The sequence below is a fragment of the Castellaniella sp. genome, from assembly GCF_004321985.1.
In the GTDB taxonomy this organism is placed as follows: Bacteria; Pseudomonadota; Gammaproteobacteria; order Burkholderiales; family Burkholderiaceae_B; genus Castellaniella.
In genome coordinates, this window is the sequence record NZ_SCQN01000033.1 from 1 (window position 1) to 56511 (window position 56511).

Below are 56511 nucleotides of genomic sequence, written 5' to 3' on the forward strand. Positions count from 1 at the left end.
GGATACGCCGGGGACTTCGATCGGATACTGGAACGCCAGGAAGATACCGGAGCGCGCCCGTTCTTCGACTGGGAGCGCCAGCAGATCCTGGCCGTCGAATTCCACCGTACCGCCGGTCACCGTATAGTCGGAACGGCCTGTGAGGACCTGCGACAGCGTGCTCTTGCCAGCGCCATTGGGCCCCATGATGGCGTGGACCTCGCCCGGGTTGATGTCCAGATCCAGGCCACGGAGAATCTCCTTACCCTCGACCGTTGCGTGCAGATTTCTGATTTTCAGCATGATGGCTCCTTAACCGACGCTACCTTCCAGGCTCACGCCGAGCAGATTCTGCGCTTCGACTGCGAACTCCATGGGCAATTCCTTGAAGACTTCCTTACAGAAGCCGTTGACGATCATCGACACGGCGTCCTCGGCCGACAGGCCGCGCTGCATGGCATAGAACAGTTGGTCCTCGGCAATGCGTGATGCGGTCGCCTCGTGCTCCACGTTCCCCGTCGGGTTCTGGACCTCGATCGTCGGGAAGGTGTGCGCGGCGCACTGCTTGCCGATCAACAGCGAATCGCACTGTGTGTAGTTGCGCGCGGATTCCGCCTTGGGCGTCATGCGCACCAGGCTGCGGAAGGTGTTGCTGCCATGCCCGGCCGAGATGCCCTTGGAGATCACGGTGCTGCGCGTGTTCTTGCCCATGTGCACCATCTTGGTGCCGGTATCGGCCTGCTGGTAGTGATTGGACACAGCCACCGAATAGAACTCGCCCACCGAGTCGTCCCCGCGCAGGATCACGCTGGGGTACTTCCAGGTGATGGCCGATCCGGTCTCGACTTGGGTCCACGCAATGCGTGAACGGGCACCGCGCGCGTCGCCGCGTTTGGTCACGAAGTTGTAGATCCCGCCCTTGCCGTTTTCATCCCCCGGATACCAGTTCTGTACGGTGGAATACTTGATCTTGGCATCTTCCAGCGCGATCAGTTCGACCACCGCCGCGTGGAGCTGGTTCTCGTCGCGCATGGGCGCCGTACAGCCTTCCAGATAGCTGACCACCGCACCCTCGTCGGCGATGATGAGCGTGCGCTCGAACTGCCCGGAATCAGCATTGTTGATGCGGAAGTAGGTGGACAGCTCCATCGGGCACTTGACGCCCTTCGGGATGTACACGAAGGAGCCGTCGGAAAACACCGCTGAATTCAGGGCCGCGTAAAAGTTGTCACCCGGCGGTACCACCGATCCCATGTATTGCTGGACCAGATCCGGATGGGACCGGACGGCCTCGGAGAACGAACAGAAGATGATCCCCACGTCGGCCAGCTGCTTGCGGAAGGTGGTCGCCACCGACACGGAGTCGAACACCGCATCAACCGCCACGCCGGCGAGCTTGGCACGTTCGTGCAGCGGAACACCCAGCTTTTCGTAGGTTTTCAGCAGTTCGGGATCGACCTCGTCCAGGCTCTTGGGGGCGCTTTCGTTTGACTTGGATTTGGGTGCCGAATAATAGCTGATGTCCTGGAAGTCGGGTTCCGGGAAATGGACCTTCGCCCAATACGGCGGGGTCATCTTCAGCCATGCGCGGTAAGCCTTCAGGCGCCACTCGAGCATGAATTCGGGCTCGTGCTTGACCGCGGACAGGCGGCGAATCACGTCCTCGTCCAGGCCCTTGGCGAAGGTCTCCGATTCAATTTCGGTGACAAACCCCGCATCGTAGCCACGGTCGAGAAAGGAATCGAGCTTGTCGTTCACAGTACTCATTTGGACAGACTCCAGTTCGGAATGTTCGAAACAGCCCGCCGCGCCCCGGCTTTGACGGTGGTGGGCATAGGCAAATCATGGGCGATCATGTCAGCCACGGACACGGACTCCAGCGTGCGGCGCACGACTGCGTTGATCCGCTGCCAGTAGGGCCGGATCCGGCAGGCCGCTTCGACGGTGCAGACGCCCGGCAGCGCAGTGCACTCCGTCAGGCCGAACGGCTGGTCTTCAAGCGCATCGATGATCTGGGCGATGTTGATGTCTTCGGCGGGCCGCTCGAGGCGATACCCGCCATGGGCGCCCCGGGTGCTGGCGACCAGGTCGTGCTGCGCGAGCAGTTTCAGGACCTTGCTCACGACAGGCTGGCCCAACCCGAGGGCGACGGCCAGATCCGCTGCGCTGCAGACGTGAGTCGGCTCGGTGGCCATGTGCGTGAGCACAAGGATCCCGTAATCGACGATCTTGCTGATCCGCAGCATCGGTCCATCCAAGGGTAAGCCTAAGGAATCCAAATAGTACTGCTTTGGTACGGTTTAGGTCAAACCCTAAGTGACCATTCCGACGTCGTACGCTCTGCGCATACAATGGGGGAATTTCCGAATGACTCACGGTGCTCATCCCGTCGCGGTGCCCTGGATGTACTGCGCGGCCTGCGCACCGGCACCCACCGGGTTGAAGCATGACCGTTTCCGTCTTTGACTACGAGGCCGAGCTTGTCACCTGTGCGGCCGGTGATCGTTCCGCCTTTCTCGCGCTGTATACGTATGAAGCACCCGCCATGTTCACGCTGGCGCGCTGCATGCTCGGAGATGAAGCCGCCCCCGACGTGCTGCATGAGGCCTTCGTCCTCATCTGGCGGAACGCGGCCGGCTACAGCCCCGCGCTGGGGACCGCGCGCGCCTGGATGTACAGCATTCTGCGATACCGGGCGCTGAAGCGCCTGCGCGCGGAACGGGATTCGGGCCGGCAGGCGGACCAGCAGCCATTGCCCACCTTGCAAATCAGCCCCGAGTCCGGCGCGGTAGTCGGCGCACTGGCCAACCTGCCGCCGCCACAGCTCGAAGCTTTGCTGCAGGCCTACCTGCACGGGGGCGATTATGCACATATCGCAGACCGGCTGGACCGCTCCGAGCCCGACATCCAGGCCTCCATCGAAGCCGCCCTCGCCCAGATCGACGACGCGGTGTGCGCATGAAACAGCAGCGCTCATACTCCGATCCCGAAATCGCCTGCTACGTGCTGGGCCTGGACCTGCCGGAGCGGACCCAGGGGATACAGGCACTGCTCGCCCACAACGACGCCGCAGCGGCGCGCGCGCTGAAATGGGAAGCCTATCTGCTGAGCATCGTGGACGCGCTGCCGGCCACCCCGCCGCCAGACGAGGTCCTGCTGCAGATCGAGCAGACGCTGGGCATGACGTTCGAGGCGCCCGCCCCGGCACCGGTACTCGGCGAATCACGCACCCGGCCCCACCCTTCCACCGGCGAGCCCCGGCAGGCGTCGTGGCCACAGTGGCTGCGCTGCCCGCCATGGCTGCACGGCCTGTTGTCGCTGCCGAAAACGAAGCTGAGGACTGCCTGGCGGCCCTCGAAACGGGCCTTCCAGATCGGAGTGGTCGTCGGGCTGGTCATCGTGGTGCTGGCGGCACTGTTGATCAGCGCCAGCCTGCACACCACGCCGCGCACCGTCGTCAATCAGACGGTCACGACGGCGCACTAGGCGAAATCAGCGGGTGTACGCCATCTCGCCATGCGAGGTGATGTCCAGGCCTTCCCGCTCATCTTCTTCCGACACGCGCAAGCCCACCATCAGGTCCGCCGCCTTGTAGGCAATGCAGGCCGCGACCCCCGACCAGACCACAGTGACCAGCACGCTCTTGACCTGCACCCAGATCTGGGCCCACATGGCGAAGCTGTCGGGCGTCAGCCCGCCCGTGCCGCCCAGCCCCTTCGAGGCAAACACCCCAGTCAGGATGGCCCCCGCGATACCGCCCAGGCCATGCACGCCGAAGACGTCGAACGCGTCATCCGCACCCAGCAGACGCTTCAGGCCGCCCACCCCCCACAGGCACAGGGGACTGACCACCAGGCCCATGACGATGGCGCCCAGCGGGCCGACGAAACCGGCGGCCGGAGTGACGGCTACCAGACCGGCCACAGCGCCGGTCGCGGCGCCCAGCATCGACGCCTTGCCCTTGCGCAACATTTCGCCGGTCAGCCAGGACAAGGCGGCAGCGGCTGTCGCCAACACCGTATTGATGAAGGCCAGGCCCGCAACCCCGTTGGCCGCACCTGCCGAACCCGCGTTGAAGCCGAACCAGCCCACCCAGAGCAGCGAGGCGCCCACCATGGTCAGCGTCAGGTTATGGGGCGTCATGGCATCCTTGCCATAGCCCATGCGCTTGCCCACCATGTAGGCTCCCACGAGGGCGGCAACACCCGCGTTGATGTGCACCACAGTGCCGCCCGCAAAGTCCAGCGCGCCGTCCCGGCCCAGCAGGCCGCCGCCCCAGACCATGTGCGCCATCGGGATGTAGCTCAAGGTGAACCACAGCACCGCAAAGATGAGGACCGCTGAAAACCGGACGCGCTCGGCGAACGCCCCCACGACGAGTGCCACGGTAATGGCGGCAAAGGTGCCCTGGAACGCCACGAACACATACTCCGGCACCGTCGGCAGGACGGTGGAGAGTGTCTCTGGGGTAACCCCCAAGAGGAACAGCCTCCTCGTCCCGCCCAGGAACAACCCCTGCCCACCGAACGTGAGGCTGTAGCCGTACAGCGCCCACAGCACGCTGATGAGCGAGAAGATCACGAAAACCTGCACCAGCACCGACAGCATGTTCTTGGAACGCGCCAGACCGCCGTAGAACAGCGCCAGGCCCGGGATGGTCATCAGAATGACCAGCAGTGTGGAGGTGAGCATCCAGGCGGTGTCGCCGGAGTCCAGCCTGGACGCGGCTGCCGCGCCAGCGGACTGGGCAAAGGCCACGGAAGTAGAGGCGATCAGCACCAGCCCCAGCAACGAAGCAATCAGTTTTTTCATGGCAAATCCTTTCTTATTCCGGTCAATGGAGAGTGGCGGTTACAGCGCATTCACGCCGGTCTCGCCAGTGCGGATGCGAATGACCTGCTCCACTGCGGAAACGAAAATCTTGCCGTCGCCAATTTTTCCCGTGCGCGCGGCAGCCTCGATCGCCTCGACGACAAGCTCGACCTGAGCGTTGTCCACCGCCACCTCGATCTTGACCTTGGGCAGGAAGTCCACGACGTACTCGGCCCCGCGATACAGCTCGGTATGGCCCTTCTGGCGGCCGAAGCCCTTGACCTCGGTTACCGTAATGCCCTGCACCCCGATGTCCGAGAGCGCTTCACGCACTTCGTCGAGCTTGAAGGGCTTGATGATGGCAGTCACTATCTTCATGTCGGGATTCATGGTCGCACCTGTGGTTTGCTGAATGAGCAATTTCTTTCAAGCAAAAACCATGCCAACTATTCGGCACTGATTTGGTGCAACCGGCCCGCCAGCGGGCGGGCGATTCAAAGGTCGAGGTGACCTTCGGTTGGCGGCGAGGCCGCCGCGCCTTCCAGGGCCCGTGCGAGCCCATCGTGTGCGGCCGTCAGATCGGCGCGCAACGCCTGAAGCTCGGCGCCGGAGAGGCGCACGGCAGCATCCTGGTCACGTGGAACGTCGTTGCCATCGCCCAGGCGATTGCGCGCGCCCGCGATGGTGAAGCCCTGTTCGTACAGCAGATCGCGGATCCGCCGCACCAGCAAAACCTCGTGGTGCTGGTAATAGCGGCGGTTGCCGCGCCGCTTCACGGGCTTGAGCTGTGTGAATTCCTGTTCCCAGTAGCGCAGGATGTGCGGCTTGACGCAGCACAATTCGCTGACCTCGCCGATCGTGAAATAGCGCTTGGCGGGAATGGGGGGCAACGGAGCCGAAGGAGCCGCCAGCGTCATTCGTCACCTCCTGTCGCCGCAATGCTGTCTTTCAGCTTTTGGCTGGCATGGAAGGTGACCACGCGGCGTGCGGCGATCGGGATGACCTCTCCCGTTTTTGGATTGCGCCCCGGACGGGGTGGCTTGTGACGAACCTGGAAGCTGCCAAAACCGGATAGCTTGACCTCGGTTCCCTGAATCAGGGCATCCCGCACCTCGGAGAAAAAGGTATCGACGACGTCCTTGGCTTCGCGCTTGTTCAGGCCCACGCGTTCGAACAGCAGTTCGGCGAGCTGGGCTTTGGTCAATGTCCGATCGGTTTCCACCAATAAGTCCTCCTATGAGCGCAGACGCGCCCCATGTGCCTGGGCTAGCGCCTGAGTCAAACGCTGCATGCAGTATTCGATCTGGCGATCATCCAGGGTGGTGTCCTGCCCCTGGAACCAGAAGCGCAACGCCAGACTGCGCTGATCGCCGGATTCAGCGTCTCTCCAGATGTCGAACAGTTTAATGTCTTTCACGACCGCGAGGGCTTCATCTGCAGACACCTCGTGTTCAAGTGTATCAAGGACTGCCTGCCAGGCCAGCTTTGCATCCACCCAGATCGCCAGATCCCGCACCACCGTCGGTTGACGCGACAGGTCAGCCGGCGCCGGGAAGGCGCGCTGCGCAATGCCGGCGGTGTCGATCTCGAAGACCACTGGTGCATGCACTAGATCCAGCGCCTGCGCCCAGCGCGGGTGGACCTCGCCCAGCCAGCCTATGGGCTGGCCATCGAGCACCAGATGCGCACTACGCCCCGGGTGCAGCGCGGGGTGCTGGGCCGGCTCGCAACGCAGCCCCGCAGCCCGCACACCCAGCAGCGACACCAGATCGTGTTTTACATCGAAGAAGTCCACCGGACGCGTGGCCGCGCCCCACTGTTCGGACACCGCCGGCCCCCAGGCGGCAGCCGCCAGATGCGTGGGCTGCGCGACGCCTGCAACAGACAAATCGCCATCCGGCACCGATGCGTCACGCGCAAACACGCGGCCCACCTCGAAAAGCCGCACCCGGGTCTGGCGATGCTTGGCATTATGGGCGATGTTGTCCAGCAAGCCGCCGATGAGGCTGGAGCGCATCACGGCCAGCTGGCTCGCAATAGGGTTGAGCAGCCGGATCGGCTGTTCATTGCCGCAATAGTCGTGTTCCCAGGCTTCTTCGACGAACGAAAAATTGATGACTTCCTGGTAGTCCAGCGCGACCATCTCGGCGCGCATGGCATGCAGCCCATAAAGCGTTTCGGGCTGGATCCGCATCCGCGCCGGCGCCAAGGGCGGCTCGTCGGGGATCAGGTCGAACCCGTGGATCCGGGCGACTTCCTCGATCAGGTCTTCTTCAATGGTCAGGTCGAAGCGCGCTGCCGGCGGCGTCACGACGAAGTCGTCGCCATGCTGCTCGAAAGCCAGGCCCAGGCGCGAAAAGACGTCGGCAACCGCTGTCGCCGCCAGGCTCAGCCCCAGAACCTTGTTGCAGCGGGACAGCCGCATGCGGACCGGCTCGCGGGCGGGCAGCTTGGCGATCTGGTCATCCAGTGGACCGGCCTGGCCGCCGCAGATGTCCAGAATCAGCCCCGTCATGATCTCCAGATGTTCCGGGATCGTGGAAAAATCCACGCCCCTCTCGAAGCGGTGGCCCGCCTCGGATGTCAGTTTGTAGCGACGCGGGCGACCCATGATGGCTTCGGGCCACCAGAAGGCCGCTTCCAGATAAACATCCGTGGTATCCAGGGTCACGGCGGAAGCCTGGCCTCCCATGATGCCCGCCAGACTTTCAAGCGCAGAGTCGCCCGCAATGACCCCCACATCGGGCGCCAGCGTGATGGTCTCGCCGTTGAGCAGCTCGAGCTGTTCCCCGTCCCGACCCCAACGCACAGTCAGCCCGCCGCGAATGCGCTGCAGGTCGAACACGTGGCTGGGCCGACCCAGTTCCAGCATGACGTAATTGGAAATGTCCACCAACGCCGACACCGACCGCTGGCCGGCGCGCTCCAGGCGGGACTTCATCCAGGCGGGGGTGGCGGCACGCGCGTTGACGCCTTTCACGACACGGCCCGCGTATCGGCCGCACAGATCGGACGCCTCGATCCGCACCGGCAGGCGATCAGGAATCGTCACGGGCACATGGGGGATGTCGGGGACGTGCAAGGCACACCCGGTCAGCGCGGCGACTTCGCGTGCGACGCCGGCAATGGACAGGCAGTCGGCGCGGTTGGGAGTGAGCTTCAGCAGGTAAATGGTATCGTCCAGATCCAGCGCCTCACGCAGATCTCGGCCAGGTTCCAGATCCCTCGGGAGCTCAAGCAGGCCCGCGTGATCCTGAGACAGCCCCAGCTCGCGCGCCGAGCACAGCATGCCGTTGGAAACCACCCCACGCATCTTGACCGGCGCGATGTGCATCCCGCCCGGCAGCTCGGCGCCGACCTTCGCCAGCGGCACGACCAAGCCGGCTGCGGCATTGGGCGCACCGCAGACGATCTGCAACGGCTCGCCCGATCCGTCATTCACGCGACAGACATGCAGCTTGTCCGCATTAGGATGATTCTCGACGGCCTCGATGCGCGCGACCACGACCCCCGAAAACGCGGGAGCAAATGGATCTGCGTCCTCGACCTCCAGGCCAGCCATGGTCAGGCGATGCGCGAGCGCCTGGCTATCGATGTCGGGGTTGGCCCAGGTGCGCAGCCATGATTCTGGAAATTGCATGATTCGGATTCCGTATCGACAAAGGGCTAGGCGTTGAACTGGCGCAGGAAGCGCAGGTCACCCTCGAAGAACTGGCGCAAGTCGTTGACGCCGTATCGCAGCATGGTGAGGCGCTCCAGCCCCGAACCGAAGGCAAAACCGATGTAGTGCTCCGGGTCCAGACCGAAATTGCGCACGACCTGGGGATGGACCTGGCCGGAACCGGAAATCTCCAGCCAGCGCCCCTGGTTCGGCCCGGAGGTGAACATCATGTCGATTTCCGCGGACGGTTCCGTGAACGGGAAGAAGGACGGACGAAAGCGCAACGTCAGGTCTTCGGTCTCGAAAAAGGCGCGCAGGAAGTTCGTGTAGACACCCTTCAGGTCCGCAAAGGAGATGTCCTCTGCGATCCACAGGCCTTCGACCTGATGGAACATGGGCGAATGGGTGGCATCGCTGTCCACACGATAGGTACGGCCTGGGGCAATGACCTTGATGGGTGGCTTGTTCATCCGCGCGTAGCGCACCTGCATGGGGCTGGTGTGCGTGCGCAGCACCAGCGGCAGGCCATGCGCATCCTGCATGTCCACGTAGAAAGTGTCCTGCATGGAACGCGCCGGGTGATTCTCCGGATTATTCAGGGCCGTGAAGTTCGTCCAGTCGTCTTCGATCTCGGGGCCGTCTGCGACATCGAAGCCGATGGAGCGAAAAATCTGCTCGACTCGCTGCCAAGTGCGGATGACCGGATGAATGCCGCCCGTACCTCGGCCGCGCCCGGGAAGCGTGACGTCGATGGTTTCCGCCGCCAGGCGCTGATCCAGTTGGGCCTGCGCGAGCTGCGCGCGCCGCTCGTTGAGCAAGGCCTCGACCTGCTGCTTGGCCTGGTTGATCTGCGCGCCCCGGGTGCGCTTCTCGTCACCCTGCAACGCTGCCAGGCCCTTCAACAAGGCCGTGAGCGAACCCTGCTTGCCCAGAAAGGCGGCCTTTTCGTTTTCCAGAGTGGCGGCGTCATGCGCCTGCGCAAAACGCGCTCCGGCCTGTTCAATGAGCGAGGCTAGCGTAGTGTCCATATGTCGTATAGCTTCCAAAACGCAAACGGAGCCCGAGTGAGCTCCGTTTGCGATGAGACAGAATCGAAAACGAAACTGTGTCGATCAGGCCGCCAGCGCGGATTTCGCCTGGGCCACGACGGCCGCAAATCCGGCCTTGTCGTGGACTGCCATGTCTGCGAGGACCTTGCGGTCCAGCTCGATGGAGGCCCTGCGCAGCCCCGCGATGAATACGCTGTAGGTCACCCCCAGCTCGCGGCAACCCGCGTTGATACGGGCAATCCACAAGGCACGGAAAGTGCGTTTCTTGTTGCGGCGGTCACGGTAGGCATACTGGCCTGCCCGCATGACAGCCTGTTTGGCGACACGGAATACGTTCCCGCGGCGGCCGCGATAACCCTTGGCGGCCTGAATGACTTTTTTATGGCGTGCACGAGCAGTGACGCCGCGTTTGACGCGAGGCATGTGAAATCTCCGATCAGGCGAAAGGCAACATCGCCTTCACCGAGGCAACGTTGGTTTCATGGACAGCGGCCGAACCACGCAATTGACGTTTGCTTTTCGTGGTTTTCTTGGTCAGGATGTGGCGCTTGAAGGCCTGACCCCGCTTGAGCGATCCACTACCGCGCATCTTGAAGCGCTTGGAGGCGCCTTTTTTGCTCTTCATCTTGGGCATGACGATACTCTGTTGACTTGGCAAACCCAGGTGATCCGGCATTCGGATGCTTTTCTGACCCGGCATTTGCGTGAAACCGTGACCCACGCGCGCAACAAGCGCGATGGGACAGTGCTTTATCGAAAAACGAAAAAAGCCCTTGATTATAGGATGATTTATTCAGGCTTGTCGACCGGATCTTCCAGAGCCTGGATCCGTGCCTCCAGGGCATCGACCCGCTTCAAAGCCCGCGCCAAGAGCTCGGCCTGCACGTCGAACTCTTCGCGGGTGATGAGGTCCATGCGGGCGAAAGTCTGCGTCATGAAGGTCTTCATGGTGCGCTCGATATCGGCTGCCGGGGTCTTCGCCAGCAGTTCGGACATGTTCTTCTGAAAATCGTCGAACCATTGGTTGGGCGGGATCATGGCGGACTCCTGGTACGTAAAGCCTTATTTTACCCGGTCACGGCCCAGTGCTTCGCCCTGCGGCATCGGGGCGAAACCGCATCGCTGCCGCAACGTGCTCAGGCAAGATACTTCGGGCATCCCCCAGATCCGCCAGAGTGCGTGAAACGCGCAGGATGCGCTGGGTGGCGCGCGCCGACCAGCCCCAGCGATCCACCCCGCCGGCGAGCAACGCCCGGCTCTTGTCATCCGCGCCCGCATGGACCTCCAGGCCCGCTGCATCCAGCTGGGCGTTGAGGCAGCCCTGGCGATCCTGCTGGACGGCGCGCGCCCGCAGGACGCGGCTGCGCACGACCGCGGTAGACTCTCCCACAGGCGATTCGAACCAGCGCGGTTCGGCAACCAGCGTGACGTGCAGGTCGATCCGATCCAACAGGGGACCCGACAGCCGGCTGCGGTACTGCAGGATGCGCTCGGGCGTACAGCGGCAGGACTGGCGTGCATGCCCAAGATATCCGCACGGGCATGGGTTCATGGCCGCGACCAGCTGGAACCGCGCCGGGAACTGGCAGCTCCCGGCGGCGCGCGCAATCGTGACGTGCCCCGTTTCCAGTGGCTCCCGCAAGGCCTCCAGGGCGCGCCGCTCGAATTCCGGCAGTTCATCGAGAAACAGCACGCCCCGGTGAGCCAACGTGATTTCTCCTGGCCGAGGATGTGCCCCGCCTCCAACCAGCGCCGGCATGGATGCCCCGTGATGTGGCGACCGGAACGGCGGCACACGGGGCAGGTGCTCCAGCGGCCGCGCCAGACCATGCACTGCAGCGACTTCCAGTGCGTGGCGAGGCGACAGATCAGGCAGCAGGCCTGGCAAACGCTGGGCAAGCATGCTTTTGCCCACCCCCGGCGGACCGCAGAACAGCAGACTGTGGCCCCCGGCAGCCGCCAGTTCCAGCGCGCTGCGCGCCGTACTTTGGCCCCGGACATCGGCCATGCAGGGAATTTCAGTCGGCTGCGCGCTCGCCCAGCCGGCAGGCTGCGCCGCTGCCAGCGGTGCACGCCCTTGAAAATGTTCGGCAACCGCGTGGAGGCTGGGCGCCGCCAGTACGCGCAGCCCGGGCACCAGCGCCGCGACGGAAGCAGCCTGAGGCGCCATGATGAGTACGGCGTCGGGGTCGTCCTGCGACACGGCCAACCCAATCGCCAGCGCGGAACGGGCCGCCACCACCGTGCCGGTCAAAGACAGCTCACCCGCAAGCACCACGTGGCGGACGTCGGGCGCCTCGCCGGCGCCATCGACAATCTGTCCGGATGCGAGCAATACGCCCAGGGCAATTGGCAAATCGAATCGCCCGGAGTCCTTGGGCAGATCCGCTGGCGCGAGATTGGCCGTGATCCGCCCGGCCGGGAAATCGAAACCGCTGCTGAGGACTGCTGAACGCACACGGTCCCGGCTTTCACGCACTCCAGCGCCGGGCAGCCCGGTCAGCGAAAACGATGGCAGACCGCCCCCTACATGGACCTCGACCTGAACCGGCCAGGCCTGCAGGCCGAAAAGCGCCCGGCTGGACAATACGGCAAGCGACATGAGGCCCCCACACTGGCGAGGCGCGCCGACAGCGCGCCCCATACATTTCAGTACTGTAGGGGATGAATCAATGCAAATACATGGCAACGCGCCCGATTCGTCCATCGGGGGCGTTGCCCATGGTCGTTTCTGTCCAGTCGTTCCGATTGACGATTCGCGACTCAGAAAGACATGCGTGCCGGTCGATGTGCTGCGACTACTTCTTCGTGTCGCTACCAATAGCACCCTGGATGGCCGCATCGGCCTTGGCCGCGCCCTCCTTCACCGATTCACGGGCGCTATTGGCCGCTTCGCCGGCCTTATGGGCAACCTCGCCCGCCTTGTCCGCAATCGTGCTGCCGGCTACTGCAGCCTTTTCCTTGGCAGCCGCAGCCGTGTCCTTGAGCTTGTCGCCCATGGACTGCTGGCCAGCCGGCGCGCTCTGGTTCTGGGGAGCTGGAGCGGGTGCAGCGGGTGCCGACGATTGCGGAGCGGGCGTCGTCGAAGGCGCAGGCGCGGCCGGCGGCGGCGTCTTCGCATCGTCGCTCTTGGAGCATGCGGCCAACAGGCTCAGCGATGCGAGTACAGCAGCGAGTGTCAGCGTATTACGCGTCATGGTCATGATCTTCCCTATTCAAAAATTCCGCTCGACTTGTTCAGCGGATCCTCAATCAGCAGGACCGGCTTGTTACAACCGGCTTGGTTACAATTCTAGTCACCCAGAATCCCGGGTAAACCCTGATATGTAATGACTGATTTCATGAGGACCGGGGCTGCGTCGAACCCGCGGGCGGAACCCCCAAGGGGGAAGGACCCCGGGAGCAGCCCGTCGTTCTTCGCGGGAGTTGAACAACTGGACACAAAACGCTGAGCATCGGAAGGTCATCCGCAACAGAACCGCCGCCGGTGCCGCAACGGAAGACGCGATGGAAGGCTCAAGGGGCCAGATCGGCCAGATCGATGCGCTCGGCCCGATTCAGGGCCGCTGCCACCTTCACGCGTAGCGCATTGGTGTGCGCCCGGCGGATTTCCTTCTTGACATCCAAAAGCTGCTGCGGGTGCATGGAGAACCCAGTCAACCCCAACCCCAACAGCATTCGGGTGATCCCGACGTCGCCAGCCATCTCTCCGCAGACCGACACGGGTTTCCCGGCCCGCTCACCGACGTTGATGGTGTGCGCAATCAGGCGCAGGACGGCCGGATGCATGGGATCGTAAAGCGCAGCCACATCTTTGTCGCCCCGATCGATCGCCAGGACATACTGGATCAGATCGTTGGTGCCGATGGACAGGAAGTCCATTTCCTCCGCGAAAGGCTCGATCGCGATGGCCATGGCTGGAATTTCCACCATGGCGCCTACTTGAACATCCGCTTCGTGGGGCACGCGGGCGACACGCAACTCCTCGGCAGCACGATCCAACGCCCGGCGCGCTGCCTGGATCTCCTGCAGGCTGGAAATCATCGGGAGCAGAATGCGGACGGGACCATGCCGGGCCGCCCGCAGCAGGGCTCGCAACTGCGTATTGAACAGTTCCGGATTAGCCAGGCAGTAGCGAATCGCCCGCAACCCAAGGGCAGGATTCGCCGCCACGGTCGCCTCGCCATCCAGCGTCTTGTCGGCGCCAATGTCCAGCGTCCGGATCGTGACGGGCCGGCCCGCCATCGTCCGCACGGCCGAAGTATAAGCTTCGTACTGCTCGTCCTCGCCGGGCAACTCCCGCCGTCCCATGAAGAGAAATTCGCTGCGGAACAGGCCGATGCCTTCGGCACCCGCCGCCAATGCGTCGGCCGCTTCTTCGGGCAGCTCGATATTGGCTTCCATGCGAATCCGCACCCCATCCAGCGTCACAGCCGGTGCAAAACGCAGCGCCTTGAGCTCGTCGCGCTCGCGCAGGAAGGCAGTCTGTCGTTCACGATATTCGGCCAGCACGGAGGCAGGCGGGTTTACCAACACCATGCCGTTCAGACCGTCGACGATCAGCTGGTCACCGTCGCGCACCAGCATACGCACCCACCCCATGCCCACCACGGCCGGCACATTCATGCTGCGCGCCACGATGGCGGTATGCGAAGTTGCTCCGCCGAGGTCCGTCAGAAAGGCCGCAAATTTGCCGCCACGCAGCCGCATCATATCGGCTGGGGAAATATCGCGAGCCACCACGATGAGGCTGCCGTCGGAATCCACGGCATCCAGGTTCGGCAGCCAGTGCCTGGAACCGGACAGCACCCGCAGCACGCGTTCAATCACCTGGCGCACGTCGGCGCTGCGCTCGCGCAGGTAATCGTCGTCCATCGTGGCAAACTGCTCGGCGAGAATCTGCCCCTGGGTCGTGAGCGCCCATTCAGCGTTGTACTGGCGATCGGAAATGAGCTGGCACACCGACTGCACCAGCATGGGGTCCTGCAGCAGCATTGCATGCACTGACAGCAACACACCCATTTCGCGCGGCGCATCGTCCGGCAAGGTCTCGACCATCTGATGCAGGTCGCGCACGGCGGTTTCCACCGCCTGGCTGAAACGGTGCTGCTCGGCCTCGATGTCGCCGGGTGCCAGCCGGTAGTGCGCCACCTCCAGCGCTGCTGCGCTCATGACAACGGCGCGCCCGATGGCATAGCCCCGCACGACGCCCTGGCCGTAGAGACACAGGGTGGAAGAAAGAGATTCTGAAGAAGAGGTCGTCAAGCCTTCAGCAAGCGCTTCCATGGGTCTGTCACCCCACTATTCCGGTTCCCCGAACTTGCGATCGAACAAAACCCGGATGTCTGTCAATGCCTGATCTTGATCGCCCCCGTTGGCATCCACACGAACCGTCACACCTAGTCCTGCCGCCAGCATCATCACCCCCATGATGCTCTTGGCGTTGACCCGCTGCGCACCCCGAGAAATGAAGATCTCGCTCTGGAAGCGTGCCGCAAGCTGAGTCAGCTTCGCGGCTGCGCGCGCATGCAGGCCAAGCTTGTTGGTGACGACCAGATCGATGGATGGCATGTGCTCGGACTCCTGGCTAGCATTCTGGCGGGGGTTCAGCATTCACAATACCGCGCAGCGCCCCCTGACGCACGCGCTCACTGAGAGAATCAGGGTTTTCCTGTTGGTCCGTCAAGGCCTTCAGCACCATGCAGGCGTTGGTGCCCGTCAGGAGGTGCACGATATAGCCTTCCTCGAGCGCCCGACGTTGCGCCGCTGCCGCGATGTTGAAGGGCGTCGCGCCGTACAGATCGCACAGGATCAGGACCGGCGTCTCCACCCCACCCGCGCGCAACCACGCCAGCACCCGTTCGGATTCGGGCTCCGGATCCGCATCGGGCTCGACGTCGAAGACCTGCAGGTCGGGCTTGCGCCCCAGGATATGGGCGGCGCACGCATCGAAGGCCGCCCCCAGCGGCTTGTGCATGATCAGCGCGATACGGGTGGCGTTCATCATGCGGTCCCTACGGCTTGCTCCAGCGCTCCGACGAAGTGCGCTGCGACGTCGAAACCGGTCTGCTCCGTGATCTCGACAAAGCAGGTCGGGCTGGTGACGTTGATTTCGGTGATGCACTCGCCAATCACGTCCAGGCCGATCAGCAGCAACCCCCGGGGAGCCAGTGCCCGGCCGACCGTGCGGGCCATCTCGCGATCATGATCGGTGAGCGGCTGGGCAACCCCGTGGCCACCTGCGGCCAGATTCGCACGCGTCTCACCCTTCAGGGGCATGCGCGCCAGCGCATGGGGAATGGGTTCGCCGGCAATGATGAGAATGCGCTTGTCACCGTCGACGATTTCCGGAATGTAGCGCTGCGCCATGATGGTCCGCGTGCCCAATTCCGTCAGCGTCTCCAGAATGGCGCCCAGATTGGGCTCGCCAGGCTGCAGGCGGAAGACACCGCTGCCGCCCATGCCGTCCAGCGGCTTGACGATGACGTCCCGGTATTGTGCGTGAAAGTCCCGCAAGCGCTGCATGTCGCGGCTGATCAGCGTCGGTGCCGTGTATTGCGGAAACTCCGTGATGGCAAGTTTTTCAGGATGATTGCGGATTCCGGCGCCGGTATTGAAGACGCGTGCTCCCTGTGCAGCAGCGCGATCGAACAGATGCGTCGCGTAGACATACTCCATGTCGAACGGCGGGTCCTTGCGCATCAGCACGGCGTCGAAATCCGCCAGCGCGCAATCGCGAGGCTGGCCGTCCTGGGACCACCAATCGTGCGAATGCCAGTCGGCGTCGGGCTTCAGGCGCATGCTCGTCGCCGCGACGCGCACCTGCCCCACCTGGACGAACAGGTCGCCCATCAGCGCAAAACTGAAGCGATGGCCTCTTGCAGCCATGCTGCGCATCATGGCCACCGAAGAGTCCTTCCAGGCCTTCAGGGCCGGCAGGGGATCGATGATGAACAAAAAATGCATGAACGCCTCGAGTAAGGGCCTACCCACCTGCCCCATGCCGGAACGGGCGGATCAGAGGCCGTGATCAGGCAGCATCGCCCTGCTTGCCGGCTTTCCGGCGCGGCGCCAGCACCATCACCATCTGGCGGCCTTCGAGCTTGGGCATAGCCTCGACCTGTACCAGATCACCCAGATCATCGCGCACCCGTTCCAGAACACGCATCCCGAGATCCTGGTGAGCCATTTCGCGGCCCCGGAACCGCAGCGTGACCTTGGCCTTGTCGCCGTCCTCGATGAAGCGGCGCAGGTTGCGCAGCTTGACCTGATAGTCGCCCTCGTCGGTCCCCGGCCGGAACTTGACTTCTTTGACCTGGATGACCTTCTGTCGTGAGCGGGCTTCCTGCTGGCGCTTCTGTTCCTGGTACTTGAACTTGCCGTAATCCATCAGGCGGCAGACCGGAGGATCCGCCGTTGGGGCGATTTCCACCAGATCGACGTCATTTTCTTCGGCCAGCGCCAAAGCGTCTGAAGTCCGGTAGATGCCGAGCTGTTCGCCTTCCACGCCGATCAGGCGAACTTCGTGGATTCGGATTTCACCGTTGACACGGTGCTTTTTTTCGGTTGCGATGTCTGAAACTCCTAGTATTGACGGAAGTGAAGGCTTCAGGCCTGGGCCTGAACACCTTCGGTATGATCCAGCCCCTTCGACTGGATGTCCTGCTGCAGATGCTGTACGAATTGGTCTAGCGGCATGACGCCCAAGTCCAGCTTTCCGCGCCCGCGGACGGCCACGGCGCCCGAATCGCGTTCCTTGTCGCCAACCACCAGAATATAGGGGATCTTCTGCAGGCTGTGCTCGCGAATTTTGCGGGTGATCTTCTCACCGCGCAAGTCCGAAAACACCCGGAACCCCTGTTTGATCAAGGATTGCGCAACCTGTTCCGCATACGCGGCCGAGCCGTCGGAGATACAGCACACGACTGCGTGATGCGGCGCCAGCCACGCGGGCAAGGCGCCAGCGTGGTTCTCGATCAGAATGCCGATGAAGCGCTCCAGCGAACCCAGGATGGCGCGATGCAGCATGACGGGCGGCTGGCGCTGGTCCTGTGCGTCCACATATTCGCCGCCCAAGCGCTGCGGCATGGAAAAGTCTACCTGGATGGTACCGCATTGCCAGTGACGGCCAATGGCGTCCTTCAGGGTGTATTCGATCTTGGGGCCATAGAAAGCACCCTCGCCCTCGGAAATCTCGTAGGCACAATGCGACATGTCCAGGCTCTGTTTCAGCGCATGCTCGGCCTTGTCCCAGACCTCGTCGGCACCAATGCGCTTCTCGGGCCGGGTGGAGACCTTGTACAGGATATTGGTAAAGCCAAAATCGGCATAGACCTTTTGCAGCAGCTTGGTAAAAGCCGCGCATTCATCCAGCAACTGATCTTCTGTACAGAAGATGTGGCCGTCGTCCTGAGTGAAGCCGCGCACCCGCATGAGACCGTGTAGCGAACCCGAAGGCTCGTTACGGTGGCATTGGCCGAATTCGCCATAGCGCAGCGGCAATTCACGATACGAATGCAGGCCCGCCTTGAAGATCTGCACATGCCCGGGACAATTCATGGGCTTGAGCCCATAAACACGGTTCTCCGACTCCGTCGTGAACATGTTTTCCTTGTAATTGTCCCAGTGGCCGGTCTTCTTCCACAAAGACAGATCCAGGATCTGCGGTGCCTTGACTTCTTGGTAGCCGTTGTCCTGGTAGACCTGGCGCATGTGTTGCTCGACCTGCTGCCAGACGGCCCAACCCTTCGGGTGCCAGAAGACCAGGCCGGGGGCCTCGTCCTGGAAATGGAACAGATCCAATTCGCGGCCGATGCGGCGGTGATCGCGCAGCTCAGCCTGTTCCAGCATGTTCAGGTATGCGTCCTGGTCTTCCTTGCGGGTCCAGGCAGTGCCATAGATCCGCTGCAGCATCTCGTTGTTGCTGTCGCCGCGCCAATAGGCGCCGGCAACCTTCATGAGTTTGAAGACGCGCAGATGGCCCGTGGACGGCACATGCGGCCCGCGGCACAGGTCCACGAACTGGCCCTCGCGGTACAGGCTGATCGCCTGATCCGACGGAATGGACGCAATGATCTCGGCCTTGTAGGCCTCACCGATGCCCCGAAAGAACTTGACGGCATCATCCCGATTCCAGACTTCCCGAACCACCGGCTCGTCCAGGCGGGCGAGTTCGGCCATTTTCTTTTCGATGGCCGTGAGATCCTCGGGCGTGAAGGGACGCTTGTACGAGAAATCGTAATAGAAGCCGTTCTCGATCACCGGCCCAATGGTGACCTGCGCATCCGGAAACAGGGACTTCACCGCGTAGGCCAACAGGTGCGCCGTGGAATGGCGGATCAGGTCCAGGCCTTCGGGATCTTTTTCGGTGATGATGTTCAGGCTGGCATCGTGGTCGATGACATGGCTGGTGTCGACCAGCTTGGGTGGCTGCCCCGGGACCGTCACCCGCCCGCCGAGTGCTGCCCGACCCAGGCTCTTCCCAATCGAATTCGCAACGTCGTGCACGGATACCGGGTGATCGAATTCACGCCGCGAACCATCAGGAAGGGTGATACAAACCATTTAAACGTGTCCCGAAAATGCGAAACGCGGCCTGCGCCGCGCCGAAATCTGTCTGAAATTGCCATGCAGGAGGAATCTCCAAGTGTAGCAATCCAACCCCCAACAATCAATTTTGGCGCCGCTTTGCACGACAAAAAAGCCGCGAAACGTAGTGTTTGCGCGGCTGTCAGTGCATGGTTTGGCAACCCGGTTAGGCAACCATTGCACAGGTTCTGGTAGGCAGTACTGGGTTCGAACCAGCGACCTCTACGATGTCAACGTAGCGCTCTAACCAACTGAGCTAACCGCCTGAAAGAACGTGGATTATAGGGGTTTGGAAGAACCGATGTCAAATGAAGATCAAGCGTCATCCGGGTCGCCGGCGCCGCCCTGCCACCGCTGCCACAACCCGGGTGATGCCAGCAACGCATGCGCCCAGCGCTGTGCCGGCAGCCCGGTACGCGCCTCTAACGCCTGGGCGCCGCTGAGCCAGTCGTGCAGGTCGGGCGGCACGAACGCGCCCTTGAAGGCCAGCGCCACCGTATTGCCCTCGTCCACTTCGGGCAGGCAGACCACCTGATCGCGAAAAGCCGCCCGAATGTTCTGAAGGTTGGACCCGAAGCTCGAATGATGGCCAAACAGATTGACGGCCATGATGCCGGTTTCGTCCAGGGCGCGCCAGCAATCACGGTAGAAGTCCACGTCGCCGCAGACGGGTCCCTGTGCCTGGGCGTCATACAGATCCACCAACAGTACACGGTAGCGCCCCACCCGGGCCGGGTCGGCGACCCAATCGCGAGCGTCCCCCAGGTCGATCCTGGACCGTGCCGACTCCGACAGCCGAAAGTAGCTCCGGCACACAGCCACCACCGCCACATTGCGCTCCACCGTTTCGATTGAAGCCCGCGTGTGGCGCAGCGCGAAACGCAGCAGCGATCCCGCTCCCAACCCAAGTATCCCAAGCCGATCCCGGCTGCCCGCCTTCAGAAACAGCATCCAGGCCATCATCTGGCCGGTATAGGCCAGCACCAGTTCCGACGGACGAGCGAGACGCATGGCACCCTGGACCCACTCGGAACCAAAATGCAGATAGCGCACACCGTCCTGTTCGGAGAGCGTGGGCTCATCGGCCTCAGCCGCAATCTGCCAGGTTGATTTCGAGGCGCGGGACATCTTCAACGATTCCGGAAAGGGGGATTCCGGGATTCTAAAGCAGCATCGTGCGTGCGATGGAACGTTTCTTCTCCCGAATCCTTACTACAATCCCCTCCTGGACCCCGTCAAACACCCGGGGCTCCCCGCTTGCCACCTGGCCAATCCGCGCACACTGTCGTCGGACGATCCACGCGACACGCGGGGTCCGCTGTCTTCTTCTGGAGCATTCACATGGCCATCACAATGTATGAGGTTTCCATCCCTGTCTTCAAGCGCGCCCTGCACAACCTGTCGAACGTCCTGAAACAGGGCCAGGCTCACGCGCAGGATAAGGGGGCGGCGCCCGACGGCCTATTGCATCAGCGGCTGATCTTCGACATGCTGCCGCTCATCAAGCAGGTCCAGATCGCCTGCGACACGGCAGCCCGCAGTGCTGCCCGCATGGCCGATACCGACCCCAAGGCCTTCCCCGATTCCGAAACCACACTGAAACAGGCGCAGGACCGTATCGCCGGAACCATCGCCTATCTGGACACCTTCAAGCCCGAACAGATCAACAGTGCCGAGAGCCGCGATCTGACGCGCCCCACCCGTACCGGAGAGCTGCACTATAAGGGTCTGGCCTACCTGACCGACTACGCTTTGCCGAATTTCTTCTTCCACTGCACCACGGCCTACGACATCCTGCGCGTCGCCGGCACGCCAATTGGCAAGAAAGACTTCCTAGGGTAGCCTCAACCGATCCGCGCACAACTGGTGCTGCCGGCTGAACACCACGCGGAAAGCCAGCAGCACCACGCCAAATGTGCCCAGCGTCGTGGCCGCGACAATCATGAACATGATGACGATCTGATAGCGCACGGCCGACGCGGGTGCAGCCCCCGCCAGCATCTGGCCGGTCATCATCCCGGGCAGGCTGACGATCCCCATCACCATCATCGAATTGATCGTGGGAATCATGCCTGTCCTGAGGCTGGACACGATCAGCGGATGGGCGGCTTCCCAGCGTGTCGCCCCCAGCGCCAGGTCGCTCTCGATCAGATTGCGGTCACGCATGGCCCCGTCCATGAAATGCCCCAGGGCCAGCGAAACACCGTTGATCAGGTTGCCCAGCACCATCCCCAGCAACGGAACCGCATACTGCGCCCGATACCACGGTTCCACATTCAGAATGCCCAGCAGCGCGGCACCGGTGACCACATAGGACGCCGCAAAGACACACAGCACGCTGTTCAGATAGATGCCCGCAAAACGCCGCCGGGTGCGGTTGACGGCGGCCACCCCGGCAAATCCGGTCATCACCAGACCAATCACCACCACCGGCAGCGGCCGATCCAGCGCAAAGATGTAATCCAGCACCAGGCCGACCAACAGAAGCTGCACCGCCATGCGGATGCTGGCAATGGACAGGCTGCGCGTCAACCCCAGGCGCAGCCAGCCCGACAACAGCAGATTGATCACGATCAGGCCGGCTGCAAAAGCCAGCTGCCAGTTGCCGATCTCCAGATAGGAAGGTTTCATGGAGGGCTCCCGATGGGGAGCCGCAGATCGCTCACGCGGGTCAGCTGCGCAGGATCATGGCTGGTCCAGACGCATGCGCGGCCGGACGCCGCAGTCTGCCAATGGTGAACCAGTGCTTCGACGTTTGCCGCGCGGGTCGGATCCAGAGATGCAGTGGGCTCATCCAGCAACAGGATCGAAGGCTGGATGAGCAGTGCGCGAAGCACGGCCACCACCTGGGCTTCCCCACCCGACAGCGTGGCCACGTCCTGCCGGAGGAAGTCTGCCGCCATCCCGATTTGCGACAGGTAGCCGCCAGCCGTTTCAGGTGAAAAAGCACGGCCGCGATGGACACGGAATCCGAAGGGGGCAGCCAGCGCTGCCTGCACGCTGCCCTCCGGCAGCGCTGGACGCTGCGGGACGTACACGACCTGCGCACGCCAGGCCGGCGCCCATACCTGATCGAACGGCCTGCCGCGCAGACAGATCTCGCCCGTCTGGCGCGGCATCAGCCCCGCCAGCGTGCGCAGAAATACGGTCTTGCCGCTGCCCGAGGGACCCGTCACCGCCCAGCGCTCTCCAGCTCCGATCTCCAGCCGAATGGCGCGCCACAACTGACGTCCCGAAACGGCGCAGCTCAAGCCCTGCGCAGTCAGCAGGATGGGTTGGGAATCTGACATGGAATGCTGCAACCGTCCGGGCATCGAATCCTGCCGCCGGTCCAGGACCGGCGGACGACGAGTGGCCAGAATACATCATCGGCCAGCAACCTTGCGCGGGCGTTCCGCTCGGAACAGGAAGATGGCGGCAATCGCCGCGACCCACGCAACCACCCCGAACAGCCCCAGGGCGCCGGCAAACCCCAGAACCATGGCGGACTGAAACAGCAGACTTCCCAGGCCGAACCCAGTGAACAGGGAGAACGCCATGAGCGCCACCGCCTGACCGCGCCCCCCATGCAAGTCCGTGGTGATGGCCGCCAGCGACGGGTGAGTCAGATCGAAGCCCAGCGACAGCAGAACGATGGCGACTCTGGCGCCGTTCAACGGCAGGGGCAGCGCCAGCAGCAGCGCGCACAGCCCCGTGATGGCCACACCCAGCGGAATGATGCGCGCGCGGCCATACCGATCGGCCAGTCTGCCGATGAGTGGCCCAAACAGCAGGCCAGGAATGCCGTATCCCAGCAACACCAACCCGATGCCGACTTCGTCCAGCCCGAAGCGGCCATGAAGATAAACCCCCAACCAGGTAAAGACGCCAGAAATGAGGATCGCATTGAGCATCACATACCCATAAGTGCGTCGGGCTCGTGACTGGGACAGCAGATCCAGATAGCCGCGCACTACTGCCTGGCGCTGTCTGGTCGATGAGCGAGGCAGCGCAGGGAGGGCCCGCCCCACCACGGCCATGGCAGCCAATAGCGCACACAGCGCGGCAACCCCCAGAAACAGGCTGCGCCAGCCGATCATCGGCTCGAGCAGCGCGCCCGCTGCAGCGCCGGTCGCGGTGCCGCCCGCGATGGCCCCGAAGAGCCACCCCACCGCGCGCCCGCGCCGCTCAAATGGCACGACGTCGCCAATCAGGGTCAGACTGATAGGGACAATGCCAGCCGCGCTCACCCCCGTGACAATCCGCCACGCGATGAACCCACCGACATGTTGCGCTGAAGCTGTCAGGGCGGTCAGCGCGGCGAAGAGCAGCAGCGACACCAGGATGACACCACGCCGGCCGAACCGGTCGGAGAGGGGGCCCCCCCACAAGGTGGCGATTCCCTGTGGCACGACGTAGGCTGGCACGGCCAGCGCCACCCAACCAACGGCGCTTGCAAAAACCGTGGAGAGGCGTGGGATGAGGGGGGCCACCATGAATGTCTGCACAAACACTAGAAAGGCGGCAGAACACACCAGCGCAAGCATGCGACGCTCGGTCGCAAATTGAACGGAGGGCGGCGCCGCCTCCTGTAAAACGGTCATGACATTACCTGAAAAGGCTCCGCCCGCAGTCCGTTCGGACCGGCAGGGGCGGGAGCACGCCGTCCACGGTAGTCCCCCGACTCGAAGGCGTCAACGCAGACGCATGCCCCGCCAGGCCGGAGACGCTAGGCGCGCAGCCATTGGTCGGCCCGGGCAGCTGCTTCCCAGAGGTCCCAGGCCCTCCCCGCCTGGCCCTCGACCGCGCCAGTGGTCTTCAGGCCTTCGGCCTCTGTCAGGTAAACCACGTCTCCCAGTTGGGACGCCTGCAGTTGCGCACGAGCATTGACCTCGGTGTACACCGCGCGGTAGACGACGCGCTTGAGCGAATCCGCCACCACGGTTGAACCGTGCCCGCGCATCAGCACGACGGCATTCTGCCCCAATGATCGGGCGAGCGCCGCCCCCAGATCGCCATTGGTGACCAGCAGATCCGTGCCATCGCCCGCCGCCTCACGGATCTCGAACACCGGGACATGAACACCCATGAAGCCTGCCATATGGCAGATGGGGCGCATGGGGGTCCGGCGGCTCACGCTGAAGGGCACCACCGACGGCGAGTGGCTATGCACGACCGCCATCACGTCCGGGCGGGCACGATAGATTTCAGCGTGAATGAACCGCTCCAGATAGACCCTGCGCCCGGCTGCGTCCACCGGCTCGCCATCCAGCGTGAATTCGAGGACATCGCCGGCCGTGACCCGCGCCGGTGCCATGTTGCGCGCAAGCAGAAATCGACTCGGGTCACGGTCGTCGCGGGCACTCACATGACCAAACGCATCCAGGACGCCCTGGTGGAAAAGGATATGGTTGGCGGTGACCAGATCGTCGATCAAGGAGTGGCCTCCTGCCAGTGCCGAACCCGGCTCCGGCCGCTGGCCCAATGCCGCGCCTGACTGCTCGCGATGAATCGAAGAAGCCATCTGAAGAATCTCCCTGTGCGTGTTGTGCGATGGACGAAGATGAGGTCGGGCGGGGCAACGCGAGCTTTATGAGCCAACTTCGCAGAACATAAAGCATAGTTTAGGGTTTCTACGCGTTGTTGTCGTTAGATCTCTATGAATATGATAACCCTACCGAGAAGTCAACAAGTCAGGCTCCTCAACTCGTCAGCAGACGGCATGAACGTGCGTTTGATTCTGCACGAATGCATGATCACATTCACATTCCCCTGAGTGGAGAGAAAGACATGGACAAGCAAACCAGAGATCCTCTGTCTGTCAGCGCGCTGGCAATGGTGGGCAGCCTGATGCTCGGCTGTCTGATGATGGCGATCAGCCCCGCCGCCTCGGCCGCCCAAGAAACACCAGCCCAGACAAAGATCCGCTTCGTGGTCAGCCACCGCAGCGCCCTGCTCTCGACGCTACCTACCTATATCGCCGAGGACAACGGTCTGTTCAAGAAGCACGGGGTTTCTGTCGAATACATCAGCGGGAGCGGCGGTGGCAGCACCCTGCGCCTGCTCTCCACCGGTGACGTGGACATGGCGGAAGGCGGTACGCCCGCCGCCATCCTGGCGGCTCACACCGATCCGAATATCGAACTGATCGAGGGCTGGGCGCGATCGGCCAGCGTCATGGTCTGGATTGCCGACAAGGCCAGCGGCATCACTTCGCCAGAGGGGCTGTCAGGCAAGAAACTGGGCTACAGCAAGGCGGGGTCAGCCTCGCAGTGGCTCGCCGAAGAAAGTATCAAGCGCGCAGGAGTCAAGAACGTCTCGTTTGTCTCAGTAGGCGGCATGGGGGACAACTGGACGGCAGTAAAAGGCAAGATCATCACGGCCGGCTGGGCCATGGAACCGTTCCTGAGCGAAAAGATTCACAACGACAACGCCGTCGTCGTTCTGGATCCGAGCCACTACATCAAGAACTATTACCTGGAAGGCATCGCCGTCAACAAGAAATTTGCCCAGAAAAACACGGCAGCCATCAAAGGGCTATTCTCCGCGCTGGATGAAGCCGTCCAGTTCATCAAGGCCAACCCTGAGAAGGCCGCAGAAATCGGTACTCGCCACTACAAATCTTCAAAAGCCGTGCTGCTTGCGGGGATCCAGGGATACCTGAAGAACGACGTCTGGGACATGAAAATCGATACGGCCGCTTTCAACACCGTCATGAAGGGTATGGTGGACAGTGGCCTGATCGACAAGCCCATCGACATGGGCAAGCTGGTGAACCAGAATTATCTGCCTGAAAAACTGCGTACCCCATTTTAACGGAAGACCTGATGGCAAGCCCCGCATTCCTTGAGTTACGACAAGTCTCCAAGGTGTATTCCATCCGCCAAAAAGACGGTTCCACCCAGAAAATCGAAGTTGTCCGCGAAGTCACACAGACTATCCCAGAGGGCCATTTCGTCACCGTTGTCGGCCCCAGCGGCTGCGGTAAATCCACATTGCTGAGCATGATTGCGGGGCTGAACCCCATCAGTAGCGGACAGCTGCTGCTCAAGGGCGTACCCATCACCTCACCACACCCGTCCCTCGGCATGGTGTTTCAGGAGGACTCCATCTTTCCGTGGATGAATGCTCTCGAAAACGTCTCGTTCGGGCTCGAGATGCAGGATCTGCCCAAGCCGCAATGCCGCAAACGCTCACAAGAAGCACTGGAACTCGTCGGGCTCAAGGGCTTCGAGTACTCATACCCGAAGGAGCTGTCGGGCGGGATGCGCCAGCGCGTGGCCATTGCTCGCGCTCTGGCATTGAATCCCGACATCCTGCTCATGGACGAGCCGTTTGCAGCAGTCGACCCGCAAACCCGCATGTTCATCGGCACCGAGCTGCGCCGTATCTGGCGCGAAACGGGCAAGACCATCCTGTTCATCACCCACGACATCAACGAGGCGGTGTTTCTGTCACAGGAAATCTGGGTCATGTCCAGTCGGCCAGGCACCATCATCGAGGTCGTGGACATCGACCTTCCTGCCGAGCGGGATATCGCTATTCTGGCCACCGATGCCTTCGCGCAATACACCGGCCATCTCTGGAACGTGATGCGCTCGGAATGGGAATCTACGCAGGAATCTGCGCAGCACATGGCCTGAAGGACCCCGACATGCAAACGCAGACTTCCTGGTGGCCCCTGAGGCCGCGGTGGACCATTACACTTCTCGTCCTGGCGCTGCTGGCCGTCATCGAGGCCATCACCCGCCTGGGCCTGGTTCCTGCGGTCATTCTGTCCTCACCCACCAAGGTCGCCGGGGTTCTTTGGCAGATCGTGGTATCCGGCAAAGTATTCCCGGACCTCTGGCGCACGACATGGGAAGTCGTCCTGAGCGTGCTTCTGGCCATCGCAGTGGGCGTCCCCATCGGTTTCGGACTATGGCGCACACCATTGCTGGGCAGGGTGCTGGAGCCCTACCTGGTCGGCACCTACGCCATGCCGCTGGTCCTGTTCTACCCGTTTCTTCTGGTGGTGTTCGGCCTGGGCGCCACCCCCGTCATTCTGATCGCAGCCTCCATGGGCCTGATCCCGGTCATCCTCAATAGCTGGGCCGCGTTTCAACAAGTGCCCGACATCTACTTCAGGGTGTGCGCGAGCTTTCGCTGCACCGGAGCCCGGCGTTTCCGCAGAGTCATCTTCCCGGCGGCAGCGCCCATGATCTTCGCGGGCTTCAAGCTCTGCCTGATTTACTCGTTCGTGGGTGTCATCGTCATGGAATTCATGGTGGGGAACATCGGTCTGGGGTTCCGGGTGGCTTACGACTACGACGGTTTCAAGATCGACGAGATGTACGCCTATGTGACGATCATCATTGCGTTGGCTGCCATCGTCACGGTCATCCTGACACGAGGCGAAGCACGCATCCGTGGGGAGATCAACAATGGCTAGCCGCTCCATGTCGCAGAGCCGAAATTCCTGTGTGATTTTTGGCGGTATGCTGCTTGTCGCCATCGCCGTCTTTCTGCTGTGGCAGCTGGCCTCCGGACTGATCTTTGCCGTCCCCGCACCGCTCAAGACGCTGCAGGCTTTTGGCACCCTAGGCGGAGACCTGGCGACGGCCGTCCGCTCCACTTTCGGCAATGCGGCCATCAGCTTCGCAATGGCCGTCTTCGTCGGCACGGTCCTGGGCGTGGTCATAGGCCGCAGCCCCTATTGGTACGCGGTATTCAGCCCGCTCGTGGTGGTGGGCGGCGCAACGCCAAAGATCATCATCTACCCCATCCTGCTGCTGGTGCTTGGCCTGGGGCACGCCTCGGTCATCGCCATGGGGTTCATCGGCGGCATTTTTTCAGTGCTGATCAACGTGATGGTCGCAATCAGGACCATGAAACCCGTCTACGCCAAAGTCGTGCGGTCGCTCAACGTTCCCCCGTGGCGGGCGTTTGTCAGGGTCTACCTGCCGGCCGTATCGCTGCCGCTGCTCACAGGCATCCGCCTGTGCTTTGGCCTGACGGTGGTGAACGTCATCTTCGCCGAGCTGTTCGCTGCCAAGAGCGGAATGGGCAAGGTCATCATGGACTATTACGGCGTTGGCCGGTACGCAGAGATGATGGCCATGATTTCAATTCTGTTCCTCGTGGCCATGGGGGGGTCGATTCTCTTGTGGGGCCTGGAGCGGAGCGTGCGTGGTCGAATGAGCTGACACTCAGGCGTCGTCGGCCCGCAGAAGCTCCGCCTGGCGGATCCAGCTGGAGAGTTCCCGTGTGGACGGCAGGCGCCGCCCCACATCCTCCGATTGCGCCTCATCGTGAACCATGTTGGCGGCAATGGCCAGCAGCACCTTGCGGCAGGTGTCGACATCGTCCTCCGACAAACCCCGTGTACTGACGGCGTTGACTTCCTGGGCCAATGGCACGAGTTTGCCACGTAGACCCCGCCCCGTCGTCGTCAGAAAGACATAGAGATTCTTGCGGTTGCCCGGCAGATGCCTGCGCTCGATGTAGCCCAGAGACTCCATCGCCCGCAACGCAGAATACGTGGTCGGTTCCATGAGCCCGGCTCGCTTGTTGAGCTCATGTTGGGTGAGCCCGTCTTCTTCCCATAGAATGCGCAGGAACGCCCAGTGGCCGAACAGCACGTTGTGTTCCGCCAGACGCATCTGCAAGCCGCGCACCAAGGAACGTGCCACATATCGCACCAGGTGCGCCAGCCGGTCATTGGGATTGATCTCCTCCCAGTGCGCCGAGTTTCCCTCTTTGTTTTCCGCTGCCATGTCGTCTGCGATAGGAAAAATGACGACGTTACTATATCAGGTATAGCGTAACGCTATGTCTTGCCCGGCGCTGTCCGATTCCAGCATCGCCAGGCAGGTTTCAGTCGTACCCTTCGCCCAAATACCGGAGTGCAACGGCGGACAATCGTCCAGCACTGCCCTGCGCAGCTCGTCGATGACTTCGACGCGTGGCACGGGGCCAGCGGCCAGCGGAATGAAGGTATGCTGCTCATCCGCATATACATGAACCCCATCCGGCATGGGGCGCAGGTCGGCGTGCTCGCAAGACACGACGATAGGGCCGAAGTGCTGGAAAGCCCGGTGTTCCTGCGTGACACTTGGTGGAACATAATCAGGCCCTCCGTAGGTCCCCGCCGCTTTCAGGCGGGCTTCTTCCGCCGAAGACTGAATCGCGTGCAGCCTGCGCCTCGCGCTACCGTACGCCTTGGGGTCCTTCGTGGCGCCCATTTCTCCGATCCAGCCCATCCATTCGTCGGTATCGAAGTGACCATGGCCGTTATAGCTGATGGACGCATAGGCCCCACCGTCGAACATGAACAGCGCGCTGTAAGCTCCCTGGGTTGGCCGATCAGGATCCCAATTGCCCAATGCACAGCGCACCCGGGCCAGGCGTCGGCCGGCAAGCAGGCGAACGATATCCACCTGATGTGCTGCCTGGCTGAAGACCGCGCCGCCGCCTTCTGCCGTGATGAGCTCTTCGGGCCGCCGCGGCCGGTACAGATAATCCGTAAAATTCTGCGCCTGGATCATGGTGACCCGCCCAAATCGGCCGCTTGCCACCAGATCCCGCACATACAGGTACGGCGTGTCGAAGCTATGGCAATGCCCCACGATCAGATGGACGCCTGCAGCGCGGCAGGCCTGGATCATGGCATCGCAATCGGCCAGGCTGAGGGCCATTGGCTTTTCGACCAGTACATGCTTGCCGGCCGCCGCCGCCAGCACCGTATGCTGCCGGTGAAGCTGGTGCGGGCTGGCGACATAGACCACGTCAACCGTCTCGTCGCGAACGAGATCTTCCGCCTCCGCGTATACGGGGCCGCCAAAATCTGCCAGGAACTGCCGTCTGGCAGCCTCCCGAGGGTCACTGGCTGCGACCAGCCTGACCCGCGAATCCGCGATGAAAGTCGGCAGCATCAGGGAAAACGCCCGACCTAGCCCGATAACCCCGATTCTTAATTCCGTGGTATGTGGCGTCATGGTTTTCAGAGGTCCAGGACAAGACCATCGGATTTGGCCCTCGAGACGCAGACCATGATCTGGTCACCCTTCTCCTCCGGCATGAGCACCATATCCCTATGGTCGGCCACGCCCTGCGACAGACGGGTTCTGCAGGTACCACAGGTGCCGCTTTCACAGGAATACGGGATTGCGACACCCGCCGTGCGAAGGACCGCCAGAATGGATTGGCCAGCCGGGATCTCGAAGGTTCGGCCAGAACGCGCCAGCGTCACAGTGAACGGCTTGTCATCCGGCTTCTTTTCGCCACCTTCGATGAAGCTCTCGAAGTGAATGCGGCTATTCGACCAGTGGCCCGACATGTCCCGCACATCTGTCATAAGGCTGCGCGGGCCACAGCAGTAAACATGCCCCTGGTTGGGCTTTTCAAGGACAGGCCACAGGTCAAAGCGACCCCGTCCCGAATCGCTATGGTGGAACGTGACATGCGGCTGGTAACGCGGGGTGGAGAGCAGCGCCCGATAGGCTGTTGATGCCTCGCCATGCGTCAGATAGTAAAGCGCCCACGGCACCACGGGATCGGCGCCCAGCGACCGGATCATGGACAAAATGGGTGTGATGCCGATGCCGCCCGCTATAAAGATGAGGCGGCCCGGGTCATCCACCAAGGCAAAGGCATTGTCCGGCGCCTGCGCCTGCAGGATCTGACCCACGGCAGTGTCGTCCACGAGGCTCATGGAGCCCCCGCGACCGTGTTCGTCGCGCTTGACGGTGATGACATACCGGTCGGCATCTTCAGGCGCATTGCATAAAGAGTATTTGCGCAGCACGCCATTGGGCGTGTGCACCCGGATGTGAGAGCCAGGCGTGAAACCGGGAAGTGGTTCCACAGTGCCGGAGACAAGCTCGAAGACGTAGATACCGTCGGCAATCTGGTCCCTCTTTGCAATGCGCAACAGCACGCTTTCCACGCCTGCGTCAGCGAGATGTGATTGCCCTGCTTCGTCGAGTAGCTGCATGATGTCGCGTCGGCCTATTGTCATCGACCGTCAATACGGGCTTACGAAGCGTCCAGGCCCGAGACCGGGTGCATGTCGCACCTTCGCCAATCCGTGTCCTTGGGGAAGATGCCCTGGAAGGAACAGACCGAGGAATGGACATGCCCGTCTCCGGTCCCGATGGCCGGCTTGCCTGCCTGAAAGGCCTGTACCGCTTCCAGCATGGTACGGCGAAACTCCACCACGGCCTGATCACCCGCAGCCAGGGTCTCGGCCCTGGATGTCCGGTCGGCGATGGGGCCGAGGCTGGTCCACATCGCGAGATCCTGATTCGGGAAGCCCTTGATGCCGGTGAAGTTGCCCGCGCGCATGGCCTGCCGGTCCTGCCAGAAGCGGTTCTCCGCGTTGCGATACGGCCGATACAGGGGGTCCAGATCCGACCCCACACTCTGGCCCAGAAAGCGTCGCCAAGCTTCGGTATCGGGAGTGGTCAGCGGATTACCCCACGCAATGAAGTGAAAGACAGTATGCGTATCGTCAATAGGCACATTGAAATTGGCGACGTTGTAACGATTATTCGGCGGAATGAGCGCCGACGAAGGCGCAATGAAAACGGTGGAACGGATGTAATCGGTTTCGTCGGCGTTGGTGATGGGGCGCCGGATGGCCGCATAGCGGAAACCATAAGAGGTATGCTCCACCTGCAAGCGCGGAGCTTTGTCAGTGCTGGGCCGCAGCCATTTTTTGTCGGTCGCCTCGCTGCCGCTGACGCGGGCGGGCACCATGTCCGACGAGTGCAGGCTGGAACTATGGGAAGAATCGATGTTGCCTTCAAGGATCTGCGCCCAGTTGCAGGGGACAATGACCTTGGCGATGCTCACGCGGACCTTGTCGTTGGGCGCCCAGGGCGGCGGCACGAATTCCGGGACCTGGTCCTGGGGCCCCAGATAGGCCCACACGATGCCGGCCCACTCGTGGGTCTTGTAAGCCAGGTGGTGAACTCTCTTAGGCAGGTCGCTGGAGGCAGGCTCCGACACCATCTCGAGCACATTACCGTCCACGTCCATCTTCCAGCCGTGATAAAGACAGCGCAAGCCGCATTCTTCATTACGCCCATAAAAAAGCGACGCACCCCGGTGGGGACAATGCTCGGCCATAAGCCCCACACGGCCCTTGCTGTCACGAAATGCCACCAGGTCTTCACCCAGGATGCGCACCCGGACGGGATCGCAATCGGCCTCGCTGACTTCTTCGGTCAGACAGGCCGGTAACCAATGACGACGCATCAGCTGCCCCATCGGAGCGTCACCTTCCACCCGGCACAGCAACTCGTTTTCGCCATCGGTCATGATCTGCATGTCTCCTGAAGTTATCCGCTGTCCCCATACCCGTGTCAGGAATGGGGTGACTTCAATAATATTAGCCCTCTAACTAAATATCAAGTGGGGTCAGTACGACCACCCGCAGCTTTTGCGGGGGCATGCTTGCTAATCTCTGGATGACGTCAGATCGGATCGTCGCAGGGGTCCGCGAGGGCGCAACCCACAGCGAGATCTCAGAAGCCCCGCTTCAGTCGCTGGACTTCGGCCCGGTTCAGGCGCTTTGCTTCCTGCTCGGCATAGTCGCGCTCGCCGGGTTCGTACTGCCCGTTATAGTTGCAGCTTGCCTGATTCAGACGGCACGGGTTGTAGCTGCTGCCGGATGGCCGGGACGAACCGCTATGGGTCGAACACCCCGCGACAAGACCAAGGCCCGTAAGGAACAGGATGAATCCCCATCGTCTCAATATTCTGGTGGACATTTTCTCTGCTCCCCAAGACACGCGACAGAGATCGTTATAACAAACGAATGACGCTCAGGCTTTGGTTTCCGGTAACGGAATGAATTCCTGATCGTCTCCGACGGGAAGCTTCATGCGCTGAGCGCGCCAGTCCTCGCTGGCCTGCTCGAGCCGGTCTTTGGATGAAGAAACGAAATTCCAAAAAATGAAGCGCTCGCCGATGGGCTCGCCGCCCAGGAGCATCAGCGTCGAAGGCTGCCTGGCGACGATCTGCACGGCTTCCACGTCGTCGATCACCCGCATGCGCCCCATGGTCAGCACCTGACCGTCAAGCTCGACCTCGCCTCTGGCAACGTAGACGGCGCGTTCGGAATACTGGGCGCTGAGGCTTCGACGCGCACCGGCTTCCATTTCCCAGTGCAGATAAAAGAGCGGCGAATAGGTGACGGCCGCTGCGGTCAACCCGTCAATGGAACCAGCAATCAGGCGTCCGGTCACACCGTTTTCGTGAATCTCGGGCAACTGGGCGTTGCCCTGCAGATGATGGAAGGTGGGGTCCATGTCCTCTTGCTCGCGAGGCAGCGCAACCCACGACTGGATGCCGTGCATGACGGCGCCATGCGCACGCGCGTATTCCAGGCGTTCGCTGTGCGTGATGCCCTTCCCGGCCGTCATCCAATTGACCTCGCCGGGACGGATTTCCTGCTCAGACCCCAGGCTGTCGCGATGCGTGATGGCGCCACTGTACAAATAGGTCACGGTGGAAAGCCCAATGTGCGGGTGGGGCCTGACATCCAGCGCACGGGAAACGCCTGGCGCGAGGTCCAGTGGACCCATATGATCAAAAAAAATGAAGGGCCCCACCATCCGGCGCTTCCTGAAAGGCAGGACCCGACCCACCGTAAAGCCACCTCCCAGATCGTGCATGCGGCGGTCGATCATCAGATTGGCATTCTGGTCCATGGCAGGCTCCCGGCGTTCATCGCTACCCATGATAGAACGTATCCCGGTCAAGCACCGGCAATCCGGTGCTATCGTAACCGCCTGGGTCACTCGATTTCCTCCAGGAGGCACCATGCGGCGGCATTACGTCCAGATTCTCGATGGCAAGATTCACACAAAGTCACAAGAAGTGCCGCCCCTGTCCCCAGGGAACTCCCAACTGCTGGTGCAAGTACGGGCGGCTGGCCTGAACCGTGGCGAGCTCCTGGCGCTGCGCCGCTCAGGCTCGCAGGACCCGGTCGCCATGGGGTGGGAGGCTGCGGGTGAAGTCCTCGAAACAGGCCCGGAATGCCGAGGCTTCCGCGTCGGCGACCGGGTGATGGGGCGTTGCGAGGCAGGCTTCGCCGATCAAGTGCTGATCGACACGCACGACGCCATGCTCGTACCGGACTCGCTCTCCTGGATCCAGGCAGCCGCCGTCCCCATCGTCACCCTGGTCGTGTATGACATGCTGGTCATGCAGGGACACCTGGCGGCCGGCGAATGGCTGCTGGTCACCGGCGTTTCTTCGGGCGTGGGCGTGGCGGCGCTGCAATTGGCCAAATCGTTGGGTGCGCGAGTGATCGGCACCTCGGGTTCGCGGGAAAAGCTGGCCGCGCTGGCCGCCTACGGCCTGGATTGCGGGATACCGACACGGCAACCCGACTTTCACGAAACCGTCATGACGGCTACCCAGGGCCACGGCGCCGATCTGGTGGTCAACATCGTGGGTGGATCAGTCTTGGCCGAATGCGTCCGGTCCATGGCCTACCAGGGACGGTTGGCCACCGTCGGATACCTGGACGGCATCACCAGCGGGCCACTGGACCTGGCCGCCCTGCACAGCCAGCGGCTGCATCTGTTCGGCGTTTCCGCCAAACGGCAGAGCCCGGCGCAACGCCAAGCCATCGTCCAGGGTGTCACCCGCGACGTGCTGCCGCTGTTCGTCAACGAGCGCACGCGCCCAGTCATCGGACACGTGTTCCCGTTCGCGCAACTGGCCGACGCGATCGTATCAATGGAAGCAAACGATCAGACGGGCAAGATCGTGCTTTCGGATCAGGCCTGAGCGCCGCGCGGAATCCCAGGCGCCCGGCACACTGCGGCAACGGCGGCGCAAGCCGCCGCGACGAGCAGCGCCAGCGCTGCCATGGCAAACAACGGCCGGTAGCTGCCGAGCACGACGTAGTCCCATGACATACCGTAGCCGGCAATAGCCTGCAGCAGAGCAAACGACAGGGTGGCCCAGCCCCAGGCCTGTTGCTGGCGCTCCGGCGGCACCAGCTCGATAACGGAACCCGAGGTCAGCGCCACGGTGCCCGGAATCAGCAACCCCACCAGAACCGACGAAAACAGCAGCGCGGCGGGCGATCCGGACAGGACTGGAAGCGCCACAGCCACCGCCTTGATGATGAGGCCAAACGCCAGCCCCCGGCGAAACCCCAGCCAATGCGCCAGCGCGCCGGCCACAAATGGACCCACTGCCGCCCCCAGCCCGAACGCGGTCCAGTACGCCGCACCGACGGTCAGGCCGCGGCCCAACTCATGGGCGATGTAGTCCACCCAGAACAGGGTATGCGGGACGAAGCCCACGGCATCCAGCCCGTAGGCGAGCAGAATCAGCAGGACACCAGCCACCGACCAGCGCGCGGGCTGGCCGGCCGCATGTACGGCTGCCACCCCCGCCGAAACCGCCAGGTGGCGCCACACCGCCACCCACGCCCACAGCGCCAGCATGGCCGCCAGCGTGCCCAGCGCCACCCAGGTTGCAGCGATGCCGTAGTGAATCAGCCACGGGACCACGGTGCCGCTGGCGGCGATGCCCAGCCCTATGCCCGAGAAAATCAGCGCGGAAGCCGCCGGACGGCGCTCCCGGGGCACGGCGGCGAGCGCTGCGGAGACCCCCACGACGGTCAGGACGGCACCGCTCACACCGCAAGCCAGACGCCAGATTCCGTACCAGACGGGGCCCCAGTCAAGCAGACAGGCATAGAGGCTCACCACCGTGACGGCAAGCGCAACCGCCAGAACCCGGCGCGAGCCAACGATCGACGTCACGCGATGCGCCAGCGCGGCCCCCACCAGATATCCGAGCAAATTGATGGCGCCCAGATAGTTGGCCTGGGCGATGGAGAACCAATGTTCATCGACCAGGGCGGGAATCAGCGGCGTGTAGGCAAATCGTGCCAGCCCGATGCCCAGCAGGACGCAAACGCCGCCGGCCAGACTGGACAATACCCAAGATCGCTCCCGCATGATTTTCCCGGAGGGATGAAAAGGATTCGAGCTTACTACAGCAGTCTTCCGTCTACAGCATCCTTCTGCCCGGCCGCATCCCCCGGCCGTATACTGGATCCGCTCCCAGCCCCTGCAGGGCGGATCCCTCAACCCGCCGCGAGGCGATCACGCCCGCCGCACGACCACTCATCCATCCATGACCAGAACCTTGCGGACCATTGCCGTCTTCTGCGGCTCGAACCTGGGGGCGACGGACGCCTACGCACGAGGCGCAGAGACACTGGGCCGCACGCTGGCGGGCGCCGGAATCACGCTCGTCTACGGGGGCTCCAACCGGGGGCTGATGAAAGTGCTGGCCGACAGCGTACTGTCGCAGGACGGTCAGGTCCACGGCGTCATTACCGAAGGCCTGCACGCGCGTGGACAATTCCACCCGGGCCTGACACGGCACGAAATCGTACCGGCCCTGAGCGTCCGCAAGGCGCGCATGATCGAACTGGCCGATGCCTTCATCGCCTTGCCGGGCGGGATCGGAACCGTCGAGGAGCTGATGGTGGTCTGGTCGATGAATCAGCTGGGGGAAATGAACAAGCCCCTGGGGCTGCTGAACATCGCGGATTTCTTCTCGCCCTTTCTGGAGTTCCTGGACAGCATGGTCGAAACCCAGTTTCTGCCACCCGCCCACCGGCAGACAATCTCCGTGGATCCGGACTCGGCCGCCCTCCTGGAGAAGCTACGCACCCATGAGGCCACCAGCGCCCCCAAATGGCTGTAAGACGGGCCGCCAGGCAGAGCCCCGCCGGGTGCATCTCAGCGAGACCGAGCCGCCCACGACAGGCTCGGGATAATATCCACCGGATCGCATATACTGTACATAAATACAGTAAATGTGATCCGTCATGCGCCTGCTCCACCCCGAACGCATCCACCCCACGCTCTGGCGCGCCTCTCAACTCGCGCTGGGCGGCTTGCGGCACCTGCCGACCGGCCACAGCGGCCTGGACGAAGCGCTGGGCGGCGGCTGGCCATTGGGCGCGCTGATCGAACTGCTGCCGGAACACGCCGGCATCGGCGAGGTCCATCTGCTCTGTCCTGCCCTGGAGGGACTGGCCGACCGCTGCCAGCCCACCCTGCTGCTCAATCCCCCTTACGCACCCTCCATGCAGTGCTGGGCCGCCTGGGGTCTGCGACCCAATGACGTTGTCTGGGTACGCACGTCCTCCTCCCGCGACACCACCTGGGCAGTCACTCAGATCCTGCACTACCAGTCCTGTGCCGCCCTGTTGTGCTGGGCGCACACCACACCTTATGCGGACCTGCTGCAATGGCACAGGCTGGCCCGTCGGGGATCGGCGCTGGTGGTGCTGTACAGGCCGCACGACACGGCCCGCCGAGACAGCCCCGCCAGCCTGCGCGTCGATCTACGGGCCATCCCCGGCGGGCTGCGGGCCTCTTTCCTGAAATGTCCCGGTCCGATTCCTTCAGCCCGGGACCTGACTCTGTATCCGTACGATCATGATCTGGATCAGCCTGGCCCTGCCGCTCCCCCTGGCCGCCTGCCCAGGACTGCTGGCACACCTGTTTCGCTACACACCGCGCCTGACGATGCTGGCACCGCAACTCATGGCACTGGATCTGACCGGTAGCCTCAGACTGTTCGACGGGCCCAGAAAACTCTGGCCCCGCATCATGCAGACCTGCCCGTCAGGCACCCGTGCTGGAATGGCCCCCACCGCCTGGGGTGCTGCCTTGCTGGCCAGACAGGACCGGGGTCCGCGCCGTGCGCTGCGCAGGCAATCCATGCAACGGTACCTGGACCGCCTGCCTTGCTCCGCGCTCACCCTCGCGCCCACAGCCTTCGCGCTGCTCGATGACTGGGGCTGCCACACGCTGGGGCAGCTGCGCCGGCTGCCCCGAGCCGGCCTTGCCCAGCGCGGGCTGGCCACGGTCCTCGAACAGCTCGATCGCGCCTACCACACAAGCGGCCCCGCCGCCTGGGTTCCTCCTCAGATGGGGTTCGAAGCCTCCTGCGAACCCGAGTTCCGGGGCACTAGCCTCACCGCCATCGAAACGGCGCTGACGCCGTTGCTGACGGATCTGTGCCGCTACCTGCAGGCCCACCAAGCCGCCACCGACCAGATGGAATGGATCTTGCTGCACGATCCGACGCGATCCCCCACGCCCGAGACCCGCCTGACACTGTCGTTCTCCAGACCCCAATGGGATCTGCAGGCCTGCCTGCGCCTGTGTCGCCTGCGCATCCAGTCTCTCGACCTGCCGGGGCCCGTGCACCGCGTCACCCTGCGCTGCCTGAATATCCAGACTCGCCAATCCCTACCCGCCTCATTGCTGCCCGACTCCCAGGTGGACCAGCAGCGCGAAGAGCGGCTGCTGGACGTCCTGAAAGCCCGGCTGGGTGCCACCTGCCTGCACTTCCCCAGGCTGCAGGACTGGCCGCTGCCCGAACGCGCCGAAGCCTGGTTCAGCCAGCCACAACGAACCAGGCCGTCCTGGCCCTCCCCCCACGCGCACTGGCCGGGCAGCCGCCCGTTCTGGCTGCTCGAGACTCCTGCGCCACTCGAAACCGCACGGGATCAGCCGGTCTGGCGCGGTGCCCCCCTGCGGCTGCTGTCCGGTCCCGAACGCATCGAAGAAGGTTGGTGGCGGTCCCGGAATACCAGTCGGGAATACTTCATCGCCACCGACGCTCGGGCCGTCCGCTACTGGATCTACCAGGACCTGCGATCCGGCGGCTGGTTCCTCCACGGGCTGTTCGCCTGACGCCCGGCACCCGTGGCCGCCCCCACGGCGGACCGGGCGACTGGCCGAGAAACCCACACCATGACGTTTCTGCCCGACTACGCCGAACTCGACTGCCTGTCGAACTACACGTTCCTGACGGGAGCCTCCCACCCCGAAGAACTGGTGGAACGGGCGGTCGCGCTGGGCTATTCGGCCCTGGCCCTGAGCGACGAATGCTCCCTGGCCGGCGTCGTCCGCGCCTGGGAAGCTGCACGTGAACGCCAATTCTCCCTGCTGATCGGCAGCCGCTTCCGGCTGGCCGACAGCCCCGGCTGGACACTGATCATCCTGGCCCAGGACCGGGACGGCTACGGCAACCTGTCCAGACTCATCACCCACGCGCGGCGCCACAGCACGAAGGGCTGCTATTACCTCACCCTGAGGAACCTGCTGGCCCCCGCCGAAGACCAGACCGATCTGACTGGCCTGCCCGGATGCCTGCTGATCATGCGCCCGGATCCCGACGACTTTCTCCCGCGCTGCGAACCTACCCTGCAGCGCCTGCTGACAGTATTTGCGGGCAGGCTGTGGCTGGGCCTGCATCTGCTCCAGGGAGACCATGACGCCGCACACCTGCAGGCGCTGCGCGAGCTATCGCTCCGCCACCAGGTCCCACTGGTCGCACTGGGGGCTGCGGAAATGCACGTGCGATCGCGCCAGCCCGTCCACGACAGCCTATGTGCCCTGCGCTGGAACCGCCCCCTGGCGGAATGCGGCCAGCTCCTGCGTCCGAACACGGAACACGCCCTGCGGAACCGCCTGCGCCTGGCGCGGCTCTACCCGGGGGACACCCTGGCTCAGACCCTGCAAGTGGCCCGGCGCTGTACCTTCACGCTGGACAGCCTGCGCTACCAGTACCCCCAGGAGATCGTGCCCACCGGCATGACGCCCACCGCTTACCTGCGCAGGGAATGTCTGGCGGGCACCCACCGCCGCTACACAGATGGGGTGCCGCCCGCTGTCAACGAGCAACTCAGCCAGGAACTCGCTCTGGTCGAGGAACTGCACTACGAGCCCTACTTTCTGACCGTCTACGACCTGGTGCGCTTTGCCCGCAGCCGGAACATCCTTTGCCAGGGCCGGGGGTCGGCCGCCAATTCGCTGATCTGCTACTGCCTGGGCATCACCGAGGTCGATCCGCTGGCGTCCAATCTGCTGTTTGCCCGCTTCATCAGCCGCGAGCGCGGCGAGCCGCCCGACATCGACGTGGACTTCGAACATAACCGCAGAGAGGAAGTCATCCAGTACATCTATGCCCACTACGGCCGCCACCGTGCCGCGCTGACGGCCGTGGTGACACGCTACCGCCACCGCAGCGCGTTGCGGGATGCCGGGCGTGCCCTGGGGATCAACATGGACCTGATCACGCGCGCCGGCAAGCTGCTGCGCCACGTCCGGGACCCCCGGGAAACCCTGGCCACGCTGCAATCCCTGTGCGATCCGGAACAGGCCGCGCAATGGGCCAACCTCCAGGAGGCACTCACAGGGTTTCCACGCCACCTGTCCCAGCACCCAGGGGGTTTCGTCATCGCCCAGGATCGCCTGGACACGCTGGTTCCCCTGGAAAACGCGGCCATGCCGGATCGCAGCGTCATCCAGTGGGACAAGGACGATCTGGACGCGATGGGGCTGCTGAAAATCGACGTGCTGGCGCTGGGCATGCTTACCGCCCTACGGCTGTGCGAGGCACTGGTCGCCCGGCGGCGGCAATCTCCCTGGACCCTGCCGGAGATCCCCTCGCACGACGAAGCCACGTTTTCCATGATCCGCAAGGCGGACACGGTAGGCGTCTTCCAGATCGAATCGCGCGCGCAGATGAGCATGCTGCCTCGGCTGCAGCCTGCCTGCTTCTACGACCTGGTGATCCAGGTGGCCATCGTGCGCCCCGGTCCCATGCAGGGCGGCATGGTTCATCCCTACCTGCGTCGGCGCCAGAAGCTGGAAGCCGTGGACTACCCCTCCGACGCTGTACGCCACATCCTGGAGCGCACGCTGGGGATTCCGATCTTCCAGGAACAGGCCATGAAGCTGGCCATCGCGGCGGCCGGCTTCTCGCCGGGCGAGGCGGACCAGTTACGCCGCGCCATGGCCGCCTGGCGCCGCACCGGGTCGGTCAACGCCTTCCACGCCCGGCTGCAGGCGGGCATGCTGGCCCGGGGCTATTCCCAGGACTACATCGAGCGGCTGATTCACCAGCTCGAAGGCTTTGGCGAATACGGTTTTCCGGAAAGCCACGCGGCTAGCTTCGCCCGGCTGGCATGGCAATCCGCCTGGCTCAAGTGCCACGAACCGGAAGCCTACCTGGCCGCCATGCTCAACGCCCAGCCCATGGGGTTCTATTCCCCCAGCCAGCTCGTGCAGGATGCCCGCCGCCACGGTGTGTGCGTGCTCCCGGTATGCGTGAACCACAGCGCCCCTGAAGCCACCCTGGAAGAAATCATGGACATTCGCGGGGCCCCCTACGTCCAACCGGCTGCGATCTCCTCCGGCACACCCGCTGCCCCTGATTCAACCGGGCAGCGGTCAGCCGTGCGCCTGGGACTCTCCCAGATCCTGGGGCTGTCCAGAAGTGCCATGCAGGCGATCACGACCGCCCGCGAGGCCGGCCCCTACACCAGCATCGAAGACCTGCGCATCCGCGCCAGCCTGCAAACACAGGACCTCCAGACGCTGGCTCGCGCCAACGCCCTGACGACGCTGACCTCGGACCGCCGCACCGGCCAATGGCAGGCTGCGCTGATCCACGCCCCCCGCCTGCTGCGCGAGGCTCCGATCCACGAACGCGACACCCCCGCACTGCCGGCCCTGAGCGACGGCGAGCAAACCCTGGCGGACTACGCCACCCTGGGGCTGACACTGGGACGCCATCCGATCACGTTCCTGCGTGACGAACTGGACAAGCGGAGATTCTGCACGGCGCAGGCGCTGAACGCCGGATTTCCAGATCGTCGCCTGGCCCGGGCCTGCGGCCTGGTGGTCTCCCGCCAGCGGCCCCAGACGGCCGGCGGCACGGTGTTCGTGACCCTGGAGGACGAAACTGGTCCAGTGAACGTGATCGTTCCGGCACGCGAGGCCGCCACCAACCGCAGCGCGCTGCTGCACGCCTCACTCATGGGCGTCTACGGGATCTGGCAACGCCAGCAGGGGGTCTTCCACCTGAAGGCACGCCGGCTGGTGGACCTGAGCACCCTGCTGGGTACTCTGCGCACCCACAGCCGGGACTTTCAGTGAGCGGGCCGGTCTCAACTTTCGCTGGCCGGCCCCTTGGGAGCTCAACTTCTCAAAGCCCGTTGCCGATGAAATCCTGCAATTCCCGCGTCTTGGGGTTGACCAGGATATCCGGCCCGCCCTGCTCCCAGACCTGTCCCTGGTGCATGAAGATGATCACATTGGCCAGCCGCCGCGCAAACGCCATTTCGTGCGTGACCAGCACCATGGTCATGCCGCCCTGGGCAAGCTTTTCGATGACCTTGAGCACCTCGCCCGTCAGCTGAGGGTCCAGTGCCGAGGTGACCTCGTCAAACAGCATCACCTGTGGCTCCATGGCAAGGGACCGCGCAATCGCCACGCGCTGCTGCTGCCCACCCGAGAGCTGCTCAGGGTAGCTGTCGTACTTTTCCAGCAGCCCGACCGTATCCAGCACACGGCGGGCGCGCTCTTCGCAGACATTGCGCCCGAGCTTGCGCACATGGCGCAGGGCCAGCATGATGTTGCGGCCCACCGTCAGATGTGGAAAGAGGTTGTAGCTTTGGAAGACAATGCCAACGTCCTTGCGCAACTGCCCCAGATCCACCTTCGACCCGCCCAGGATGTGGCCACATACCTGGATGCTGCCCTCATCGATGCGCTCGAGGTGATCGATGCATCGCAGGGCCGTGCTCTTCCCAGAGCCGCTCTGGCCAATGATGGCGACGACCTGACCCCGCTCGATGTCGAAGGACACCCCCTTGAGGACCTGGTTCTCGCCAAAGCTCTTGTGCACATTCTGCAGACTAACGACGGCCGACATTCAGTTTCCTTTCCATGGCTCGGCTCCACCGGGACAGGGGGAAGCACAGCAGAAAATAAAATCCACCCACCAGCGCGAACACCAGGAAAGGCTGGAAGAGCGAGTTGTTGAGAATCTGGCCTGCGCGGGTGAGTTCCACGAACCCGACGACCGAAGCCAACGACGTGGACTTGATGACCTGTACCAGGAACCCCACCGTCGCCGGAAGAGACAAGCGCACGGCCTGCGGAATCACGACCAGAATCAGGGACTGCCAGCGCGACAATCCCAGGCACTCGGAAGCTTCCCACTGGGTCTTCTCGATAGATTGCACGCTACCGCGCCAGATCTCCCCCAGAAAGGCGCTGACATACACCATGAGAGCGATTCCCGCCGCCACCAGCGGCGGTACATTGATGCCAAAGATCCCTACCCCGAAATAGACCACGAACAGCAGGATCAGCAGCGGGATGCCCTGAATCGACCCGATGTAGAAGGCAGTCAGCGCCCGCACCACACGAAAGCGCGAAATGCGGGCGAGCATCACGGCAAACCCCGCCACCGCGCCCAGCACGAAAGACAGCGCCGACAAGATCAAGGTCCAGACCAGACCATGGAGCAGATAGGTGAACTGGATATAAGTGAAATGGTCCATGTTCTCCCCTCAGGCAGCCTTGTTGCGCAACTGCTGCACCCGGGCCGAGCGGGCCACCACCCAGCGCCGTCGAAACAGCACCAGCCCCGCCACCGAGAACAGCCCCTTCAGCAGCACCGCCAGAACCAGATAGAGCAATGCAACGATGATGTAGGTCTCCAGGGACAGGAAGGTGATGGACTGAACATTGTTGGCCACGCCGGTGAGTTCCTCGGCGGAAATCTGCGACGTGATTGATGACATGAGCATCATGAGCACGAACTGGCTGGTGATCGAGGGATAGACCTTTTCAAAGGCGGGCAGCATGATCACATGCCAGTAGATGCGCGGGCGCGACAGGCCCAGACATTCGGCAGCCTCGACCTGCCCCGGCGGGACTGCGTCCATGCCGGAGCGGATGATCTCCGCCGAATAGGCTCCTACATTGATCACCATCGTGATCACGGCGGCCAGATTGGCCGACATGGTGTAGCCCAGGCTGGAGAGGCCAAAATAGAAAATGAAGATCTGCACCAGGAATGGCGTATTGCGGACTGTCTCGATGTAGACCCCGCAGACCCGCGACAACCAGCCGATCACGCTGCGGCGGCCGATTGCGCACAGGATGCCCAGCACCAGACCGAACACCGTGGAAGCCAGGGTCAGTTCCAGCGTGGTCACTGCCCCGTCCAGGAACATCCTCCAATAGGGCAGCAAACCGGGGAAATTGAACGTGTAGTTCACGATGATTCTCAGGCTACTTTAGGGTCGGACATGGTACGGTCAGACATCGTACTTTAAGGTGGAGCCGGGCTGGAGTCACTTCCGCACGGGTTCAAAAGGCCCCTGTGCCGTGAATGCCCCACCCTGATACACCATAGTCGGATCATCGGCTGCAGGCATGGGCTGCTTCTCGATCATGTCGCGATAGGCTTCTGACGTGTCCTGCGCCTGGAATCCAATATGCGCAGCCAGCCGGTTGTCCCACCAGGTTTCCTTGTTGTCGGACATGCCGAAGATGATGGTGTGGCCGATCTCGGGCGTGAACAGCCCCCGCCGGATGAGCTCGGTCAGATCGTGCGCGCTGAGCCAGATGTGCATCATGCGGCGGTCCTTGGGTTCTGGAAAGCATGAACCGATGCGGATGGAAATCGTCTCGATCCCGTAGCGGTCGTGATAGAAGCTGGCCATGGCCTCGCCATAGACCTTGGACAACCCGTAATAGCCGTCCGGCCGCGTGGGCGCGCGCGCATCCAGCCGCTCTGTCTGCCGGTAAAAGCCAATGGCATGGTTCGAACTGGCAAAGACGACACGGCGCGCACCGTGCTCGCGCGCGGCCTCGTAGATGTGGAAAATGCCTTTGATGTTCGCCTCCAGGATCTCTTCGAAGGGACGTTCCACCGACACGCCCCCCATGTGCACGATGGCATCACAATCCCGGACCAGGTCGCTCACGGCCTGCCGATCCGATAGATCGCAAGGACACAATTCCTCAGAAGGCCCCGCCTTGCCCAGCCCCTGGATATCGGAGAGACGCAGGATCCGTGTCATGGGTTTGAGCGTTTCACGCAACACGCGCCCCAGCCCCCCGGCCGCCCCCGTCAACAGGATCCGTTCAAACTTGTTTCCGACCACACGACTCTCCAAATAGGCTACTCCATCATTGTGATACGTCATCGTATAACTAGTAATCCGGAATAACCCTGAACACTGTCCACGGGACCCGACGGAGGGTCACATTCGGCTGACAGTTGGTCATTTTGCGCCAAAGCGGCTATTGTCGAAAGATGACTGGCGGCGCCCCGCAGGCAGTTTGCCGGGCCGAGCGGCCAGCCGAAAGGAAATACCGAATGTCATCGCCCCTGTATACGATAGGCCACTCTACACACGACCTGGACTCATTTGTCCGATTGCTTCAAGAAAGCGGGATCCAGCTTCTGGCGGATGTCCGCACGGTGCCTCGATCCAGAACCAACCCGCAATTCAACCGCGACACATTGCCGGCGTCCCTGGCGCCCTTCAACATCGCCTACCAGCACATGGAATCCCTAGGCGGCCTGCGTGGCAAATCCAGAACCACGCCGCCACAAGTCAACGGCTTCTGGGAAAACGACAGCTTTCACCACTACGCGGACTACGCCCTGACTGAAACCTTCCGCAGCGGCCTGGACGAGCTGATCACGCAGAGCCAGCGCCAGCCTACCGCCATCATGTGTTCGGAAGCCGTCTGGTGGCGCTGCCACAGGCGGATCATCGCCGATTATTTCCTGGCGCGGCAGATCCCGGTCCTGCACATCATGGGCGCGGGCCACGTCGATCCGGCACACCTGACACCGGGCGCCGTGGTTCAGGAAGACCTGTCCGTGCTGTATCCACCTGCCGCGTGACTCTGGGGCCCCAGTCGGAGATTTTCAGCAATCCGTCAACTGAGTAAGATTCTGCGTCGCAGACTGGGCCAAGCTGACAGGATCATACGTGAAGAACCGCGAATCTGGCGGCAGTCACATTGCAGCCCGTTAACGGGTTCGTCGCACATATTTACATGTATCCACCAAACCCGGGAAGGGTCACTGAACCTTTCGCCCAGATGAACGTCATAGCGCCAGGTGGCCTGTTCCACTCGCCCGGACGCAGGGGCGTCCGGACCCTCTATGGAGTTCATGTCATGATGACACGTTCCCGCATTGCCCTCTTGTCTGCCTGCTCGGCGGTCGCCCTCAGTCTTGCCGCTCTGACGCCCACCTATGCGGCCGAAGCTCCTGCTGCGGCACCTGCGGCAGCCACACAACACACCGCAAAGCAGGCCACCAAGCACCGCGTCAAGGCGCATAAGACCATCAGGCACCACAAGGCGGCCAAGAAGCACACCACGACCGCCAAATAATCTCCGGCGTTCCGTGCGACCCCCTTCCGGGTCGCCCGGTGCGCAGAGGTTTCCTGCTGGCCAGAAACGCCGCGGGCAATTCGCCTGCGGCGTTTCTTTTTCACTTCCGATACACTGGGCACTTCTGCTCTCGCGCCGGACCCCGCATGCACCTGCACCGCAACGCGCTACACAACGAGCTGCACGCACGCCCGTCAATCTACTTCGATGCGCCGGCGCAGATTTTCCACTTGGCGTTCCTGGACGAAGACGGGGCGGCCGAGGCCATCATCCGCACGCTCTGCGATCGCCACATTGCGCTGGCGGATCCCGCGCAGCCACAGGGAGAGTTCCCGGTCGGTAGTGCCCGGCTGAAGTGGGAACGGCACACAGAATTCATGACGCTCACCCTGGTCTCCCAGGAAGCAGGTGCCTCGGCATGGCCGGCATTGCCGCCCGTGCTGAGCGAAGTCGCCGAAACCTACAGTACCCTGCTGATCAACGCCGACCAGATCCAGGTGGAATCCGAAGCCAGCTGGACGGGAGACGTGAACGATTACGGCTTTCATGACCCGGTGGGGTCGAATCTGGACGACAGAAAAGCCACGGTCTGGAGCGACCTGCGCCTGAACGGCAACGGCCTGAACCGCATCCTGATCCTGAACCGCCAGTTCGATGGTCGGCGCCTGGGCCGCATGGTGCGGCGCCTGCTGGAAGTCGAGACATACCGCCTGATGGCCTCGCTCACGCTGCCCGTGGCCCGTGCACTGTCGGGGGAACTTCGGCAATACGAAGCCGAACTGGTCACGCTGTCCGACGCCAACGCGGCCACCGATACGCACGACGCCAAGGCCCTGCTGGACCGAATCACACGGCTGTCGGCCCGGGTCACACAGACCCGTTCACGCACCCGCCTGCGCTTCAGCGCCACCGAGGCCTACTCCCAGCTCGTCTTCGAGCGCATCGACGATCTGCACGAAAGCCGAACGGGCGATTGCCAGCAGCTTGGGACCTTCATCGCCCAGCGGTTCCGCCCGACGGTGCGCTACTGCGCATCCACCGACCAGCGGCTGGACCGCATCGACAGCGCGGTTGCACACCTGGGCAATCTGCTGCAGGCACGTGTGCAGGTCGAGATGGAAGCCCAGAACAGCCAAATCCTGCAGAGCCTGAGCACCCGGGCCGACACCCAGATCAAGATCCAGAAGGCGGTCGAGGGCCTGTCCATCATTGCCATCAGCTACTACCTGTTCAATCTCTTCAAGCTGCTATACGAGGGGGTTCTGACACTGGGTGTGGATCTGGCACCGCGAACGGCGCTGCTGGCCGGCACCCCTGTGGCGCTGCTGATGGTCGGCGTGATTCTCTACCAGATCCGCAATACGCGCCGTCACTGACCCAACCCCCCTACGAGCACTCCTGCGCGCCCATGTCGACACTCCACTTCCGCAGTTTTCTGCTGCTGCTCACGGCGGTCTCCATCGCCTTCACCAGCATCCTGCTACCCTACTACCCAGCCATTTTCTGGGGCAGCGTCCTGGCCGTGATCTTCAGCCCCGTCGACCGGATGCTGCATCACGCCATGAAAGACCGCCACGCCAACCTGGCTGCGTTTTTCACCGTCCTGTGCATCACGCTGATCGTGATTCTTCCGGTGCTGTTCATCGCCGGGGCGCTGGCGAACGAAGTGGCCGGCATCTACAACCGCATCAACGCTGGCCAGTTCAACCTGGGGCAATACTACGAGCAGATCATCGCGGCTCTGCCGCCTTCGGCGCACGGCTGGCTAGCCTCCATCGGGCTGGGCGACCTGTTCAGCATCCGCGAAAAGCTTTCCACCGGCGCGCTGCAAGGCAGCCAGTTCCTGGCCCGTCAGGCCGTCAGCATCGGCCAGAACACCTTCCAGTTCGTGGTCGGCCTGGGCGTGATGCTGTACCTGCTCTTCTTCCTGCTGCGCGACGGACCGACGATCGTCCCGGCCATGAAGCGGCTGATTCCACTGGAGGACTCGTATCGCCACGACCTGTTCCAGAAGTTCGCTACCGTCGTGCGGGCCACCGTCAAGGGCAATATCGTCATCGCCGCCACGCAAGGCCTGCTGGGTGGCCTGATGTTCGCGTTCCTGGGCATCCAGGGGGCCCTGTTCTGGGGCGTGATGATGGCGTTCCTGTCCCTGCTGCCGGCCGTGGGCGCATCGCTGATCTGGGCACCCGTCGCCATCTACTTCCTGGTCACCGGCGCGTACTGGCAAGGCATCGTGCTGACGCTCTTCGGCGTGCTGGTCATCGGCCTCATCGACAACCTGCTACGCCCCATCCTGGTCGGTAAGGACGCCAAACTGCCCGACTACATGGTGCTGATTTCCACACTGGGCGGCCTGTCGGTCTTCGGATTGAACGGTTTCGTCATCGGGCCGCTGTTTGCCGCCCTGTTCATGGCTTGCTGGGACCTGTTCCCCGAAGCCGTCGCCGCGTACCGCCAGGCCCGCAAGGACTGAATCCATGTATAATTGCTGGCTTTGGTGGGGGCGGCAAATACGTCTTCATCCGCTCTGCCTGCCGCTTGCGGCGGGCAGTTCGCCGGCTTAGCTCAGTTGGTAGAGCAGCGCATTCGTAATGCGAAGGTCGGGGGTTCGACTCCTCTAGCCGGCACCAATGAAATCCAGCGACGCCAGCCCCGAAGGCTGGCGTCATTCGTTTCGGCCCGATATCCCCGGGTTTCGCGAACCGACATCCGCAGTCGCGGAGCCGCCCACCAAAATCCGGTAACATGGCCTTGTGATACACCACGAGACGCTGCAGCATGTCATCCGCCCCTTTCCAGCCGATCATTCAATCCCTGCTGGACACCGATCTGTACAAATTCACGATGTGGCAGGCCTTGCTGCACCGACACCCAGCTGCGCAGGCTGAATACCGCTTCATCTGCCGTACCCGGCCGGAATTTCCGCTAGCCCCGCTCGTGGCAGAGGTCCAGCGGCAGATCGACCACCTATGCTCCCTCCGGTTTCACCAAGACGAGCTGGATTATCTGGGCGGGCTGCGCTACATCAAGCCGGACTTCGTGGATTTTCTCTCATTGTTCCATTTCCAGCCGCGCTTCATCACGGTCAGGCCGGACGGAGACAGCATCAGCATCGTGGCGCGCGGTCCCCAGGTTCACGTCATGGCGTTCGAAATCTTCGTGCTGGCCATCGTCAACGAGCTTTACTTTCGCCGCTACGACAAGCCGGAAGTCTTGGCCGAGGGGCGCCGGCGCCTGCAAAAGAAAATTGACCTGCTGCACGAATTCTCCCGGGAACCCAAGCGGCGCTTCCCGTTGCAGATGTCCGATTTCGGCCTGCGCCGCCGCTTCTCCCGCACCTGGCAGGCGGAAGTCCTGAAGACGCTGCGCCAGCAGGTTCCGCAATATGTGACGGGCACGTCCAACGTGGACCTGGCCCGCGAATGCGACCTGGTTCCAGTCGGAACCATGGCGCACGAATACCTGCAGTCATACCAGGCCTTCGGCAAGGTCCGGCTGCGTGACTTCCAACGCACTGCGCTGGAAGACTGGGTGCAGGAATACAGGGGCGATCTGGGCATCGCGCTCACCGACGTGGTCGGGATGAAGGCATTCCTGGCCGATTTCGACCTGTACTTTGCCAAGTTGTTCGATGGTCTGCGGCACGATTCGGGCGATCCGATCGTATGGGGCGAGCTGGCGATCGCACATTACCAGGCGCTGCGCATCGACCCGGCCACCAAGCGATTCGTGTTCTCCGACGGGCTGGATCTGCCGCAAGCGCTGCGCATCTACCGGCATTTCGCCGACCGCGTGCAGCTTGCCTTCGGTATCGGAACGAACCTGAGCAATGACCTGGGCCCGGAGCCGCTGAACATCGTCATGAAGCTGTTCTATTGCAACGGCATGCCGACCGCCAAACTGCCCGACAGCCCCGGAAAGATCCACTGCACGGACGAAACATTCCTGGCCTATCTGCGCCAGGTCTTCAACCGCACGGACGACGCTGTCTCCGCAGGGGCGTGACATGAAACCCGCCTGAAGGCCACCGCCAACCGCCCGGCGGTGGCCCGACGGCACTGCGCCTGAGCCGCCAGCACGGCGGGCGCGACCGGGCTCAGGCTGTTCCGCCGACCGTCAGGCCATCAATCCGCAACGTGGGCATACCAACACCAACCGGTACGCTCTGGCCTTCCTTGCCGCAGGTCCCTACGCCAGAATCCAGTGCCAGATCGTCGCCTATCATGCCGACGCGGCTCATGGCGTCGGGCCCGCTGCCGATCAGCGTGGCGCCCTTCACTGGGTAGGTGACCTTGCCCTTCTCGATCAGATACGCTTCCGAAGCCGAGAACACGAACTTGCCGCTGGTGATGTCGACCTGGCCGCCGCCGAAGTTCACCGCATACAGCCCGCGTTCCACCGAGGCGATGACGTCCTGGGGATTCTCGCGCCCAGCGAGCATGTAGGTATTGGTCATGCGGGGCATGGGCAGATGCGCGTATGATTCACGCCGGCCATTGCCGGTGGGGGCCTGCTTCATCAGCCGCGCATTCATGGAATCCTGCATATAGCCGCGCAGGACGCCGTCTTCAATCAGGACATTGTGCTGGGTGGGGTGACCTTCGTCATCCACGTTCAGGGACCCACGGCGATCCGGCAAGGTACCGTCATCCACGACCGTGACGCCCCGAGAGGCCACCTGCTCGCCAATACGCCCGGAAAATACGCTGGAACCCTTGCGGTTGAAGTCGCCCTCGAGCCCATGACCCACGGCCTCATGCAGCAGGATACCCGGCCAGCCGGATCCCAGCACGACCGTCATTTGCCCGGCCGGCGCCGGCCGGGCTTCCAGATTGACCCGTGCCTCGTGAACGGCACGCTGGACATAGCCGCGCAGGATGTCGTCCGTGAAATAGGCCAAACCCGTGCGGCCACCGCCGCCACCGTGCCCCATCTCGCGGCGGCCGGCGCGTTCGGCAATCACCGTCACCGACAGGCGCACCAGCGGTCGTACGTCCGCAACCAGGCGGCCATCGCTGCCCGCCACCAGGATCACGTCGTATTCGGCCGCCAGACCCGCCATCACCTGGGTGATTTCAGGATCGGCCGCACGCGCCATACGCTCGACCCGCTCCAACAGCGCGACCTTGTCCGGCGCCGACAGCGAGTCGACCGGATTCACGGCCCGATAGAGCTCGTGCGTCGCCTGTGCTCCGCCATCGACCTTGCGCCGCCCCGAACCCTGGCGGGCAATCGTGCGCACCGCCTGGGCGGAAGACATCAGCGCCGACCGCGACAGGCTGTCGGAATAGGCAAAGGCCGTTTTCTCACCACTGATGGCGCGGACGCCAACCCCTTGGTCGATTGAAAAACTACCCGTCTTGACGATGCCTTCTTCGAGGCTCCAACCCTCTGAGCAACTGTATTGGAAATACAGGTCCGCATAATCAACCCGGTGAGTATGGATCTCGGACAGCGCACGCGCCAGATCCGATTCATCCAGCCCCCAGGGCTCCAGCAACAGCGACCGCGCCGCATTCAGGGCTTCGAGCCCGGGTTCACGCATTTTCATGAAACAGCATCCCCAAACATCACATGACTCGATGGCGCAACGCGGGCAGGGATTCCCGTACCGTATCGATGCGCGCACCATCCACGACTCCCGCCGCGACTCCCGGGCCCTCTGGAATGCAGGCGACAATCTCGCCCCAGGGGTCGACCAGCATCGAATGCCCCCAGGTGTGCCGCCCATTCTCGTGCCGGCCTCCCTGGGCGCTCGCAAGCACATAGCACTGGTTCTCGACAGCCCGCGCCCGCAACAGGATCTCCCAGTGTACAGAACCGGTGGTCCAAGTGAAGGCGGCCGGCAGCACCATCAGGCGCACATCACCCTGTGCGCGGAAAAACTCCGGAAAACGCAGATCGTAGCAAATTCCCAGCGCCGTTCTGCCGACGGGCGACTCGAATACCGGCGGCGTTCCGCTGCCTGGCCGAATCGATCGCGACTCGTCATAGGATTCTGACTCACGCTTGAAACCAAAGAGGTGAATCTTGTCGTATCGAATACACACCGATCCATCCGGTCCAAATACCAAGCATGTGTTGTAGATGCGATCGACGTCGGGGCTTTTCAAGGGCAAGGTACCGCCGACCAGCCAGATTCCGTGTCGCCGTGCCTGATCCGCGAGAAAATCCTGAATCGGACCATGGCCGGCTGTTTCGGCGATTGCGAGTTTGTCGGCGTCATGGCGCCCCAGCAGGCAAAAGTATTCCGGCAGCGCCACCAGTTGGGCGCCATCTGTGGCAGCAACCTGAATCCATTGCGCCGCCTGATCCAGATTGTGCGCCACCGATATGCCCGACACCATCTGCACGGCAGCCACCGCCATCGAAGAATCCTGAGCACTCATGAATCGCTCCACAAAGCATCCAGATCAGGCAATTTAGTCACACTAAAGCAAGACATTAATATCCACTTTGTTTAAAATGGTCGGCGATTCAAAACACCAGCACCATTCCGAACCCATTCCACGGAGCCATTGATGACCCGGAACAACTATACCGCCCAAAAGTCGCGTATCGAGAAAGAAATCTCGAAACTCGAGAAACAAATGCAATCGCTACAGTCCAAACAGCGCAAACCGATCATTACCTCGATTGTCCGGTCCATGCGTGAATATGACATTACCCCCGAAGAAATCGCCGCTGCCTTCAGCCGCAAGCCGGCGGGGCGTCGTGCAGCCCCCAACAAGGCGACGACCGCGAAGCGCGTCATTGCCCCCAAGTACCGCCACCCCGACACCAAGGCTACCTGGACTGGTCGCGGCAAACCGCCGCGCTGGATCAGCGATGCCGAAGCATCTGGTACGCCGCGCTCAACCTTCCTGATCCAGGCCGCCTGACCAAGCCTTACTTCACAGGGTACCGTACCTGGATGGTCTCGCCGTTGCGGCCGGGGAACCGGTCAAACAACGCCCGCGCCAGGTACGGCATGGCGGCACCCAACTGGTCACGACGGCTGCCGGCTTCGGCTGTCGCCCGATAAACCTCACGACCCTGCTGCGACTGATCGTCGATGCGCACGGACAACGTCATCCGGTAGACATCCACCGCCACATTTTCCATGGCCGGCCCATAACCCCAGCCCCACCGCCGGTAATAGGGACCCGGATAAAAATAAGGATCCACAGGGCGCTGCTCCCAGACCCGTTCGCGCGGGCTGGAATATTCAATATGGACGATGAAACGCGCTTGCGCCCGATTAGCGGCTTCGACCAGCCCCGTGGGGCCGATCGCAGCACGGACTGAATCCGCGTAAGTCTGAAACTGCAGATTATTCTGCTGCTGCGCATCCGGCGCAATCCAGTAGCCAGCCCCATCCGTTCCCTGGGGCCACTGCTGATAACGCGAGACCTGGGCAGAAAATACCGATGCACATCCGCCAACGGACAGCGCCAAAAACAAGCCTACGGCCCAACGCACCAGCATCGAATGCCGAACGTGTGAGAATCCTGCTGCCATACCCCGCATGCTGCCGTCTCATCCAAGCGTCTGTAACCTCTCCATCATAGGCGCAGCGCCTGCTTTGCGATAGCAAGCGTAGCACTCCGATACAGGCTTGGCCTGCCCCCGGCCGACTACAATACCGCCGTCGAGATGATTTTTTTCGGGGTCTTTCATGCGCACGGATATCGCCCAAACTATTCACCGGCAGGATTACAGCCCATACCCATACCGCTTGCCGACGGTACGGCTGGAATTCGATCTGGATGCGCAGGCCACGCGAGTCATTTCCCAACTGCGGATCGAACCGGTAGGCACCGAACCCGCGCCCCTGATTCTGCACGGCGAAGACCTGGAACTCGTCGAAATCCAGTTGAACGGACAGACCCTGAAACCCGGCGACTACCAGCTGGACGACGATACCCTGCGCTTGACGCCCCCAAAGGCGAACCAGCCTTTCAGCCTGCGCATCACCAGCCTGTGCCATCCGGTGCTGAACACCAAGCTGATGGGGCTGTACGTGTCCGGCGACAAGCTCTTTACCCAGTGCGAAGCACAGGGCTTTCGCCGCATCACTTGGTTCCCGGACCGCCCCGATGTGATGTCCTGCTATGAAGTCGTCCTGCGCGGCGACCCAAAGACCTATCCGCTGATGCTCTCCAACGGCAACCTGATCGAGCAGACGCATCTGGCCGATGGCCGCGAACAGGCCCTGTGGCGCGACCCTCACCCAAAGCCCTGCTATCTGTTCGCGCTGGTGGCCGGTGATTTCGACTGCGTGGAGCGCACGGAGATCACGCGCAGCGGCCGCATCGTCCTGCTACAGGTCTACAGCGACCGGGGCTACCGCGAACAGACCCATTGGGCGTTGGACTGCCTGGCCCGGGCGCTGCATTGGGACGAAAGGCGCTTCGGGCTGGAACTGGACCTGGACCGCTTCATGGTCGTCGCAGCGCGCGACTTCAACATGGGCGCCATGGAAAACAAGGGCCTGAATGTCTTCAACGCAGCCTATGTCCTGGCCGACCCCGCTACCGCAACCGACGCCACCTACCGGCGCATCGAGGCAGTCATCGGGCACGAGTACTTCCACAACTGGACGGGCAACCGCGTCACCTGCCGCGACTGGTTTCAGCTCTCGCTGAAAGAAGGCCTGACCGTCTTCCGGGAGCAGGAATTCTCGGCCGACATGCTGGCCGAAGGCCTGGCTGCCCAGGCAGCAGCCAGCGCACGGGCCGTCAAACGGATCGAGGACGTCCACACCCTGCGCCTGGCCCAGTTTCCCGAAGACGCCGGCCCCATGGCGCACCCTATCCGCCCCGACAGCTACCAGGAAATCGCCAACTTCTACACTGCCACCGTATACGAAAAGGGTGCGGAGGTCATCCGCATGCAGCACACCCTGCTCGGAGAAGAAGGCTTCCGCGCCGGCATGGATGAATATTTCCGTCGCCACGACGGCCAGGCCGTCACCTGCGACGACTTCGTGGCTGCCATGGAATCGGTTTACGAGACGCGGCACCCCGGGCACGACTTCTCGGTCTTTCGCCGATGGTACCAGCAGGCCGGCACCCCACGCGTGCGGGTACGGACCCATTATGATCCCGACGCGCATCGCCTGCAGATCACACTGTCACAGCTGTGCCCGCCCGTTGGGCTGGAAACCCACCAGGCGCCGCCCGTGGAAAAACTGCCGCTGCATATTCCCTTCGCCATCGGCCTGCTGGACGAATCGGGCAGCCCCATGGTGCTGCAGACAAACAAGGCCCAGCAGGACACGCTGATTCTGGAGCTGCAGCAAGCGACGCAGTCCTGGACCCTGGACGACATCCCCCGCCGTCCCGTCCTGTCGCTGCTGAGGGGTTTCTCGGCACCGGTGATCGTGGACGCGGATCGCAACACAGCCGATCTCGTCGTGCTGGCGCGCCACGACACGGATCCGTTTGCACGCTGGGACGCCATACAGGAAGTCGCTCACCGCTACCTGTCCGACAGTATCCGCGCGCATCGCGCCAACACCGAGCAGCCCGATCCGGCTGCGCTGCTCACGGTCTGGCGCGCCGCCCTAGATGACGAGACACTGTCTGCCGCCTACAAGACGCAGCTTCTCACGCTACCGGCACAACGCGAAGTCATGGAGCGCAACGAGCCGCTTGATCCACAAGCCGTCGTCGCCGCCTGGCAACAGACGCAGCAGGCGCTGGGCTCGGGCCTGGCGATGCAATGGCAGCAGACCTACGAGTCCCTGGCCGACGGCGATGCGCCGTATTCGCCCGATCCCGTCTCGGCGGGCCGCCGCAGCTTGCGCAACCTGGCGCTGGAGTATCTGCTGGCCACGCAGGCGCCGCAGGCTGCTGAACAGGCCCGCACCCAATACCAGCAGGCCCGCAACATGACCGAGAGCCTGGGCGCGCTGACCGTGTTGCTGAACCATGCCCCGCAACACTGCAACGACCTGGTCGAACAATTCCACACACGCTGGCACGAAGACCCGCTGGTCCTGGACCGCTGGTTCGGCGCCCAGGCGAGCGCCGCCTCACGCACCGTAGCCGACGTGCGCGCCCTGATGGCGCTGCCCGACTTCTCATTGCGCAACCCGAATCGCGCACGCTCGGTCATCTTCCGCTTCTGCCTGGAAAACCTCGGTGCGCTGCACACAAAAGAAGGCTACGAATTCTGGGCCGAGCAGGTGCTGGCG

57 protein-coding genes and 2 tRNA genes (1 of these 59 only partly in view) are annotated in these 56511 nt (G+C 62.9%); 19 read left to right on the forward strand and 40 right to left on the reverse strand.

Annotated elements, in window-relative coordinates; genetic code table 11:
• The 3 genes from EPN31_RS06565 to EPN31_RS06575 all read right to left on the reverse strand — a co-directional run.
• On the reverse strand, window positions 1-282 hold a 282-nt coding region (locus EPN31_RS06565), incomplete at its 3' end, for an ATP-binding cassette domain-containing protein (RefSeq protein WP_291770932.1).
• A 9-nt stretch (window positions 283-291) separates the two neighbouring features.
• Window positions 292-1746: a Fe-S cluster assembly protein SufB gene (gene sufB / locus EPN31_RS06570; RefSeq protein ID WP_291770933.1), complete on the reverse strand. Its 1455-nt coding sequence runs from the start codon at window positions 1744-1746 to the stop codon at window positions 292-294.
• Window positions 1743-2225 carry an SUF system Fe-S cluster assembly regulator gene (locus EPN31_RS06575; RefSeq protein WP_291770935.1) on the reverse strand — a complete coding sequence of 161 codons (483 nt, stop codon included), beginning with the start codon at window positions 2223-2225 and terminating at the stop codon, window positions 1743-1745. Before EPN31_RS06575 ends, sufB begins: the two co-directional genes overlap by 4 nt.
• A gap of 200 nt (window positions 2226-2425) precedes the next feature.
• On the opposite strand from EPN31_RS06575, the gene EPN31_RS06580 reads away from it, so the two are divergent.
• Complete coding sequence (locus EPN31_RS06580) at window positions 2426-2941, forward strand: sigma-70 family RNA polymerase sigma factor (protein ID WP_291770937.1); 516 nt, start codon at window positions 2426-2428, stop codon at window positions 2939-2941.
• Complete coding sequence (locus EPN31_RS06585) at window positions 2938-3465, forward strand: hypothetical protein (protein WP_291770939.1); 528 nt, start codon at window positions 2938-2940, stop codon at window positions 3463-3465. Before EPN31_RS06580 ends, EPN31_RS06585 begins: the two co-directional genes overlap by 4 nt.
• Window positions 3466-3471: 6 nt before the next feature.
• Here EPN31_RS06585 and EPN31_RS06590 read toward each other — a convergent pair whose 3' ends face one another.
• The 19 genes from EPN31_RS06590 to EPN31_RS06680 all read right to left on the reverse strand — a co-directional run bounded on the left by EPN31_RS06590 (window position 3472) and on the right by EPN31_RS06680 (window position 20217).
• Window positions 3472-4791, reverse strand: a complete 1320-nt coding sequence (locus tag EPN31_RS06590) for an ammonium transporter (protein ID WP_291770941.1) — start codon at window positions 4789-4791, stop codon at window positions 3472-3474.
• 39 nt (window positions 4792-4830) lie between these two features.
• Window positions 4831-5169, reverse strand: coding sequence for a P-II family nitrogen regulator (locus tag EPN31_RS06595; protein WP_291770943.1), 339 nt, complete (start codon window positions 5167-5169; stop codon window positions 4831-4833).
• 116 nt (window positions 5170-5285) lie between these two features.
• Window positions 5286-5708: a MerR family transcriptional regulator gene (locus tag EPN31_RS06600; protein WP_291770945.1), complete on the reverse strand. Its 423-nt coding sequence runs from the start codon at window positions 5706-5708 to the stop codon at window positions 5286-5288.
• Window positions 5705-6016, reverse strand: coding sequence for an integration host factor subunit alpha (locus EPN31_RS06605; protein ID WP_291770948.1), 312 nt, complete (start codon window positions 6014-6016; stop codon window positions 5705-5707). Before EPN31_RS06605 ends, EPN31_RS06600 begins: the two co-directional genes overlap by 4 nt.
• A gap of 9 nt (window positions 6017-6025) precedes the next feature.
• Entirely contained in the window at window positions 6026-8431 is a 2406-nt protein-coding gene (gene pheT, locus EPN31_RS06610; RefSeq protein WP_291770949.1) for a phenylalanine--tRNA ligase subunit beta, read from the reverse strand.
• 26 nt (window positions 8432-8457) lie between these two features.
• Window positions 8458-9480, reverse strand: coding sequence for a phenylalanine--tRNA ligase subunit alpha (gene pheS / locus EPN31_RS06615; protein WP_291770951.1), 1023 nt, complete (start codon window positions 9478-9480; stop codon window positions 8458-8460).
• A gap of 84 nt (window positions 9481-9564) precedes the next feature.
• Window positions 9565-9924, reverse strand: a complete 360-nt coding sequence (gene rplT, locus EPN31_RS06620) for a 50S ribosomal protein L20 (protein ID WP_291770953.1) — start codon at window positions 9922-9924, stop codon at window positions 9565-9567.
• Window positions 9925-9937: 13 nt separating this feature from the next.
• Window positions 9938-10135 (reverse strand): 50S ribosomal protein L35, encoded by a 198-nt coding sequence (gene rpmI / locus EPN31_RS06625; RefSeq protein ID WP_291771072.1) that lies wholly within the window; start codon window positions 10133-10135, stop codon window positions 9938-9940.
• Between the two features lie 155 nt (window positions 10136-10290).
• On the reverse strand, window positions 10291-10539 hold the full coding sequence (locus EPN31_RS06630; RefSeq protein ID WP_291770955.1) for an accessory factor UbiK family protein: 249 nt from the start codon (window positions 10537-10539) through the stop codon (window positions 10291-10293).
• A gap of 37 nt (window positions 10540-10576) precedes the next feature.
• On the reverse strand, window positions 10577-12103 hold the full coding sequence (locus tag EPN31_RS06635) for a YifB family Mg chelatase-like AAA ATPase (protein ID WP_291770957.1): 1527 nt from the start codon (window positions 12101-12103) through the stop codon (window positions 10577-10579).
• A gap of 196 nt (window positions 12104-12299) precedes the next feature.
• A complete protein-coding gene (locus EPN31_RS06640) occupies window positions 12300-12704 on the reverse strand; it encodes a hypothetical protein (protein ID WP_291770960.1) in 405 nt (134 codons plus the stop codon).
• Window positions 12705-13017: 313 nt separating this feature from the next.
• Window positions 13018-14787, reverse strand: coding sequence for a phosphoenolpyruvate--protein phosphotransferase (gene ptsP, locus EPN31_RS06645; protein WP_291770962.1), 1770 nt, complete (start codon window positions 14785-14787; stop codon window positions 13018-13020).
• 15 nt (window positions 14788-14802) lie between these two features.
• A complete protein-coding gene (locus tag EPN31_RS06650) occupies window positions 14803-15072 on the reverse strand; it encodes an HPr family phosphocarrier protein (protein ID WP_291770963.1) in 270 nt (89 codons plus the stop codon).
• A 16-nt stretch (window positions 15073-15088) separates the two neighbouring features.
• The gene (locus tag EPN31_RS06655) at window positions 15089-15508 is read right to left on the reverse strand and encodes a PTS sugar transporter subunit IIA (protein WP_291770965.1); all 420 of its coding nucleotides are present in this window, start codon (window positions 15506-15508) and stop codon (window positions 15089-15091) included.
• Window positions 15505-16467 carry a glutathione synthase gene (gshB, locus tag EPN31_RS06660; protein ID WP_291770966.1) on the reverse strand — a complete coding sequence of 321 codons (963 nt, stop codon included), beginning with the start codon at window positions 16465-16467 and terminating at the stop codon, window positions 15505-15507. The genes EPN31_RS06655 and gshB overlap by 4 nt, the downstream gene beginning before the upstream one ends.
• A gap of 64 nt (window positions 16468-16531) precedes the next feature.
• On the reverse strand, window positions 16532-17092 hold the full coding sequence (infC, locus tag EPN31_RS06665; RefSeq protein WP_291771075.1) for a translation initiation factor IF-3: 561 nt from the start codon (window positions 17090-17092) through the stop codon (window positions 16532-16534).
• A 17-nt stretch (window positions 17093-17109) separates the two neighbouring features.
• Window positions 17110-19065, reverse strand: a complete 1956-nt coding sequence (thrS, locus tag EPN31_RS06670) for a threonine--tRNA ligase (RefSeq protein WP_291770967.1) — start codon at window positions 19063-19065, stop codon at window positions 17110-17112.
• 213 nt (window positions 19066-19278) lie between these two features.
• Window positions 19279-19355, reverse strand: a tRNA-Val gene (locus EPN31_RS06675).
• Between the two features lie 49 nt (window positions 19356-19404).
• On the reverse strand, window positions 19405-20217 hold the full coding sequence (locus EPN31_RS06680) for a spermidine synthase (protein WP_291770968.1): 813 nt from the start codon (window positions 20215-20217) through the stop codon (window positions 19405-19407).
• A 213-nt stretch (window positions 20218-20430) separates the two neighbouring features.
• Between EPN31_RS06680 and EPN31_RS06685 the strand changes: the two genes are divergently transcribed.
• The gene (locus tag EPN31_RS06685) at window positions 20431-20931 is read left to right on the forward strand and encodes a DUF1993 family protein (RefSeq protein WP_291770969.1); all 501 of its coding nucleotides are present in this window, start codon (window positions 20431-20433) and stop codon (window positions 20929-20931) included.
• On the opposite strand, the gene fetB is transcribed toward EPN31_RS06685, so the two are convergent.
• The 4 genes from fetB to EPN31_RS06705 all read right to left on the reverse strand — a co-directional run bounded on the left by fetB (window position 20923) and on the right by EPN31_RS06705 (window position 24592).
• Window positions 20923-21720 carry an iron export ABC transporter permease subunit FetB gene (fetB, locus tag EPN31_RS06690; RefSeq protein ID WP_291770972.1) on the reverse strand — a complete coding sequence of 266 codons (798 nt, stop codon included), beginning with the start codon at window positions 21718-21720 and terminating at the stop codon, window positions 20923-20925. The genes EPN31_RS06685 and fetB overlap by 9 nt on opposite strands.
• Complete coding sequence (locus EPN31_RS06695; protein ID WP_291770974.1) at window positions 21717-22379, reverse strand: ATP-binding cassette domain-containing protein; 663 nt, start codon at window positions 22377-22379, stop codon at window positions 21717-21719. Before EPN31_RS06695 ends, fetB begins: the two co-directional genes overlap by 4 nt.
• A 75-nt stretch (window positions 22380-22454) precedes the next feature.
• Window positions 22455-23672: an MFS transporter gene (locus EPN31_RS06700; RefSeq protein WP_291770976.1), complete on the reverse strand. Its 1218-nt coding sequence runs from the start codon at window positions 23670-23672 to the stop codon at window positions 22455-22457.
• A 125-nt stretch (window positions 23673-23797) separates the two neighbouring features.
• Window positions 23798-24592, reverse strand: a complete 795-nt coding sequence (locus EPN31_RS06705; protein WP_291770978.1) for a class II aldolase/adducin family protein — start codon at window positions 24590-24592, stop codon at window positions 23798-23800.
• A 266-nt stretch (window positions 24593-24858) separates the two neighbouring features.
• On the opposite strand from EPN31_RS06705, the gene EPN31_RS06710 reads away from it, so the two are divergent.
• The 4 genes from EPN31_RS06710 to EPN31_RS06725 are packed head-to-tail and all read left to right on the forward strand — an operon-like array spanning window position 24859 to window position 28253.
• Window positions 24859-25884, forward strand: coding sequence for an ABC transporter substrate-binding protein (locus EPN31_RS06710; RefSeq protein ID WP_291770980.1), 1026 nt, complete (start codon window positions 24859-24861; stop codon window positions 25882-25884).
• 11 nt (window positions 25885-25895) lie between these two features.
• Window positions 25896-26711, forward strand: a complete 816-nt coding sequence (locus tag EPN31_RS06715) for an ABC transporter ATP-binding protein (RefSeq protein ID WP_291770981.1) — start codon at window positions 25896-25898, stop codon at window positions 26709-26711.
• 11 nt (window positions 26712-26722) lie between these two features.
• A complete protein-coding gene (locus EPN31_RS06720; protein ID WP_291770983.1) occupies window positions 26723-27499 on the forward strand; it encodes an ABC transporter permease in 777 nt (258 codons plus the stop codon).
• Complete coding sequence (locus EPN31_RS06725; RefSeq protein ID WP_291770986.1) at window positions 27492-28253, forward strand: ABC transporter permease; 762 nt, start codon at window positions 27492-27494, stop codon at window positions 28251-28253. Before EPN31_RS06720 ends, EPN31_RS06725 begins: the two co-directional genes overlap by 8 nt.
• A 3-nt stretch (window positions 28254-28256) precedes the next feature.
• On the opposite strand, the gene EPN31_RS06730 is transcribed toward EPN31_RS06725, so the two are convergent.
• The 6 genes from EPN31_RS06730 to EPN31_RS06755 all read right to left on the reverse strand — a co-directional run bounded on the left by EPN31_RS06730 (window position 28257) and on the right by EPN31_RS06755 (window position 33764).
• Window positions 28257-28823, reverse strand: coding sequence for a MarR family transcriptional regulator (locus tag EPN31_RS06730; RefSeq protein ID WP_291770988.1), 567 nt, complete (start codon window positions 28821-28823; stop codon window positions 28257-28259).
• Window positions 28824-28859: 36 nt separating this feature from the next.
• On the reverse strand, window positions 28860-30044 hold the full coding sequence (locus EPN31_RS06735; protein ID WP_291770990.1) for a Gfo/Idh/MocA family oxidoreductase: 1185 nt from the start codon (window positions 30042-30044) through the stop codon (window positions 28860-28862).
• 5 nt (window positions 30045-30049) lie between these two features.
• Complete coding sequence (locus EPN31_RS06740; protein ID WP_291771079.1) at window positions 30050-31042, reverse strand: PDR/VanB family oxidoreductase; 993 nt, start codon at window positions 31040-31042, stop codon at window positions 30050-30052.
• A 41-nt stretch (window positions 31043-31083) separates the two neighbouring features.
• Window positions 31084-32373: a Rieske 2Fe-2S domain-containing protein gene (locus EPN31_RS06745; RefSeq protein ID WP_291771083.1), complete on the reverse strand. Its 1290-nt coding sequence runs from the start codon at window positions 32371-32373 to the stop codon at window positions 31084-31086.
• A 203-nt stretch (window positions 32374-32576) separates the two neighbouring features.
• A complete protein-coding gene (locus EPN31_RS06750) occupies window positions 32577-32822 on the reverse strand; it encodes a hypothetical protein (RefSeq protein WP_291770992.1) in 246 nt (81 codons plus the stop codon).
• Between the two features lie 54 nt (window positions 32823-32876).
• Entirely contained in the window at window positions 32877-33764 is an 888-nt protein-coding gene (locus EPN31_RS06755; protein WP_291770994.1) for a pirin family protein, read from the reverse strand.
• A gap of 112 nt (window positions 33765-33876) precedes the next feature.
• Here EPN31_RS06755 and EPN31_RS06760 point away from each other — a divergent pair, with 112 nt between their 5' ends.
• Window positions 33877-34851 (forward strand): zinc-binding dehydrogenase, encoded by a 975-nt coding sequence (locus EPN31_RS06760; protein WP_291770996.1) that lies wholly within the window; start codon window positions 33877-33879, stop codon window positions 34849-34851.
• Here the strand turns inward: EPN31_RS06760 and EPN31_RS06765 are convergent.
• The gene (locus EPN31_RS06765; RefSeq protein WP_291770997.1) at window positions 34842-36038 is read right to left on the reverse strand and encodes a YbfB/YjiJ family MFS transporter; all 1197 of its coding nucleotides are present in this window, start codon (window positions 36036-36038) and stop codon (window positions 34842-34844) included. The genes EPN31_RS06760 and EPN31_RS06765 overlap by 10 nt on opposite strands.
• A 178-nt stretch (window positions 36039-36216) precedes the next feature.
• On the opposite strand from EPN31_RS06765, the gene EPN31_RS06770 reads away from it, so the two are divergent.
• From EPN31_RS06770 to EPN31_RS06780, 3 genes are all read left to right on the forward strand, one after another.
• Window positions 36217-36795: a TIGR00730 family Rossman fold protein gene (locus EPN31_RS06770; RefSeq protein WP_291770998.1), complete on the forward strand. Its 579-nt coding sequence runs from the start codon at window positions 36217-36219 to the stop codon at window positions 36793-36795.
• A 124-nt stretch (window positions 36796-36919) separates the two neighbouring features.
• Window positions 36920-37666, forward strand: coding sequence for a translesion DNA synthesis-associated protein ImuA (gene imuA, locus EPN31_RS06775; RefSeq protein WP_291771000.1), 747 nt, complete (start codon window positions 36920-36922; stop codon window positions 37664-37666).
• Window positions 37667-38861: 1195 nt separating this feature from the next.
• Window positions 38862-42053: an error-prone DNA polymerase gene (locus EPN31_RS06780; RefSeq protein ID WP_291771001.1), complete on the forward strand. Its 3192-nt coding sequence runs from the start codon at window positions 38862-38864 to the stop codon at window positions 42051-42053.
• Window positions 42054-42102: 49 nt separating this feature from the next.
• Here EPN31_RS06780 and EPN31_RS06785 read toward each other — a convergent pair whose 3' ends face one another.
• The 4 genes from EPN31_RS06785 to EPN31_RS06800 form a co-directional block, all read right to left on the reverse strand.
• Window positions 42103-42831: an amino acid ABC transporter ATP-binding protein gene (locus EPN31_RS06785; protein ID WP_291771003.1), complete on the reverse strand. Its 729-nt coding sequence runs from the start codon at window positions 42829-42831 to the stop codon at window positions 42103-42105.
• Window positions 42815-43465 (reverse strand): amino acid ABC transporter permease, encoded by a 651-nt coding sequence (locus EPN31_RS06790; protein WP_291771005.1) that lies wholly within the window; start codon window positions 43463-43465, stop codon window positions 42815-42817. The genes EPN31_RS06785 and EPN31_RS06790 overlap by 17 nt, the downstream gene beginning before the upstream one ends.
• Window positions 43466-43474: 9 nt before the next feature.
• Window positions 43475-44188, reverse strand: a complete 714-nt coding sequence (locus EPN31_RS06795; protein ID WP_291771007.1) for an amino acid ABC transporter permease — start codon at window positions 44186-44188, stop codon at window positions 43475-43477.
• Window positions 44189-44263: 75 nt separating this feature from the next.
• The gene (locus EPN31_RS06800) at window positions 44264-45079 is read right to left on the reverse strand and encodes an NAD(P)-dependent oxidoreductase (protein ID WP_291771009.1); all 816 of its coding nucleotides are present in this window, start codon (window positions 45077-45079) and stop codon (window positions 44264-44266) included.
• Between the two features lie 215 nt (window positions 45080-45294).
• Between EPN31_RS06800 and EPN31_RS06805 the strand changes: the two genes are divergently transcribed.
• From EPN31_RS06805 to pncB, 6 genes are all read left to right on the forward strand, one after another.
• Window positions 45295-45831: a DUF488 family protein gene (locus tag EPN31_RS06805; protein WP_291771011.1), complete on the forward strand. Its 537-nt coding sequence runs from the start codon at window positions 45295-45297 to the stop codon at window positions 45829-45831.
• A gap of 278 nt (window positions 45832-46109) precedes the next feature.
• Window positions 46110-46328, forward strand: coding sequence for a hypothetical protein (locus EPN31_RS06810; RefSeq protein ID WP_291771013.1), 219 nt, complete (start codon window positions 46110-46112; stop codon window positions 46326-46328).
• Between the two features lie 146 nt (window positions 46329-46474).
• Window positions 46475-47704: a DUF3422 domain-containing protein gene (locus tag EPN31_RS06815; RefSeq protein ID WP_291771015.1), complete on the forward strand. Its 1230-nt coding sequence runs from the start codon at window positions 46475-46477 to the stop codon at window positions 47702-47704.
• A gap of 32 nt (window positions 47705-47736) precedes the next feature.
• The gene (locus tag EPN31_RS06820) at window positions 47737-48804 is read left to right on the forward strand and encodes an AI-2E family transporter (RefSeq protein ID WP_291771018.1); all 1068 of its coding nucleotides are present in this window, start codon (window positions 47737-47739) and stop codon (window positions 48802-48804) included.
• An 81-nt stretch (window positions 48805-48885) separates the two neighbouring features.
• Window positions 48886-48961 (forward strand) — tRNA-Thr (locus tag EPN31_RS06825).
• A 148-nt stretch (window positions 48962-49109) separates the two neighbouring features.
• Window positions 49110-50336 carry a nicotinate phosphoribosyltransferase gene (gene pncB / locus EPN31_RS06830; protein WP_291771020.1) on the forward strand — a complete coding sequence of 409 codons (1227 nt, stop codon included), beginning with the start codon at window positions 49110-49112 and terminating at the stop codon, window positions 50334-50336.
• Window positions 50337-50427: 91 nt separating this feature from the next.
• On the opposite strand, the gene tldD is transcribed toward pncB, so the two are convergent.
• Window positions 50428-51882, reverse strand: a complete 1455-nt coding sequence (tldD, locus tag EPN31_RS06835) for a metalloprotease TldD (RefSeq protein WP_291771024.1) — start codon at window positions 51880-51882, stop codon at window positions 50428-50430.
• A gap of 19 nt (window positions 51883-51901) precedes the next feature.
• Window positions 51902-52720: a carbon-nitrogen hydrolase family protein gene (locus EPN31_RS06840; RefSeq protein ID WP_291771026.1), complete on the reverse strand. Its 819-nt coding sequence runs from the start codon at window positions 52718-52720 to the stop codon at window positions 51902-51904.
• A 132-nt stretch (window positions 52721-52852) separates the two neighbouring features.
• Here EPN31_RS06840 and EPN31_RS06845 point away from each other — a divergent pair, with 132 nt between their 5' ends.
• Window positions 52853-53212 (forward strand): H-NS histone family protein, encoded by a 360-nt coding sequence (locus tag EPN31_RS06845; protein WP_291771029.1) that lies wholly within the window; start codon window positions 52853-52855, stop codon window positions 53210-53212.
• Between the two features lie 7 nt (window positions 53213-53219).
• On the opposite strand, the gene EPN31_RS06850 is transcribed toward EPN31_RS06845, so the two are convergent.
• Window positions 53220-53840 carry a DUF4136 domain-containing protein gene (locus EPN31_RS06850; protein ID WP_291771031.1) on the reverse strand — a complete coding sequence of 207 codons (621 nt, stop codon included), beginning with the start codon at window positions 53838-53840 and terminating at the stop codon, window positions 53220-53222.
• 148 nt (window positions 53841-53988) lie between these two features.
• On the opposite strand from EPN31_RS06850, the gene pepN reads away from it, so the two are divergent.
• On the forward strand, window positions 53989-56511 hold the 5' portion of the coding sequence (pepN, locus tag EPN31_RS06855) for an aminopeptidase N (RefSeq protein ID WP_291771034.1). Its footprint extends 174 nt past the window's final position; 2523 of the gene's 2697 nt are visible here — the first part of the coding sequence; the start codon lies at window positions 53989-53991; its stop codon lies off the right edge, out of view.

Excerpts from the sequence above, each read along its gene's own strand:
- EPN31_RS06760 (WP_291770996.1), top strand. The coding sequence starts at position 33,877 with ATGCGGCGGCATTACGTCCAGATTCTCGATGGCAAGATTCACACAAAG.
- EPN31_RS06680 (WP_291770968.1), bottom strand. The coding sequence starts at position 20,217 with ATGTCCCGCGCCTCGAAATCAACCTGGCAGATTGCGGCTGAGGCCGAT.
- EPN31_RS06815 (WP_291771015.1), top strand. The coding sequence starts at position 46,475 with ATGCACCTGCACCGCAACGCGCTACACAACGAGCTGCACGCACGCCCG.
- EPN31_RS06585 (WP_291770939.1), top strand. The coding sequence starts at position 2,938 with ATGAAACAGCAGCGCTCATACTCCGATCCCGAAATCGCCTGCTACGTG.
- EPN31_RS06810 (WP_291771013.1), top strand. The coding sequence starts at position 46,110 with ATGATGACACGTTCCCGCATTGCCCTCTTGTCTGCCTGCTCGGCGGTC.
- EPN31_RS06850 (WP_291771031.1), bottom strand. The coding sequence starts at position 53,840 with ATGCGGGGTATGGCAGCAGGATTCTCACACGTTCGGCATTCGATGCTG.
- EPN31_RS06845 (WP_291771029.1), top strand. The coding sequence starts at position 52,853 with ATGACCCGGAACAACTATACCGCCCAAAAGTCGCGTATCGAGAAAGAA.
- EPN31_RS06730 (WP_291770988.1), bottom strand. The coding sequence starts at position 28,823 with ATGGCAGCGGAAAACAAAGAGGGAAACTCGGCGCACTGGGAGGAGATC.
- EPN31_RS06685 (WP_291770969.1), top strand. The coding sequence starts at position 20,431 with ATGGCCATCACAATGTATGAGGTTTCCATCCCTGTCTTCAAGCGCGCC.
- pheT (WP_291770949.1), bottom strand. The coding sequence starts at position 8,431 with ATGCAATTTCCAGAATCATGGCTGCGCACCTGGGCCAACCCCGACATC.
- EPN31_RS06600 (WP_291770945.1), bottom strand. The coding sequence starts at position 5,708 with ATGACGCTGGCGGCTCCTTCGGCTCCGTTGCCCCCCATTCCCGCCAAG.
- EPN31_RS06755 (WP_291770994.1), bottom strand. The coding sequence starts at position 33,764 with ATGGACCAGAATGCCAATCTGATGATCGACCGCCGCATGCACGATCTG.
- EPN31_RS06785 (WP_291771003.1), bottom strand. The coding sequence starts at position 42,831 with ATGTCGGCCGTCGTTAGTCTGCAGAATGTGCACAAGAGCTTTGGCGAG.
- thrS (WP_291770967.1), bottom strand. The coding sequence starts at position 19,065 with ATGGTTTGTATCACCCTTCCTGATGGTTCGCGGCGTGAATTCGATCAC.
- ptsP (WP_291770962.1), bottom strand. The coding sequence starts at position 14,787 with ATGGAAGCGCTTGCTGAAGGCTTGACGACCTCTTCTTCAGAATCTCTT.
- EPN31_RS06595 (WP_291770943.1), bottom strand. The coding sequence starts at position 5,169 with ATGAAGATAGTGACTGCCATCATCAAGCCCTTCAAGCTCGACGAAGTG.
- gshB (WP_291770966.1), bottom strand. The coding sequence starts at position 16,467 with ATGCATTTTTTGTTCATCATCGATCCCCTGCCGGCCCTGAAGGCCTGG.
- EPN31_RS06735 (WP_291770990.1), bottom strand. The coding sequence starts at position 30,044 with ATGACGCCACATACCACGGAATTAAGAATCGGGGTTATCGGGCTAGGT.
- rpmI (WP_291771072.1), bottom strand. The coding sequence starts at position 10,135 with ATGCCCAAGATGAAGAGCAAAAAAGGCGCCTCCAAGCGCTTCAAGATG.
- EPN31_RS06790 (WP_291771005.1), bottom strand. The coding sequence starts at position 43,465 with ATGGACCATTTCACTTATATCCAGTTCACCTATCTGCTCCATGGTCTG.
- EPN31_RS06805 (WP_291771011.1), top strand. The coding sequence starts at position 45,295 with ATGTCATCGCCCCTGTATACGATAGGCCACTCTACACACGACCTGGAC.
- EPN31_RS06695 (WP_291770974.1), bottom strand. The coding sequence starts at position 22,379 with ATGTCAGATTCCCAACCCATCCTGCTGACTGCGCAGGGCTTGAGCTGC.
- EPN31_RS06840 (WP_291771026.1), bottom strand. The coding sequence starts at position 52,720 with ATGAGTGCTCAGGATTCTTCGATGGCGGTGGCTGCCGTGCAGATGGTG.
- EPN31_RS06575 (WP_291770935.1), bottom strand. The coding sequence starts at position 2,225 with ATGCTGCGGATCAGCAAGATCGTCGATTACGGGATCCTTGTGCTCACG.
- EPN31_RS06710 (WP_291770980.1), top strand. The coding sequence starts at position 24,859 with ATGGACAAGCAAACCAGAGATCCTCTGTCTGTCAGCGCGCTGGCAATG.
- fetB (WP_291770972.1), bottom strand. The coding sequence starts at position 21,720 with ATGAAACCTTCCTATCTGGAGATCGGCAACTGGCAGCTGGCTTTTGCA.
- EPN31_RS06590 (WP_291770941.1), bottom strand. The coding sequence starts at position 4,791 with ATGAAAAAACTGATTGCTTCGTTGCTGGGGCTGGTGCTGATCGCCTCT.
- EPN31_RS06580 (WP_291770937.1), top strand. The coding sequence starts at position 2,426 with ATGACCGTTTCCGTCTTTGACTACGAGGCCGAGCTTGTCACCTGTGCG.
- imuA (WP_291771000.1), top strand. The coding sequence starts at position 36,920 with ATGCGCCTGCTCCACCCCGAACGCATCCACCCCACGCTCTGGCGCGCC.
- EPN31_RS06725 (WP_291770986.1), top strand. The coding sequence starts at position 27,492 with ATGGCTAGCCGCTCCATGTCGCAGAGCCGAAATTCCTGTGTGATTTTT.
- EPN31_RS06770 (WP_291770998.1), top strand. The coding sequence starts at position 36,217 with ATGACCAGAACCTTGCGGACCATTGCCGTCTTCTGCGGCTCGAACCTG.
- EPN31_RS06705 (WP_291770978.1), bottom strand. The coding sequence starts at position 24,592 with ATGGCTTCTTCGATTCATCGCGAGCAGTCAGGCGCGGCATTGGGCCAG.
- pheS (WP_291770951.1), bottom strand. The coding sequence starts at position 9,480 with ATGGACACTACGCTAGCCTCGCTCATTGAACAGGCCGGAGCGCGTTTT.
- EPN31_RS06820 (WP_291771018.1), top strand. The coding sequence starts at position 47,737 with ATGTCGACACTCCACTTCCGCAGTTTTCTGCTGCTGCTCACGGCGGTC.
- pncB (WP_291771020.1), top strand. The coding sequence starts at position 49,110 with ATGTCATCCGCCCCTTTCCAGCCGATCATTCAATCCCTGCTGGACACC.
- sufB (WP_291770933.1), bottom strand. The coding sequence starts at position 1,746 with ATGAGTACTGTGAACGACAAGCTCGATTCCTTTCTCGACCGTGGCTAC.
- tldD (WP_291771024.1), bottom strand. The coding sequence starts at position 51,882 with ATGAAAATGCGTGAACCCGGGCTCGAAGCCCTGAATGCGGCGCGGTCG.
- EPN31_RS06635 (WP_291770957.1), bottom strand. The coding sequence starts at position 12,103 with ATGTCGCTTGCCGTATTGTCCAGCCGGGCGCTTTTCGGCCTGCAGGCC.
- EPN31_RS06700 (WP_291770976.1), bottom strand. The coding sequence starts at position 23,672 with ATGACCGTTTTACAGGAGGCGGCGCCGCCCTCCGTTCAATTTGCGACC.
- EPN31_RS06780 (WP_291771001.1), top strand. The coding sequence starts at position 38,862 with ATGACGTTTCTGCCCGACTACGCCGAACTCGACTGCCTGTCGAACTAC.
- EPN31_RS06750 (WP_291770992.1), bottom strand. The coding sequence starts at position 32,822 with ATGTCCACCAGAATATTGAGACGATGGGGATTCATCCTGTTCCTTACG.
- EPN31_RS06720 (WP_291770983.1), top strand. The coding sequence starts at position 26,723 with ATGCAAACGCAGACTTCCTGGTGGCCCCTGAGGCCGCGGTGGACCATT.
- EPN31_RS06650 (WP_291770963.1), bottom strand. The coding sequence starts at position 15,072 with ATGCCATCCATCGATCTGGTCGTCACCAACAAGCTTGGCCTGCATGCG.
- EPN31_RS06640 (WP_291770960.1), bottom strand. The coding sequence starts at position 12,704 with ATGACCATGACGCGTAATACGCTGACACTCGCTGCTGTACTCGCATCG.
- EPN31_RS06630 (WP_291770955.1), bottom strand. The coding sequence starts at position 10,539 with ATGATCCCGCCCAACCAATGGTTCGACGATTTTCAGAAGAACATGTCC.
- rplT (WP_291770953.1), bottom strand. The coding sequence starts at position 9,924 with ATGCCTCGCGTCAAACGCGGCGTCACTGCTCGTGCACGCCATAAAAAA.
- EPN31_RS06765 (WP_291770997.1), bottom strand. The coding sequence starts at position 36,038 with ATGCGGGAGCGATCTTGGGTATTGTCCAGTCTGGCCGGCGGCGTTTGC.
- EPN31_RS06715 (WP_291770981.1), top strand. The coding sequence starts at position 25,896 with ATGGCAAGCCCCGCATTCCTTGAGTTACGACAAGTCTCCAAGGTGTAT.
- EPN31_RS06655 (WP_291770965.1), bottom strand. The coding sequence starts at position 15,508 with ATGATGAACGCCACCCGTATCGCGCTGATCATGCACAAGCCGCTGGGG.
- EPN31_RS06740 (WP_291771079.1), bottom strand. The coding sequence starts at position 31,042 with ATGCAGCTACTCGACGAAGCAGGGCAATCACATCTCGCTGACGCAGGC.